This is a genomic window from Pseudomonas sp. NPDC078416 (assembly GCF_050268485.1).
In the GTDB taxonomy this organism is placed as follows: Bacteria; Pseudomonadota; Gammaproteobacteria; order Pseudomonadales; family Pseudomonadaceae; genus Aquipseudomonas.
Genome location: NZ_JBNNGV010000008.1, coordinates 112,886 through 166,469, shown reverse-complemented (window position 1 = coordinate 166,469; position 53,584 = coordinate 112,886). Strand labels below are relative to the sequence as shown.

Annotated in this window: 51 protein-coding genes (1 of these 51 only partly in view); 23 read left to right on the top strand and 28 right to left on the bottom strand. The window is 59.9% G+C overall.

What is annotated here, in order from left to right; genetic code table 11:
• Nucleotides 1-485 precede the first annotated feature (485 nt).
• The 6 genes from ACQKEN_RS10975 to ACQKEN_RS10950 all read right to left on the bottom strand — a co-directional run bounded on the left by ACQKEN_RS10975 (nt 486) and on the right by ACQKEN_RS10950 (nt 5,881).
• The gene (locus ACQKEN_RS10975; RefSeq protein ID WP_237253639.1) at nt 486-1,022 is read right to left on the bottom strand and encodes a C40 family peptidase; all 537 of its coding nucleotides are present in this window, start codon (nt 1,020-1,022) and stop codon (nt 486-488) included.
• An 88-nt stretch (nt 1,023-1,110) separates the two neighbouring features.
• On the bottom strand, nt 1,111-1,812 hold the full coding sequence (locus ACQKEN_RS10970) for a C40 family peptidase (protein WP_427685467.1): 702 nt from the start codon (nt 1,810-1,812) through the stop codon (nt 1,111-1,113).
• Between the two features lie 66 nt (nt 1,813-1,878).
• Nucleotides 1,879-2,652 carry an NAD-dependent deacylase gene (locus tag ACQKEN_RS10965; protein WP_427685466.1) on the bottom strand — a complete coding sequence of 258 codons (774 nt, stop codon included), beginning with the start codon at nt 2,650-2,652 and terminating at the stop codon, nt 1,879-1,881.
• Between the two features lie 8 nt (nt 2,653-2,660).
• Nucleotides 2,661-3,365 carry a DnaA regulatory inactivator Hda gene (hda, locus tag ACQKEN_RS10960; RefSeq protein ID WP_074890952.1) on the bottom strand — a complete coding sequence of 235 codons (705 nt, stop codon included), beginning with the start codon at nt 3,363-3,365 and terminating at the stop codon, nt 2,661-2,663.
• Between the two features lie 326 nt (nt 3,366-3,691).
• Nucleotides 3,692-4,765, bottom strand: a complete 1,074-nt coding sequence (locus ACQKEN_RS10955) for an AI-2E family transporter (protein ID WP_133776344.1) — start codon at nt 4,763-4,765, stop codon at nt 3,692-3,694.
• A 54-nt stretch (nt 4,766-4,819) separates the two neighbouring features.
• A complete protein-coding gene (locus tag ACQKEN_RS10950) occupies nt 4,820-5,881 on the bottom strand; it encodes a DUF2066 domain-containing protein (RefSeq protein WP_427685472.1) in 1,062 nt (353 codons plus the stop codon).
• 331 nt (nt 5,882-6,212) lie between these two features.
• Here ACQKEN_RS10950 and purM point away from each other — a divergent pair, with 331 nt between their 5' ends.
• The 4 genes from purM (at nt 6,213) to ACQKEN_RS10930 (ending at nt 10,171) form a co-directional block, all read left to right on the top strand.
• Nucleotides 6,213-7,271, top strand: coding sequence for a phosphoribosylformylglycinamidine cyclo-ligase (gene purM, locus ACQKEN_RS10945; RefSeq protein ID WP_427685465.1), 1,059 nt, complete (start codon nt 6,213-6,215; stop codon nt 7,269-7,271).
• Nucleotides 7,272-7,279: 8 nt separating this feature from the next.
• Nucleotides 7,280-7,930, top strand: coding sequence for a phosphoribosylglycinamide formyltransferase (gene purN / locus ACQKEN_RS10940; protein WP_427685471.1), 651 nt, complete (start codon nt 7,280-7,282; stop codon nt 7,928-7,930).
• Nucleotides 7,931-7,938: 8 nt separating this feature from the next.
• The gene (locus tag ACQKEN_RS10935; RefSeq protein ID WP_133776342.1) at nt 7,939-8,655 is read left to right on the top strand and encodes a DUF3108 domain-containing protein; all 717 of its coding nucleotides are present in this window, start codon (nt 7,939-7,941) and stop codon (nt 8,653-8,655) included.
• A 1,327-nt stretch (nt 8,656-9,982) separates the two neighbouring features.
• Entirely contained in the window at nt 9,983-10,171 is a 189-nt protein-coding gene (locus ACQKEN_RS10930; RefSeq protein WP_122535701.1) for a hypothetical protein, read from the top strand.
• A 275-nt stretch (nt 10,172-10,446) separates the two neighbouring features.
• Here the strand turns inward: ACQKEN_RS10930 and ACQKEN_RS10925 are convergent, their stop codons facing one another.
• From ACQKEN_RS10925 to ACQKEN_RS10895, 7 genes are all read right to left on the bottom strand, one after another.
• Nucleotides 10,447-10,989: a DUF2058 domain-containing protein gene (locus ACQKEN_RS10925; RefSeq protein WP_133776341.1), complete on the bottom strand. Its 543-nt coding sequence runs from the start codon at nt 10,987-10,989 to the stop codon at nt 10,447-10,449.
• 26 nt (nt 10,990-11,015) lie between these two features.
• The gene (gene mazG / locus ACQKEN_RS10920; protein ID WP_427685464.1) at nt 11,016-11,849 is read right to left on the bottom strand and encodes a nucleoside triphosphate pyrophosphohydrolase; all 834 of its coding nucleotides are present in this window, start codon (nt 11,847-11,849) and stop codon (nt 11,016-11,018) included.
• A 192-nt stretch (nt 11,850-12,041) separates the two neighbouring features.
• Nucleotides 12,042-14,285 (bottom strand): GTP diphosphokinase, encoded by a 2,244-nt coding sequence (gene relA / locus ACQKEN_RS10915; protein ID WP_133776339.1) that lies wholly within the window; start codon nt 14,283-14,285, stop codon nt 12,042-12,044.
• Nucleotides 14,286-14,441: 156 nt separating this feature from the next.
• The gene (rlmD, locus tag ACQKEN_RS10910) at nt 14,442-15,797 is read right to left on the bottom strand and encodes a 23S rRNA (uracil(1939)-C(5))-methyltransferase RlmD (protein ID WP_427685463.1); all 1,356 of its coding nucleotides are present in this window, start codon (nt 15,795-15,797) and stop codon (nt 14,442-14,444) included.
• Nucleotides 15,797-16,699 carry a cysteine synthase CysM gene (cysM, locus tag ACQKEN_RS10905; protein ID WP_427685462.1) on the bottom strand — a complete coding sequence of 301 codons (903 nt, stop codon included), beginning with the start codon at nt 16,697-16,699 and terminating at the stop codon, nt 15,797-15,799. The genes rlmD and cysM overlap by 1 nt, the downstream gene beginning before the upstream one ends.
• A gap of 410 nt (nt 16,700-17,109) precedes the next feature.
• Complete coding sequence (locus ACQKEN_RS10900) at nt 17,110-18,498, bottom strand: histidine kinase sensor domain-containing protein (protein WP_427685461.1); 1,389 nt, start codon at nt 18,496-18,498, stop codon at nt 17,110-17,112.
• A gap of 8 nt (nt 18,499-18,506) precedes the next feature.
• A complete protein-coding gene (locus tag ACQKEN_RS10895; RefSeq protein WP_427685460.1) occupies nt 18,507-19,253 on the bottom strand; it encodes a response regulator transcription factor in 747 nt (248 codons plus the stop codon).
• A gap of 530 nt (nt 19,254-19,783) precedes the next feature.
• On the opposite strand from ACQKEN_RS10895, the gene ACQKEN_RS10890 reads away from it, so the two are divergent.
• The 4 genes from ACQKEN_RS10890 (at nt 19,784) to ACQKEN_RS10875 (ending at nt 25,090) form a co-directional block, all read left to right on the top strand.
• Nucleotides 19,784-22,537 (top strand): response regulator, encoded by a 2,754-nt coding sequence (locus ACQKEN_RS10890; RefSeq protein WP_427685459.1) that lies wholly within the window; start codon nt 19,784-19,786, stop codon nt 22,535-22,537.
• Nucleotides 22,538-23,179: 642 nt separating this feature from the next.
• Nucleotides 23,180-24,166 (top strand): 2-hydroxyacid dehydrogenase, encoded by a 987-nt coding sequence (locus tag ACQKEN_RS10885; RefSeq protein ID WP_427685458.1) that lies wholly within the window; start codon nt 23,180-23,182, stop codon nt 24,164-24,166.
• Between the two features lie 85 nt (nt 24,167-24,251).
• Complete coding sequence (locus ACQKEN_RS10880) at nt 24,252-24,689, top strand: hypothetical protein (protein WP_065992852.1); 438 nt, start codon at nt 24,252-24,254, stop codon at nt 24,687-24,689.
• Complete coding sequence (locus tag ACQKEN_RS10875; protein ID WP_427685457.1) at nt 24,686-25,090, top strand: META domain-containing protein; 405 nt, start codon at nt 24,686-24,688, stop codon at nt 25,088-25,090. The genes ACQKEN_RS10880 and ACQKEN_RS10875 overlap by 4 nt, the downstream gene beginning before the upstream one ends.
• 33 nt (nt 25,091-25,123) lie before the next feature.
• Here the strand turns inward: ACQKEN_RS10875 and ACQKEN_RS10870 are convergent, their stop codons facing one another.
• The 4 genes from ACQKEN_RS10870 to ACQKEN_RS10855 form a co-directional block, all read right to left on the bottom strand.
• Nucleotides 25,124-25,678, bottom strand: coding sequence for an ankyrin repeat domain-containing protein (locus ACQKEN_RS10870; RefSeq protein ID WP_427685456.1), 555 nt, complete (start codon nt 25,676-25,678; stop codon nt 25,124-25,126).
• 53 nt (nt 25,679-25,731) lie between these two features.
• Complete coding sequence (katB, locus tag ACQKEN_RS10865; protein WP_427685470.1) at nt 25,732-27,207, bottom strand: catalase KatB; 1,476 nt, start codon at nt 27,205-27,207, stop codon at nt 25,732-25,734.
• Between the two features lie 232 nt (nt 27,208-27,439).
• The gene (locus ACQKEN_RS10860; RefSeq protein WP_427685455.1) at nt 27,440-28,567 is read right to left on the bottom strand and encodes an acyltransferase family protein; all 1,128 of its coding nucleotides are present in this window, start codon (nt 28,565-28,567) and stop codon (nt 27,440-27,442) included.
• 208 nt (nt 28,568-28,775) lie between these two features.
• On the bottom strand, nt 28,776-30,587 hold the full coding sequence (locus ACQKEN_RS10855) for an ABC transporter ATP-binding protein (RefSeq protein ID WP_427685454.1): 1,812 nt from the start codon (nt 30,585-30,587) through the stop codon (nt 28,776-28,778).
• A gap of 199 nt (nt 30,588-30,786) precedes the next feature.
• On the opposite strand from ACQKEN_RS10855, the gene ACQKEN_RS10850 reads away from it, so the two are divergent.
• Nucleotides 30,787-31,209, top strand: coding sequence for a response regulator (locus ACQKEN_RS10850; protein ID WP_427685453.1), 423 nt, complete (start codon nt 30,787-30,789; stop codon nt 31,207-31,209).
• A 29-nt stretch (nt 31,210-31,238) separates the two neighbouring features.
• Here the strand turns inward: ACQKEN_RS10850 and ACQKEN_RS10845 are convergent, their stop codons facing one another.
• The 7 genes from ACQKEN_RS10845 to ACQKEN_RS10815 all read right to left on the bottom strand — a co-directional run bounded on the left by ACQKEN_RS10845 (nt 31,239) and on the right by ACQKEN_RS10815 (nt 37,717).
• Nucleotides 31,239-31,679 carry a DUF421 domain-containing protein gene (locus ACQKEN_RS10845; protein ID WP_346630636.1) on the bottom strand — a complete coding sequence of 147 codons (441 nt, stop codon included), beginning with the start codon at nt 31,677-31,679 and terminating at the stop codon, nt 31,239-31,241.
• A gap of 7 nt (nt 31,680-31,686) precedes the next feature.
• Nucleotides 31,687-32,205, bottom strand: coding sequence for a hypothetical protein (locus ACQKEN_RS10840; RefSeq protein ID WP_427685452.1), 519 nt, complete (start codon nt 32,203-32,205; stop codon nt 31,687-31,689).
• A gap of 170 nt (nt 32,206-32,375) precedes the next feature.
• The gene (locus tag ACQKEN_RS10835) at nt 32,376-32,942 is read right to left on the bottom strand and encodes a DUF6630 family protein (RefSeq protein ID WP_427685451.1); all 567 of its coding nucleotides are present in this window, start codon (nt 32,940-32,942) and stop codon (nt 32,376-32,378) included.
• Between the two features lie 196 nt (nt 32,943-33,138).
• Nucleotides 33,139-33,507: a hypothetical protein gene (locus ACQKEN_RS10830; RefSeq protein WP_427685450.1), complete on the bottom strand. Its 369-nt coding sequence runs from the start codon at nt 33,505-33,507 to the stop codon at nt 33,139-33,141.
• A 279-nt stretch (nt 33,508-33,786) separates the two neighbouring features.
• A complete protein-coding gene (locus ACQKEN_RS10825; RefSeq protein WP_427685449.1) occupies nt 33,787-34,533 on the bottom strand; it encodes an AAA family ATPase in 747 nt (248 codons plus the stop codon).
• Nucleotides 34,534-34,857: 324 nt separating this feature from the next.
• Complete coding sequence (locus ACQKEN_RS10820; protein ID WP_427685448.1) at nt 34,858-36,450, bottom strand: GMC family oxidoreductase; 1,593 nt, start codon at nt 36,448-36,450, stop codon at nt 34,858-34,860.
• A 307-nt stretch (nt 36,451-36,757) separates the two neighbouring features.
• A complete protein-coding gene (locus ACQKEN_RS10815; protein ID WP_427685447.1) occupies nt 36,758-37,717 on the bottom strand; it encodes a LysR substrate-binding domain-containing protein in 960 nt (319 codons plus the stop codon).
• A 149-nt stretch (nt 37,718-37,866) separates the two neighbouring features.
• On the opposite strand from ACQKEN_RS10815, the gene ACQKEN_RS10810 reads away from it, so the two are divergent.
• From ACQKEN_RS10810 to ACQKEN_RS10800, 3 genes are all read left to right on the top strand, one after another.
• On the top strand, nt 37,867-38,724 hold the full coding sequence (locus tag ACQKEN_RS10810; protein ID WP_056861411.1) for an SDR family NAD(P)-dependent oxidoreductase: 858 nt from the start codon (nt 37,867-37,869) through the stop codon (nt 38,722-38,724).
• A gap of 2 nt (nt 38,725-38,726) precedes the next feature.
• Nucleotides 38,727-39,470 carry an SDR family NAD(P)-dependent oxidoreductase gene (locus ACQKEN_RS10805; protein ID WP_056861412.1) on the top strand — a complete coding sequence of 248 codons (744 nt, stop codon included), beginning with the start codon at nt 38,727-38,729 and terminating at the stop codon, nt 39,468-39,470.
• 122 nt (nt 39,471-39,592) lie between these two features.
• Nucleotides 39,593-40,174, top strand: a complete 582-nt coding sequence (locus ACQKEN_RS10800) for an NADPH-dependent FMN reductase (RefSeq protein WP_065883890.1) — start codon at nt 39,593-39,595, stop codon at nt 40,172-40,174.
• Nucleotides 40,175-40,430: 256 nt separating this feature from the next.
• On the opposite strand, the gene ACQKEN_RS10795 is transcribed toward ACQKEN_RS10800, so the two are convergent.
• The 3 genes from ACQKEN_RS10795 to ACQKEN_RS10785 form a co-directional block, all read right to left on the bottom strand.
• Nucleotides 40,431-41,861, bottom strand: a complete 1,431-nt coding sequence (locus ACQKEN_RS10795; RefSeq protein ID WP_427685446.1) for a DUF2971 domain-containing protein — start codon at nt 41,859-41,861, stop codon at nt 40,431-40,433.
• A gap of 323 nt (nt 41,862-42,184) precedes the next feature.
• Nucleotides 42,185-43,183: an NAD(P)H-quinone oxidoreductase gene (locus ACQKEN_RS10790; RefSeq protein ID WP_427685445.1), complete on the bottom strand. Its 999-nt coding sequence runs from the start codon at nt 43,181-43,183 to the stop codon at nt 42,185-42,187.
• Nucleotides 43,184-43,279: 96 nt separating this feature from the next.
• On the bottom strand, nt 43,280-44,455 hold the full coding sequence (locus ACQKEN_RS10785; RefSeq protein WP_427685444.1) for a saccharopine dehydrogenase family protein: 1,176 nt from the start codon (nt 44,453-44,455) through the stop codon (nt 43,280-43,282).
• 110 nt (nt 44,456-44,565) lie between these two features.
• Between ACQKEN_RS10785 and ACQKEN_RS10780 the strand changes: the two genes are divergently transcribed.
• Nucleotides 44,566-45,465: a LysR family transcriptional regulator gene (locus ACQKEN_RS10780; protein WP_427685469.1), complete on the top strand. Its 900-nt coding sequence runs from the start codon at nt 44,566-44,568 to the stop codon at nt 45,463-45,465.
• Nucleotides 45,466-45,665: 200 nt separating this feature from the next.
• Nucleotides 45,666-46,178 carry a GNAT family N-acetyltransferase gene (locus ACQKEN_RS10775; RefSeq protein WP_427685443.1) on the top strand — a complete coding sequence of 171 codons (513 nt, stop codon included), beginning with the start codon at nt 45,666-45,668 and terminating at the stop codon, nt 46,176-46,178.
• A gap of 44 nt (nt 46,179-46,222) precedes the next feature.
• Here ACQKEN_RS10775 and ACQKEN_RS10770 read toward each other — a convergent pair whose 3' ends face one another.
• Complete coding sequence (locus ACQKEN_RS10770; protein ID WP_427685442.1) at nt 46,223-46,690, bottom strand: TlpA family protein disulfide reductase; 468 nt, start codon at nt 46,688-46,690, stop codon at nt 46,223-46,225.
• A gap of 135 nt (nt 46,691-46,825) precedes the next feature.
• On the opposite strand from ACQKEN_RS10770, the gene arsC reads away from it, so the two are divergent.
• From arsC to ACQKEN_RS10725, 9 genes are all read left to right on the top strand, one after another.
• Complete coding sequence (gene arsC / locus ACQKEN_RS10765) at nt 46,826-47,179, top strand: arsenate reductase (glutaredoxin) (RefSeq protein WP_427685441.1); 354 nt, start codon at nt 46,826-46,828, stop codon at nt 47,177-47,179.
• Nucleotides 47,176-47,781: an NAD(P)H:quinone oxidoreductase gene (gene wrbA / locus ACQKEN_RS10760; protein ID WP_074892325.1), complete on the top strand. Its 606-nt coding sequence runs from the start codon at nt 47,176-47,178 to the stop codon at nt 47,779-47,781. The genes arsC and wrbA overlap by 4 nt, the downstream gene beginning before the upstream one ends.
• Nucleotides 47,782-48,024: 243 nt before the next feature.
• On the top strand, nt 48,025-48,696 hold the full coding sequence (locus tag ACQKEN_RS10755) for a DNA-3-methyladenine glycosylase I (RefSeq protein WP_065992830.1): 672 nt from the start codon (nt 48,025-48,027) through the stop codon (nt 48,694-48,696).
• 89 nt (nt 48,697-48,785) lie between these two features.
• A complete protein-coding gene (locus ACQKEN_RS10750; RefSeq protein WP_122622244.1) occupies nt 48,786-49,469 on the top strand; it encodes a GntR family transcriptional regulator in 684 nt (227 codons plus the stop codon).
• Nucleotides 49,470-49,905: 436 nt separating this feature from the next.
• Entirely contained in the window at nt 49,906-50,856 is a 951-nt protein-coding gene (locus ACQKEN_RS10745) for a 4-hydroxyproline epimerase (RefSeq protein WP_427685440.1), read from the top strand.
• Entirely contained in the window at nt 50,853-51,989 is a 1,137-nt protein-coding gene (locus ACQKEN_RS10740) for an NAD(P)/FAD-dependent oxidoreductase (protein ID WP_427685439.1), read from the top strand. The genes ACQKEN_RS10745 and ACQKEN_RS10740 overlap by 4 nt, the downstream gene beginning before the upstream one ends.
• Nucleotides 51,982-52,218 carry a (2Fe-2S)-binding protein gene (locus tag ACQKEN_RS10735; RefSeq protein WP_065992824.1) on the top strand — a complete coding sequence of 79 codons (237 nt, stop codon included), beginning with the start codon at nt 51,982-51,984 and terminating at the stop codon, nt 52,216-52,218. Before ACQKEN_RS10740 ends, ACQKEN_RS10735 begins: the two co-directional genes overlap by 8 nt.
• Nucleotides 52,219-52,226: 8 nt before the next feature.
• Complete coding sequence (locus tag ACQKEN_RS10730) at nt 52,227-53,495, top strand: FAD-dependent oxidoreductase (RefSeq protein WP_427685438.1); 1,269 nt, start codon at nt 52,227-52,229, stop codon at nt 53,493-53,495.
• An 85-nt stretch (nt 53,496-53,580) separates the two neighbouring features.
• On the top strand, nt 53,581-53,584 hold the beginning of the coding sequence (locus ACQKEN_RS10725; RefSeq protein WP_427685437.1) for a helix-turn-helix domain-containing protein. It continues 752 nt past the right edge of the window; the window shows 4 of its 756 coding nt (coding positions 1-4); it begins with the start codon at nt 53,581-53,583; its stop codon lies off the right edge, out of view.

The following is a 53,584-nucleotide window of genomic DNA, read 5'->3' as shown; positions in this document are numbered from 1 at the left end:
CGCCCTGCAGGTCGGCGGTGTCGCGGCGCTTGCCCGCGAAGGCGGTGGTTCAGGCGACTGATGTGTCACAGACAAAATCTTTCGCGGGCAAGCGCGCTCCTACAATGATCTCGGTAACGCCGACAATCTGTGGCGTACACACAATACGTAGATATCGGCTTGGCGGCGAAGGCGTCGGGGCAGTCACATTAGTGGTGAGGGATCAATCGGGTTCGCCAGCAAGCCGGCTCCTACGGAGGCGGGTGTTTGTCCCGAGTTCGTGGGTGGAGCGCAAACAGGATCGCACCGGCTCCCGCCTGAAACGCAAAACCGTAGGAGCCGGCTTGCTGGCGAAGGCGTCGGGGCAGTCACATGATCGGCGAGGGATGAATCGGGTTCGCCAGCGAGCTGGCTCGTGCGGAGTGTGTTTGCCACTGAACAGGCTTCGCGCCGCCGGTCGTGTGTTCGCTCGCCAACAGCGCTTGAACACATTGCCTCAGGAGCGACTATTGCTTGGCGAGGTTCGACGGCTGGATGACGCGCTTGGCGTTTAACCAGGCCTTCTGCCAATAAGGCTTGTCGAGACTGTCGAGCTTGACCGTGCCGCCGGTGGCCGGCGCATGAACGAACCGCCCTTCTCCGACGTAGATGCCCGCGTGGCTGACGTTCGAGCCGCCGCTGGTGGCGAAGAACACCAAATCACCGGTCTGTAACTGACTGCGATCAATGTCAGGCCCGCGCAGGGTGATCATTTCCCGCGTCGATCGCGGCAAGGTGATGCCTGCGGCGTCGTGGTAGACGTAGCCGATCAGGCCGCTGCAATCGAAACCCGAATCAGGCGTGTTGCCGCCCCAGCGATAGGGCGTGCCAACGAGGCCGATCGCGCGCAACAGGACGTCGTCGGCGAGCGGGGAAGAAAACTGGGGAGGAGCGGAAACCACAGGCCGGTAGACGACCTTGCGTGGAGCGGGCGGTGGAGTGCTGGAACATGCGGCCAGCAGCACAGCCAGAGAGGCGACGATCAGGCGAACCGTTAACGACATAAACACGACAACCTGTGCGGGGTGCAGCTTACTGTGCCGAGAGCCGGGATTGCGCGCAAGAGGGGGTCAGCCCTTTGCGCGCCCGGAATTAACGGGTTTGGCGCTTGATTGTAGTCGAGCTCATGGCGGTGGTGGTTGCAGGTACCGTCGACGACGCCGTTGCAGGCGCCATTGCCAGCGCGCGTTTGGCTTCGATGAACGTCTTGGCCCAGTAGGCATCGTCGAGGCTGTCGACACGAACACCGCCACTGCGACGGCTGCTGGAATGGATGAACTGGTCATCGCCCAGGTAGATGCCCGCATGGCTGACACGACCACGACCGGCGGTGCTGAAGAACAACAGATCGCCTGGCTTGAGGTCATTGCGCTTGATGAGAGGGGCATCGATGTTGATCATTTCGCGGGAAGAACGCGGCAGGCTCATGCCCGCCTCTTCACGGAACAGATAACCGATGAAACCGCTGCAGTCGAAGCCGGAGGTGGTCGACGTACCGCCGAAGCGATAGCGAGTGCCTATCAGGGATTTGCCGCGTTCGAGGATGCTGTCAGCCAGAACCGGCAGGCGGTACGGCTTGTTGTCGGCAAATTGAGCGAGTTCGTCTTCGGTGGCGACTTCGTCATCCAGAACGGAAGAGGCGTAGTCGGCGCGCTTGCTGGCGGATTGGGCGGTGGCAGAGTCCCGGAACTGGGGGCTTTGCGACTGTTGTTGCGACGTCGGCATCTGGGCCGCGCAGCCGAACAACAGCGTTACGAGTGCGAGAGGCACGAGGGGTGCGAAGCGGTTTAGCATGTGCACGACCGTGGCTGAAGTGTAAAGAAGCCGAGACTATGCCTTCAATCGTACCCATTTGCAAATTCAATCGAAACAAATGTGACTTACGATGTCGTCCATCACTTCTAAGGCTCTACACCTCAGAAACGCATCCATGTGCGCGGAGTGATCGGTCGGCGAAGGGTTTATCTCGGCAGTAAAGCCCCCCATCACCCGAGCGCGCAGCATGGGCTCATGAATGTAAGGGAAGCTGGCGGTGGTTCCGATGCTGAGCACAGCGTCAAAGCCTTTTGCCATCTCTTCCTGAAGCACGTTCAATGCCAACTCTGGCAACATCTCCTCAAACAACACCACCGATGGCCTCAGAACGCCACTACAGCGGGGGCATAGCGGTGGCAGTGGCCGACTGAGATGCTCGCTCAGTTGCGGATCCTCGGCGCCACAAGATTGACAGTAGAGCGGCGCCAGCTGCCCGTGAATCTCGATCAGCCGCTCTGGCGGACTGCCCGCCGCGCGATGATAGCCGTCGACGTTTTGCGTTAACACCCAGCACTCCGGCTTGCGCCGCTGCAATTCGGCGATGGCATAGTGCGCCGCATTGGGTCGTCCACCCAGGCAAGCGCTGCCCAATTGTGCGATGTACTTCCAGCACAGGCCGGGATCCCGACGCAGCATCGGGCCGGACAAGGCCATTTCGATGGGCAGGCCATCGTCGGTCTCGCCGTTATACAAGCCACCGACACCGCGATAGGTCGGCAAACCCGAATCCGCCGAAAGGCCGGCACCGGTGATGATCAAAATCCGTGTGGCATGGCGCAAGGCCGTTGCGGTTTGCAGAACCAAAGCCTGATCGACCACGGACGCGCTTACCAACCGAGGGTTTCTTTCAGGAAAGGAATGGTCAGCTTACGCTGGGCCTGCAGTGAGGCTTGATCGAGCTGTTCAAGCAGGTCGAACAGCGCGCTCATGCTGCGCTTGCCGCGCGTGAGGATGAAATGCCCCACTTCATCGGTGAGGTGCAGGCCTCGACGCGACGCACGCAATTGCAGGGCGCGGAGTTTTTCTTCATCGGACAACAGGCGCATCTGGAACACCAGCGCCATGGTCAGCCGTGATTTAAGGTCCGCCAGCTTGACCGGCAGCTCCCGGGGCGAGCATGAAGCGGCGATGAGCAACCGTCGGCCGCTGTCTCGCAGGCGGTTGAACAGGTGGAACAAGGCCTCTTCCCATTCAGGCTTGCCGACCACTGCCTGAAGGTCATCGAGGCACACCAGTTCGTACTGCTCCAGATGATCGAACAGGCCGATGCCTTGATCGAGCAGCTCGGCCATCGGCAGGTAAACCGCCGGCTCGCCCATCTGTTCGAATCGCAGGCAGGCCGCCTGCAACAGGTGCGTGCGCCCTACCCCGTTCTTGCCCCACAGATAAATGAGGCTTTCCGTCCAGCCGGCCTCGGCTTCGCACAGCCGCTCGACATAGCCGAGTGCAGCGGCATTGGCGCCTGGATAGTAATTGATGAAGGTGGCGTCATCACGCAGACGCACACTCAAGGGCAGCTGAACTGGTTTCATGCTGGCTGAACGGTTCGTGACGAACCGCCAAGGGGCCTCTGTGAAAAGTGCGCAAAGTCTATACCCGCAGGGCTGGCCGCACAATGCGGCAGACCGCCAGCAAAATCAAAGGCTTGCGCAGGGGACGGGTATGACTGGGGATTACGAGGAAAACCCGCCAAAGAAAGCTTCGCACCCTGGGCGCGATCGGGCGGACTGTAGGAGCCGGCTTGCTGGCGAACGCAGTGTGTCAGACGATACAGCCTTGAATGATCAACCGGTTCGCCAGCAAGCCGGCTCCTACAGAGTCAGGGTCCATCCATGACATGCGCTTCTACTATCGCGAATCAGAGATCCGGGTCGTCCAGACCGCCGTAGATGTCCGAATCCTTGTACAGGTCATGAACATGGCGCACCAGGACCATGATCACCGCCGCCACCGGCAACGCCAGCAGGATGCCGGTGAATCCGAACAGCTCGCCGCCCGCCAGGATTGCGAAGATGACCGCGACCGGGTGCAGACCGATGCGGTCACCCACCAGCAGTGGCGTCAGCACCATCCCTTCCAGCGCCTGACCGACCATGAACACCGCGACGATGCCCAGCATCGGGTACAGGTCGCCGCCAAACTGGAAGAAGCCCGCCAGAATCGCCGAGCCAATGCCGATCACGAACCCCATGTACGGCACGATGGCCGCCAGACCGGCGATGACACCGATCAACAGGCCAAGCTCCAGTCCAACCAGCATCAACCCGGCGGCGTAGATCACGCCCAGCGCGACCATCACCAGCAACTGGCCACGAATGAACGCGCCCAAGACTTCATGGCACTCGTCCGCCAGCGCGACGATCTTCTTCTCACGGTGACGCGGCAGCAGGCTACGCACCTTCGCCATCATCACGTCCCAGTCACGCAGCAGGTAGAAGCAGACCACCGGGATCAGCACCAGATTGGTCAGCCAGCCGATCAGCGCCAGGGTCGAGGTGGTGGCCTGGGACAGGACAATGCCAACGATGTCGCCGGTCTGCCCCATGTGCTCGGAGATGGCCGCCTTGACCTTGTCGAACTTCCAGAACCCTTCTGCCAGCCCCAGCTTGGCCTGCGCCCACGGCATGGCGGTGTGCTGCAGCCAGTCGAGGATCTGCGGCGCCAGTTCGTACAGGCGATAAAGCTGCTTGGCCAGCATCGGCACCAGCACCAACAGCAAGCCCATGAAGATCAGGGTGAACAACAGGAACACTGTCACCACACTCATGGTGCGTGACAGCTTGAGTTTTTCCAGCCGGTCTGCCAGCGGATCGCCCATGTACGCCAGCAGCAGTGCCACCAGAAACGGCGTCAGAATCGAATGCAGCAGCCAGACGAACAAACAGACCAGGACAACCCCGCCCAGCCAGAACCAACGACGCGTATCAGTCATTACTGCCTCTTTCCCCAGGATGATGTGCTTCGTGCAACGTCGTTATGAACCTGTTCACCAACGGAAGTGCAATGCGCTATCCGAAACAGCAGGCGGCTGCGGTGCGGCCGGCGTGCCGTCCGCAGAAACCGGCGCGGCGCTAACCGGCGCGCTGGCGATTTCACCGGCCGGGACCTCCTGCAGTTTCGCCAGCGCCAACTGGGAGCGTAACTGATCGGGGCTGCCGCTGACGTCAAACGCGATACGGTCACCTTCGGCTGATTTCAGGCGTCCGCCGAAGGGTTCGAGCAGGCGCAACAGCTGCGCGTAACGCTCAAGGTTCATGCCCTGCACATCCAGCACCATGCCCGTCGAAGCGCCCGGCTTGACCACGAAGCGCGGCGCCAGACGCTGACTCACCGCCAACAGCACAGCGTCAGCCAGTTCCGCCGAGCTGGCGCCGCTGGCACTGCCCTGCTCCATCTTGTCGCCCAGCCACAGGTGCCACTTGCCCTGCCACTGGCCGCCGTTTTCCTGCGCGTGAACCGCCAGAATCGCGTCCGAACCGTAACGCTCGGAAGCCTCCTTGAGCGGGCCGACGTTGTTGCCGTCGAGGGTCTTGGCGTTGCCGATGCCTTGCTCGCCCAGGTCCGCCAGCGGCAGACGCAGCGGCAAACCGCGATGCTGAGCCGCGCGACGCAGAGGTTCGGCAGAGGCTTGCCCGTCGCCGACGAGATTGGCGCCCTCGGTGGCGTCGTTCAGCCACCAGGCCATGATCACCGGGCGGTTGGAGCCCCACAACGACAGCCCGGCCTGACGCAGCACGCGCTCGGTACTCGCCGGGTCGAAATCGACCTGCAGGGTTTCGGGCGGGCCGGCGTCATAACCGTACTGGCTGATGATTTGCTGAGGGTCCTTGCGCACCTCGGCAAGACCGCCGTTCTGCACCGCCTTGGGGTCGCCGGTCAGGCGGGTGACCAGGGTTTCCAGCGCGGCCTGGGTGGCGCGGGTTTTCTCGTCCGGGGTCTGGCCGCTGACAGGCTCGCGCACCTGATAAAGCGTGTTCACCGTCTCGGCGAGCGCCGGCAGACTCATCAATGAGAGGCAACCCACGAACAGGCAGTTTTTTAGGCGCATGAATGAAGGTGGACGCATGAAGGATTCCCGCTGGGTAAAAAGGCAACGCTATAAATAGCTGCATGAACACAAGTGACCCGACTCTGACCGCAGACGCGCCCGAATCGCTCACTCAGGCGCCAACGTTACACCGGATCCACCCGCCGACGAACGGGTGCGGCGGGATAAACCGGGTTATTTTTTCTTCACGGCGGTCCTGCCCGTCGGCCCAAGGATGGCCGCTTGCGCCCAACCCTGATAAAATCGCGCGCCTTCGCAGACCGGCGATGACACGGCCCCCGCGTCGTTGCCACTCGGTCGTTACCCCGAATCCCCCCTAAAGGCCTGGATCATGAGCAAGCAACCCTCCCTGAGCTACAAAGACGCCGGTGTTGACATCGACGCCGGTGAAGCGCTGGTCGAACGCATCAAGAGCGTCGCCAAGCGCACCAAGCGCCCGGAAGTGATGGGCGGCCTCGGGGGCTTCGGCGCTCTGTGCGAAATCCCGGCCGGCTACAAGCAGCCTGTTCTGGTCAGCGGCACCGACGGTGTCGGCACCAAGCTGCGCCTGGCACTGAATCTCAACAAACACGACACCATCGGCATCGACCTGGTCGCGATGTGCGTCAACGATCTGGTGGTCTGCGGCGCCGAGCCGCTGTTCTTCCTCGACTACTACGCCACCGGCAAACTCAACGTCGACACCGCGGCTCAAGTGGTCACCGGCATCGGCGCGGGCTGCGAACTGGCCGGCTGCTCGCTGGTCGGCGGTGAGACCGCTGAAATGCCCGGTATGTACGAAGGCGAAGACTACGACCTGGCCGGTTTCTGCGTCGGCGTCGTGGAGAAAGCCGAAATCATCGACGGCTCCAAGGTTGCCGCCGGCGACGCCCTGATCGCCCTGCCCTCTTCCGGGCCGCACTCCAACGGCTACTCGCTGATCCGCAAGATCATCGAAGTGTCGGGTGCCGAGATCGACACTATCCAGCTCGACGGCAAGCCGCTGACCGAACTGCTGATGGCGCCGACCCGCATTTACGTCAAGCAGCTGCTCAAGCTGATCAAAGACACCGGCGCGGTTAAAGCCATGGCCCACATCACCGGCGGCGGCCTGCTGGACAACATTCCTCGCGTGCTGCCTGAAGGCGCCCAGGCCATCGTCGACGTGGCCAGCTGGACCCGTCCGGCGGTCTTCGACTGGCTGCAGGAAAAAGGCAACGTTGATGAGCACGAAATGCACCGCGTGCTGAACTGCGGCGTCGGCATGGTCATCTGTGTCGCTCAGGAACACGTTGAAGTTTCGCTGAACGCCCTGCGCGAAGCCGGCGAGCAGCCTTGGGTGATCGGCCAGATCGGCACCGCTGCCGAAGGCGCTGCACAAGTCGAGCTGAAGAACGTCAAGGCTCATTAATGCCTGACATGCCCCAACCCTGTGACGTGGTGGTGCTGCTGTCCGGCACTGGCGGCAACCTGCAGGCGATGATCGACAGCTTTCAGGACAGCGCGAGCCCTGCGCGCATCCGGGCGGTGATTTCCAACCGCGCCGAGGCCTTCGGGCTCGAGCGGGCCGCCCGCGCAGGAATCGACACCCGCGTGCTTGATCACACCGGCTACGAAGGTCGCGAGGCCTTCGATGCGGCGCTGATCGAAGCCATCGATTCGTTTCAGCCGTCGCTGGTCGTGCTCGCCGGGTTCATGCGCATCCTCACGCCCGGGTTCGTGCGCCACTACCATGGCCGCCTGCTGAACATCCACCCTTCCCTGCTTCCGCGGTATAAAGGCCTGCACACCCATCAAAGGGTGCTCGACGCCGGCGATGCCGAACATGGCTGCAGCGTGCACTTTGTCACGGAGGAACTCGATGGGGGGCCTCTGGTCGTACAGGCAGTTGTTTCTGTAGAGTTGCACGACACGACCGCCACGCTGGCACAAAGGGTTCACGCCCAGGAACACCTGATTTATCCCCTGGCCATTCGCTGGTTCGCCGAAGGACGATTGACTCTCGACGAACACGGCGCCTCACTGGACGGCCAGCCCTTAGGGCCCAGCGGCCACTTGATCCGACATTAGGAGATATTATGCGTCGCGCTTTGCTCTTCGCTTTCGCCCTGTTCGCACTTCCCGCAGTCAACGCGGCAGACCTTCAACCTTTCTCCGCCAGTTACACCGCTGACTGGAAACAGCTGCCCATGAGCGGTGGCAGCGCCAGCCGCAGTCTCGAGAAGAACGCCAACGGCACCTGGACCCTGAGCTTCAAGGCTTCGATGATGATCGCCAGCCTGACCGAAGTCAGCACGATCAAAGTCGACAAGGATCAACTGCTGCCGCAGACCTACCACTTCGAACGTGGCGGCCTGGGCAAGAGCAAGACAGTCGATCTGGTCTTCGACTGGCCGACCAAATTCATTACCGGTACTGACCGTGGCGACGCGGTGAAGATCCCGCTGAATGCCGGCGTCCTCGACAAGTCCACCTACCAGCTCGCGCTGCAGCATGACGTGGCGGCGGGTAAAAAGAGCATGTCGTATCAGGTCGTCGACGGTGATGAAGTCGATACCTATGATTTCCGCGTGCTGGGTACTGAAAAGGTCGAGACCAAAGTGGGTTCGGTCGACGCCATCAAGGTCGAGCGCGTGCGTGATCCGACGCAGAACAAGCGCATCACCGTGATGTGGTTCGCCAAGGACTACGACTACCTGCTGGTTCGCCTGCAACAGGTTGAAACCGACGGCAAGGAATACAACATCATGCTGCAGGACGGCACGGTGAACGGTAAGTCGGTCAAGGGCAGTTAACTCAGCCAGCTGATTTACGCCTACATCGCGCAACATCGAACCCCGCCTACATGGCGGGGTTTTTTTGGCCGTAAAACCAGTATTGCCAGGCGAGCATTGATCTGACGGACCTCATTCCCCGGGTTGCTGCCGCTTCGCGCCAGATCGCGGGCAAGCGCGCTCCTACATTTGAACTGCGGCGTGGCGAGGTTTGCTGCCACACCTCGAATGTCGCAGGAGCGTGGCTTGTCCCGCGATCGGCTGCGCAGCAGTCGTAAATCTGGCAACCCGACTTTGTCTGATGAACCGCGTTTCCCCGGGTTTGCTGCCGCTTCGCGACAGATCGCGGGACAAGCCTCGCTCCTACATTTGATCTGCGGCGTGCCTAGGTTTGCTGCTACACCTCGAACGTCGCAGGAGCGTGGCTTGTCCCGCGATCGGCTGCACAGCAGTCGTAAATCTGGCAACCCGACTTTGTCTGATGAACCGCGTTTCCCCGGGTTTGCTGCCGCTTCGCGACAGATCGCGGGGCAAGCCTCGCTCCTACATTCGATCTGCGGCGTGCCTAGGTTTGCTGCCACACTTCGAACGTCGCAGGAGCGTGGCTTGTCCCGCGATCGGCTGCGCAGCAGTCGTAAAACCTAGCAACCCCAGTTTGTCTGATGAACCGCGTTTCCCCGGGTTTGCTGCTGCTTCGCGCCAGATCGCGGGACAAGCCTCGCTCTTACATTTGATCTGCGGCGTGGCGAGGCTGCTGCCACACCTCGAATGTCGTAGGAGCGTGGCTTGTCCCGCGATCGGCTGCGCAGCAGTCGTAAAACCTAGCAACCCGAGTTTGTCTGATGAACCGCGTTTCCCCGGGCTTGCTGCCGCTTCGCGACAGATCGCGGGGCAAGCCTCGCTCCTACATTTGATCTGCGGCGTGCCTAGGTTTGCTGCCACACTTCGAATGTCGTAGGAGCGTGGCTTGTCGCGCGATCAGCTGCACAGCAGTCGTAAATCTGGCAACCCGACTTTGTCTGATGAACCGCGTTTCCCCGGGTTTGCTGCCGCTTCGCGCCAGATCGCGGGCAAGCCTCGCTCTTACATTTGATCTGCGGCGTGGCGAGGTTTTGTGCCGAGCAACAAGCGCGCTGGCTGCGAACGACAAAATGAAACATTCTTCATGGCCTTCAACCGAGTGTGACAAAACGCCACACACCCTTCGAATACAAGCATTTAGCGCACTGTTACGGATTCGGTAAATAACTGTTGCCGGATGTGCACATTTACTTAGCCGGCTATCAAAAACTATAAAGAAGGCCTGCGACGTCCTGCCGCAGATATCCAAGAGTCAGGAGTTTGCACTATGACCGTAACTGTTACTGAACGCGACGACGCCCATATCTCCCACGAAACCATCGCCGATGGCATCCAGATCTGGGATGTTCGCCAGCAAGACCAATTGGTAGGGATGTTTCATCACGAATCGGACGCACAGCGTTACGCAGCAGAGCTTGCCGAGCAAGAAGCCAAGCTACAGGCCAGTCATTCGTAATTTCGGAATCGCAGCAAAACAAAACCCGCCTCTCGGCGGGTTTTGTTGTTTGTGGGTCCGGCTCGATGGCCGATGACCAATGGCCTGTCGCGAACCTCTGCAGGAGCCGGCTGGCTGGCGAACGCAGCGTGTCAGTCTCCATGCAGGGCGACTGAAACAACGGGTTCGCCAGCAAGCCGGCTCCTACAGAAGCGGCGTCGTGTCAGTCACATCGAGATGACCATCAGGACCGTTTCGACAGCAAGCGGCTACAGGTTGAGAGCCGCCAACAGCTATCACCACATCAAATCATCCGGGATCTTGTACGCGGCGTACGGATCGTCACCCTCCGGCTCTTCGGTCGGGGCGCTGAGCATGACGATGCGGCGCGGGTCGCGCTCTTGCACCTTGAGGGCGGCTTCGCGGGGAATTACCTCGTAGGTACCGCCGTGGTGCACGATGGCCAGCGCGCCGCTGCTCAGCTTGCTGCGCATCAGGCTGTTGACCGAGAGGCGCTTGACCTTCTTGTCGTCGACGAAGTTGTAGTAATCCTCGGTGGTCAGCTTCGGCAGGCGCGTGGCTTCGATCAACTGCTTGACCTGGGCGGCACGGGCTTTCTGCTCGATCTTTTCCTGCTGCTGGCGATTCAACTCCTGGTCGCGTCTGGCTTTCTCGGCCATCGCTTCCTGGGCCGCGCGCTGGCTGGTGTCGTCCGCCACCGCCTGGCCCTTGTGCACCAGACGCTGCTCCTTCTGCTTGCTCTTGCTGGCCTGCTTCGCCTGTTTTTCATTGACCAGTCCGGCTTTCAGCAACTGGTCACGAAGGGAAATACCCGCCATCTGTCTTCTCTCTCTAAATAGTCAACTCAACCGCAGTTGGGCGTGATCTTTTCCTGACGCTTGGCTTCGCCCCAGAGCGCATCCATCTCTTCGAGGCTGCAATCTTCGATGGGGCGCCGGGTGTCGCGCAAGGCCTGTTCGATAAATCTGAAGCGCCGCTCGAATTTGGCATTGGCGGCGCGCAGGGCATTCTCCGGATCAACCTTGAGGTGCCGGGCCAGATTGACGGCAGCGAACAGCAGATCGCCGACCTCTTCGGTGATGGCGGCGCTGTCGTTGTCGGCCATGGCTTCGAGGACCTCATCGAGTTCCTCACGGACGTTATCCACCACCGGCAAGGCGTCCGGCCAGTCGAACCCGACCTGGGCGGCGCGCTTCTGCAACTTCGCTGCCCGTGACAACGCAGGCAGTACATTTGGCACGTCATCGAGCAGGGAAAGCTGCTCAGGGGCACTGGCCTTTTCGGCGCGCTCCTCGGCCTTGATCTGCTCCCAACGGTGCTTGACCTGCTCTTCGCTGAGACGCGGGGTTTCCAGCGGCGCGTACAGATCGCCGGTCGGGAACACGTGGGGATGACGGCGAATCAGTTTGCGGGTGATGCCGTCGACCACACCGTCGAACTCGAAGCGCCCTTCTTCCCGCGCCAGCTGGCAGTAATACACCACCTGAAACAACAGATCGCCGAGCTCACCGCGCAGGTCATCGAAGTCGCCACGCTCGATGGCGTCGGCCACTTCGTAGGCTTCCTCGAGGGTGTGCGGCACGATGCTCGCGTAATTCTGCTTCACGTCCCACGGGCAGCCGAATTGCGGATCGCGCAAGCGGGCCATGAGCGTGAGCAGGTCTTGGAGGCTATACATGTGGGTCTCTCTTCGTTCGCAGCGGTAAGCGGCAAGCTACAAGCTTCAAGTTATCCGCGTACGGCTTGAAGCTGATCGTTCCCACGCTCTGCGTGGGAATGCCCGCCTGGACGCTCTGCGTCCCACGAGTGACGCGGAGCGTCACGGACTGCGTTCCCACGCAGAGCGTGGGAACGATCAACCGCCGTAAAATCAAGGCGTTCTGTTACGCCGCGTTTCGATGATGTTCGGCAGTTGCGAGATGCGCCCCAGCAGACGGCCCAGCGCGTCCAGGCCCGGGATCTCGATGGTCAGCGACATCAGCGCGGTGTTGTCTTCCTTGTTCGAGCGGGTGTTGACCGCCAGCACGTTGATGCGCTCGTTGAGCAGGATCTGCGAGACGTCCCGCAGCAGGCCGGACCGGTCGTAGGCGCGGATGATGATGTCCACCGGATAGGTGAGCACCGGCACCGGGCCCCAGCTGACCTGAATGATCCGCTCGGGTTCGCGCCCGCCCAGTTGCAGCACCGAGGCGCAGTCCTGACGGTGAATGCTCACGCCGCGGCCCTGGGTGATGTAACCGACAATGGCGTCGCCCGGCAGCGGCTGGCAGCAGCCGGCCATCTGCGTCATCAGGTTGCCGACGCCCTGGATCTGAATGTCCCCGCGCTTGCCCGGTTTGTAACCCGTGGCCTTGCGCGGAATCAGCTCCAGTTGCTCGTTGCCCCGCTCCGGCTCGACCAGTTGCTGAGCCAGATTGACCAGCTGAGCAATGCGCAGGTCCCCGGCACCGAGGGCCGCGAACATGTCTTCGGCGATCTTCATGTTGGCCTTCTCGGCCAACTTGTCGAAGTCCACCTGAGGCAGCGCCAGACGCGCCAGTTCGCGCTCCAGCAGCACCTTGCCGGCAGCCACGTTCTGGTCGCGCGCCTGCAGTTTGAACCAGTGCACGATCTTCGCCCGCGCCCGGGACGTGGTGATGTAACCCAGGTTCGAGTTCAGCCAGTCGCGGCTCGGCGTACCGTGCTTGCTGGTGATGATCTCGACCTGCTCGCCGGTCTGCAGGCTGTAGTTGAGCGGGACGATGCGGCCGTTGATCTTCGCGCCACGACAGTTGTGGCCGATCTCGGTGTGCACGCGGTAAGCGAAGTCCAGCGGCGTCGCGCCCTTGGGCAAGTCAATCGCGTGGCCGTCCGGGGTGAACACGTAGACGCGGTCGGGCTCGATATCGACACGCAGCTGCTCCGCCAGTCCGCCGATGTCGCCCAGCTCTTCATGCCACTCGAGCACCTGACGCAGCCAGGAGATTTTCTCTTCGTAGTGATTGGAGCCGGATTTGACGTCGGTGCCCTTGTACTTCCAGTGCGCGCAGACGCCCAGTTCGGCTTCTTCGTGCATGGCGTGGGTGCGGATCTGCACTTCCAGCACCTTGCCCTCGGGACCGATCACCGCGGTGTGCAGCGAGCGATAGCCGTTTTCCTTGGGGTTGGCGATGTAGTCGTCGAACTCCTTGGGAATGTGCCGCCACAGGGTGTGGACGATGCCGAGGGCGGTGTAGCAATCGCGCATCTCCGGCACCAGCACGCGAACGGCGCGAACGTCGTAGATCTGGCTGAATTCCAGGCCTTTGCGCTGCATTTTTCGCCAGATCGAGTAAATGTGCTTGGCCCGGCCGCTGATGTCTGCCTTGACGCCGGTGGCCAGCAGTTCGTTCTCAAGCTGGGACATCACGTCGGTGATGAAGCGCTCGCGGTCAAGGCGGCGCTCGTGCAGCAGCTTGGCGATCTGCTTGTATTGCTCGGGCTCCAGGTAACGGAAGGACAGGTCCTCCAGCTCCCATTTGATGTGACCGATGCCCAGCCGGTGGGCCAGCGGCGCGTAGATGTCGAAGACCTCCCGGGCGACGCGGTTGCGCTTTTCATCGTCGGTGTTTTTCACCGCGCGGATGGCGCAGGTGCGTTCGGCCAGCTTGATCAGGGCGACACGCACGTCATCGACCATGGCCACCAGCATCTTGCGCAGGTTTTCGACCTGGGCCTGAGTGCCGAGCACCAGGGACTGGCGCGGACTGAGACTGGCGCTGATGGCCGCCATGCGCAGCACGCCGTCGATGAGTTTGGCGACGGTGGGGCCGAAGCGCTGGTTGACGTCGGGCAGCGAGATTTTGCCTTCGCGCACGCCGCGGTAAATCACGGCGGCGACGAGGGAATCCTGATCGAGCTTGAGGTCGGCCAGGATTTCAGCGATTTCCAGGCCCGTCTGAAAACTTGACGTGCCCTCCGCCCAGAGGTTCTTGGCGGCGTTGTCCTGTTGCTCGGCGTGCCGGGCAAATTCACAGGCCTCTTTGAGGGCCTGTCGGTCCACTGCGAGGTCGACGCTGACCACATGATCCAGCCACGCGTCGAGGTTGATACTGCCGTCTGTGTTGATCGGCTGGTGGGGTCTCACCTGTACCATGTTGCTTACCTTCCCTACGGCGCGATGAAATGCGCCTTCAGTCGCCGGCCTTCTTGAGCGCGTGCGCCTTGCGGGCCATGCAAGGTCGCGTACGCGCGGGCCAGTCGGATTAAACGAGACTCCGTGTAAGGCATCGGCATTTCCTGAGCCGCCGCCTCACTTGCTCGCTTCAAATAACGCCATCGCCTCGACATGCGCTGTCTGCGGGAACATATCGAGAATTCCGGCACGTTTTAAACGGTAGCCCTGCTTGATCAATTCAACCGTGTCGCGCGCCAGCGTTGCCGGGTTGCACGACACATAAAGGACGCGTTGAGCGCCCAGTGACTTGAGCTTGCCCACTGCTTCGAACGCACCGTCACGGGGCGGATCGAGCAGCACTGCGGCGAAACCTTCCGCCACCCAGGCCGCCTTGTCCAGTGGCTGCGACAGATCGGCCTGATAAAACTTCACGTTGCTTAAACCGTTGCCGGCGGCATTGGCCGTCGCCCGCTGAACCATGGCCTCGACGCCCTCCACGGCCACCACGTCGCGCGTCATTTGCGCCAGCGGTAGAGCGAAGTTACCAAGCCCGCAGAACAAGTCCAGCACTCGTTCGTCCTTGCCCGGCGCGAGCCAGGCCAGGGCTTGTTCGATCATCGCGGTGTTGACCTGCGCATTGACCTGCACGAAGTCGCCGGGGCGATAGGCCAGTGACAGATTCCACGGTTCCAGGCGGTAGCCCAGTGGCGCGGAAGGGTCGACCGGCTGTGGCTCGCCCTCGCCGTGCAACCACAGTTGCGCGTCATGGGTGTCGCAAAATACTTTGAGAATGGCCAGATCACTTTCAGGCAACGGCGCGGTGTGCCGCAGCAGCACGGCATGGGCCGAACCGCTGAACAGCTCGACATGCCCCAGGGCCTGAGGCTTGCTCAGACGCCGAAGCATCGGCGCCAGCGCTGTCATGATCGGTTGCAAGGCCTGTACCAGCACTGGGCATTGTTCGATGGCGATGATGTCCTGGCTCGCCGCGGCGCGGAATCCGACGTCCAGCCGCTTGGCGCGGACGTCCCAGCGCACGGCGACACGGGCGCGGCGGCGGTAGGCGAATTCTTCACCGGTCAGGGGCGCGGCCCATTCCTCCGGCTCGACCCCGGCGATGCGGCTCAATTGCTCGGCAAGCATGCTCTGTTTCAGGGCGAGCTGTTCGGCGTGGGGCATGTGCTGGGTGCTGCAACCGCCGCAACGGCCGAAATGCGGGCACGCGGCCGGGCGGCGCATGGGGCTGGCCTGGAACACGCGCTCGGTGCGGGCTTCGACGACTTTGCCGTGGGCATTGAGCACGCGGGCCTCGACCTCTTCGCCGGCCAGACTGCCCATGACAAACCAGGTGCGGCCGTCGACGAAACCGATGCCGCGACCGTCATTGGCCAGCCGCTCGATATTCAGGCGTTGTTTTTTACCGGTGGGGACCTGCGGGGTCCGGGTGCCGCCGCTGGGCTGGAAACGCAGGCCTGCATCACGCTTGGCCATCAGTTGGGCGCATCGTAGACGCCGGTCGACAGGTAACGGTCGCCGCGGTCACAAATGATCGCGACCATCACCGCGTTTTCGACTTCTTGTGACAGCCGAAGCATCCCGGCCACCGAGCCGCCCGACGACACGCCACAGAAAATGCCTTCCTCCCGTGCCAGCCGACGCATGACGTCCTCGGCTTCTGACTGGCCCATGTCCAGAATCCGGTCGACGCGGTCGGCCTGATAAATGCTCGGCAGGTATTCCTGAGGCCAGCGGCGAATGCCCGGAATCGACGCGCCGTCCATAGGCTGGAGGCCGACGATCTGGATGTTCGGGTTCTGTTCCTTGAGGAATCGCGAGGTGCCCATGATGGTGCCGGTGGTGCCCATAGAGCTGATGAAGTGGGTGACGGTGCCGCCGGTCTGCCGCCAGATTTCGGGGCCGGTGCCGACGTAATGGGCTTGGGGATTGTCGCCGTTGGCGAACTGGTCGAGCACCTTGCCATGGCCTTCAGCCTGCATGCGCTCGGCCAAATCACGGGCGCCTTCCATACCCTCTTCCTTGCTGACCAGAATCAGCTCGGCGCCATAGGCGGTCATGGCGGCCTTGCGCTCGGCGCTGGAGTTGTCGGGCATGATCAAAATCATGCGATAGCCTTTGATCGCCGCGGCCATGGCCAGGGCGATGCCGGTGTTGCCGGAGGTGGCTTCGATCAGGGTGTCGCCGGGATGGATCTGACCGCGCAATTCGGCACGGGTAATCATCGACAGCGCCGGGCGGTCCTTCACGGAGCCGGCCGGGTTATTGCCTTCGAGCTTGAGCAGCAACGTGTTGCTGGTGTTCCCGGCCATGCGTTGCAGACGCACCAGCGGGGTGTTGCCGACGCAATCGGCGATGGTTTGATACTGCAGGGTCATGGCGTGTTCGCGATCCAGACGTGCGGGGGTCGCCTATCATACCGGCAATCGCTGCCAGGCCATATCACGCAAAGTGAGGGGCTTATCGCTGAATGGAATAAGGCGTGTCCGGCTCGGCAACGTACACAATTTTCGGCCTACATAAATCCGTAGGAGCCGGCTTGCTGGCGAACGCGCTGGATCTGAAAAGAAAATGTCAACTGAACCACACTGTTCGCGGGCAAGCGCGCCCCTACACCGATCCAGGCCAGACGCAGGCCTTCCGGGATATGCAAGTATCGGTAGGAGCGTGGCTTGTCCCGCGATCTGGCGCGCAGCGGCAGCAGGCCTGCCACCGATGTTTCCCCTGATCCACCGCGCGAACCCATTCCACGACCGGTTCCCGGCCGATCGCGGGACAAGCCACGCTCCTACAAGGGGATTTGCGTTCTACGCAGATGCCTCGCCGGCAACCGCATGATCATCCTTAAGCCCTGCCCGGTGTTCTCAGCCCACAAGTCCCCGCCCTGCAGCCGCAGGGAGTTGCGCGCGATGCTCAGGCCCAGGCCGAAACCACCGTCGCCGGGGCGGGCGCCGTCCAGGCGGATGAACGGCGCGAAGATCCGCTCAAGATCCCCCTCGTCAATCCCGCCACCCTGATCTTCCAGCCACAGCAGCCAGTCATCCCCTTCACGCCGACCGTCCAGACGCACGATGCCCTCGGGCGGAGAATGACGGATGGCGTTGCGCAGAATGTTTTCCAGCGCCTGGGCCAGGGTATTGAGATGGCCACTGACCCAGCACTCACCGTCGAGATCGCAGCGCAACTGACGGGACGGCCAGCAGGTTTCGAAACAGGCGTCGTCCACCAGCATCTCCCACAGCGCCACCACCTGAATGTCCTCACCGGGCAGTTTTTCACGCTCGGTGTCGAGCCAGGCCAATTGCAGGGTGTCATCCACCAGCCGGCGCATGCCGTCCACTTCCCGGCTCAGGCGCTCGCGCAGCTCAGGCAGGGTTTGCTCGCTGTCGCACGCCACGCGCAGGCGACTCAGGGGCGTGCGCAGTTCGTGGGAGAGATCACGCAATAACTGCTGCTGAACCTGCACCGTCGAGTGCAGGCGCGCGGCCATGTGGTCAAAGGCACGGTTCAGTTCCCCCAGTTCATCCCGGCGCTCGGTCATCTGCGGGGAAAGCCGGCTGGTGAGCCGATCGGCCCGCCATGCGTTGGCCTGTTCGCGCAGTTGATTGAGCGGGCGAATCAGCAGGCGATACAGCCCGACGCACAGCAGCAGGGTGAACAGCGCGGGAATCAGCCCGTTGGTCAGGATTTGCCCGATCAGCGCATAACGTCCCGGCTTGAAGCGCTTGGGCAGTTCGATGACCAGACTGCCAGCCTCCGGGTTGCCGGGAAAGGCGATCTTCAGCCAGGGCGCAGTCTTCTGCCGCGTGCTCATGGGCCAGTCGATGCCGCGCATGAAGGTCAGGCGCTGGGACTGCTCGCGAGTCAGCGGCGTGCTGCCGAGAGACTGCAAGTCGCTGCCGATGACCCCGAGCCAGCCGGTTTCCTGCTGACGGACCTGCTGCAGCCATTCGTCGATGCCGCGCTGGCCGCCCCTGCTCCACGCTTGTTCGGCCTGCGCCGCATAGTCGTTAAGCACCTGATGGGCCTCGGCGTTCAGATAGGCGTTGCGGGTCTCGATGTAGCGGCCCCAATACCAGCTGAGCCAGATCATCAGCAGGCAGAAACCGACCAGCAGAACCGCCAGTTTCCAGAACAGCGAATGTCGGCCGGGCAGCCTTTTGAGTGGCTCAATCATTCAACACCTCAGCCATCCTGCACCGACGCCGTCAGCACGTAGCCTTTGCCCCACACCGTGCGCAGTTGCCGCGCTTGATAGCCGACGGCTTTTAGCTTGCGACGAATCTGGCTGATGTGCATGTCCAGGCTGCGGTCGTGCCGGGAATAGCCGCGCTGCAAAACGTGCTGATAAAGGAAGGCCTTGCTGAGGACGTCTTCGGGGTTGCGCCACAGGGTTTCCAGAAGGCGGTATTCGCTGCCGGTCAATTGTGCCGGGGTGCCGGCGAAGGAAACGTCGCAGCGGCCTTCGTCGAAGGTCAGACCGTCTTCGTCGGGCTTTTCGACACAGGGGTCGGGCACGCTTGGGGTCAGCGCATGGAAGCGCCGTTCAAGCTCGACCCGGCGCAGGATCGCCTCGATGCGCACGCGCAGTTCATCGACGCTGAAGGGTTTGGGCAGGTAATCGTCGGCGCCGTTCTGGAAGCCGGTGATGCGATCGGCCTCGGCGCCCAGGGCGGACATGAGGATGATCGGCACGGTGTGGCGGCGGCGCAGGTGGGTAAGGATGTCGAGGCCGTTCATGCCCGGCAGCAGGATGTCCATCACCACCACATCGAAGGATTCGCGTTGCGCACAGGCCAGCCCTTCGGCGCCGTTCTGGCACCAGGTCACCTGAAATCCGCAGCGATCGAGCTGATCATGAACGAACGCACCGAGCACGACATCGTCCTCGATGGCGAGTATGTGAGGGCGGTGGATGCTGGCGGGAGTCATTGGCGTCTGCGACTGATTCTCAAGACGCGGATTATTCAAGATTGCGCGCGGCGGGGCAATGTCGGACTGCCGAAGCGATGGGCATATTGCGTATACCAGAATGAACGGTAGGAGCGCGCTTGCCCGCGAAGGCGGTGGGTCAGGCAATCGATTCGTCACAGGCAGAATGCCTTCGCGGGCAAGCGCGCTCCTACACTGGATATCGGCAACGCAGGCAATTTACGGCGCACACAAAATCCGTAGGAGCCGGCTTGCTGGCGAATGCGTTGGATCTGAAAAGAAGATGTCGACTGGCCCAGTGGGTTCGCCAGCAAGCCGGCTCCTACGCGCTCCAAGACACCCATGGCATCCAGATTCGACGACGGATCAGCAGCCATCCGACAGCACTGCGCAGCCATCGGACAGCCGTGCGCAGGCATCCGGCCCACCCGACCGAAGCGCAAATGACTACACTGCGCAATGATTGCGCGTCAGACGCTGGATTGGCGCAGCAATTGCCTGAATTCGTGCCGGGTTGTTGGAGAAGAAGTGTGCTGAGAAAAGTGGGCATCAAAGGCCGCGTCATGCTGCTGACCCTGCTCCCGGCCTGCCTGATGGCGGCATTGCTGGGGGGTTATTTCACGTGGATGCAGCTCAGCGAGTTGCAGACCCAGCTGCTCAAGCGTGGCGAGATGATTGCCAACGAGCTGGCGCCGCTGTCCGCCGGCGCGCTGGCCAGTGGAGACCAGCCGATGCTCGAACGCATCGCCGGCCAAGTGCTGGAACAGGCCGACGTGCGTGCGGTGTCGTTCCTTGACGCCGACCGCGCGATGCTGGCCCACGCCGGACCGAGCATGATCAACCAGGCCCCCGTCGGCAACAGCACCCATATGCTGCAGCGCTCGGAAAACGACGCGACGCGCTACCTGATGCCGGTGTTCGGGCGCAGTCGCCACCTGACCGGCGACGTGGTTCCCGCCGAAGCCGACCGCCTGCTCGGTTGGGTCGAGCTGGAGCTGTCCCACAATGGCACCCTGCTGCGCGGTTATCGCAGCCTGTTCGCCAGCCTCATCCTGATTGTCCTTGGCCTCGGTCTGACCGCCATGCTGTCGCTGCGCATGAGCCGCACCATCAACGGCCCGATCACCCAGATCAAACACGTCGTCGCCCAACTCAAGGACGGCAATCTGGAGGCGCGACTGCCGCCCATGGGCAGTTACGAGCTGGATGAACTGGGGTCGGGCATCAACCGCATGGCGGCGACGTTGCAGAACGCCCAGGAAGAATTGCAGCACAGCATCGAGCAGGCCACCGAAGACGTGCGCCAGAACCTGGAAACCATCGAGATCCAGAACATCGAGCTGGACCTGGCGCGCAAGGAAGCCCTGGAAGCCAGCCGGATCAAGTCCGAGTTTCTGGCGAACATGAGCCATGAGATCCGCACGCCGCTCAACGGCATCCTCGGTTTCACCCATTTGTTGCAGAAAAGCGAGCTGACGCCGCGTCAGTACGATTACCTGGGCACCATCGAGAAATCCGCCGACAACCTGCTCAGCATCATCAACGAGATTCTGGATTTCTCGAAGATCGAGGCCGGCAAGCTGGTCCTCGACGCTATTCCGTTCAATTTGCGCGACTTGTTGCAGGACACCCTGACCATCCTCGCCCCCGCCGCCCACGCCAAACAACTGGAGCTGGTGAGCTTGGTCTATCGCGACACGCCGCTGTCGCTGGTGGGCGATCCGCTGCGGCTGCGGCAGATCCTGACCAACCTGGTCAGCAACGCGATCAAGTTCACCCGCGAGGGCACCATCGTGGCGCGGGCGATGCTGGAGGAGGAACACGACACCACCGTGCAGTTGCGCATCAGCGTGCAGGACACGGGTATCGGCCTGTCCAGTCAGGACGTGCGCGCGCTGTTTCAGGCGTTCAGCCAGGCGGACAATTCACTGTCGCGGCATTCCGGCGGCACCGGGCTGGGGCTGGTGATTTCCAAGCGGCTGGTCGAGCAGATGGGCGGCGAGATCGGCGTCGAGAGCACGCCCGGCGAAGGTTCGGAATTCTGGATCAGCCTGACGTTGCCTAAAACCCGCGACGACCTCGAAGACCTGCCCGCCCCGCCGCTGCTGGGCCGGCGCGTGGCGGTACTGGAGCATCACGATCTGTCGCGGCAGGCCCTTGAGCATCAACTGGAAGACTGCGGCCTGCAGCCGATGGTCTTCAACAATCTGGAAAACCTTATCAATGGCGTGACAGTGGTGCACCAGACGCCCCACGCCATCGACATGGCCGTGCTCGGCGTCACCGCCCACGAACTGCCGCCCGAGCGTCTGCGCCAGCAGATCTGGGACCTGGAAAACCTCAACTGCAAAGTGCTGGTGCTGTGCCCCACCACCGAACAGGCGCTGTATCAGTTCTCCGTGCCCGACGCCTACAACCAGTTGCAGGCCAAGCCTGCGTGTACGCGCAAATTGCGCCGCGCGCTGTCGGAGCTGATTCAGCCCAAGCAGTTGCGCAACGAGGTGCCGGAACCGCTGTCGAGCCGGCCGCCGCGCATTCTGTGCGTGGACGACAACCCGGCGAACCTGTTGCTGGTGCAGACCTTGCTCGAAGACATGGGCGCCAAGGTCAAGGCCGTCGACAGTGGTTATGCGGCGGTGCAAGCGGTGCAGGATGAACCCTTCGATCTGGTGCTGATGGACGTGCAGATGCCAGGCATGGACGGGCGTCAGGCCACCGAAGAAATTCGCAGTTGGGAGAGCGAGCGTCAGGCCACGTCGCTGCCGATCGTCGCCCTCACCGCCCACGCCATGGCCAACGAGAAACGCGCGCTGTTGCAGAGCGGCATGGACGATTACCTGACCAAGCCGATCAGCGAACGCCAACTGGCGCAGGTGGTGCTGAAGTGGACCGGGCTGGCGCTGCGCAATCAGGCGCCGGAACGGCATGTCGAAATCGCCCAGGGCGGCATCAACCTGCAGGTGCTCGATCACGAGGAAGGGCTGCGGCTGGCAGCGGGCAAAGCCGATCTGGCGGCGGACATGCTGGCGATGCTGCTGGCCTCACTCGCCACTGACCGCGAAGCCATCCTCAACGCCCGCGAGGCCAAGGACAACGTCGCGCTGATCGAACGCGTCCACCGCCTCCATGGCGCCACCCGTTACTGCGGCGTCCCGCAATTGCGCGCGGCGTGCCAGCGCAGTGAAACCCTGCTGAAACAGGAATCGGCGGACAGCGACAAGGCCCTGGACGAATTGGAGAAGGCCATCAGTCGCCTGGAAACCGAGGCCCGTGTGACGGCTTGATCTGGGTCACTGGTTTTTTGTTCTGTGAGGGATAGGCTGCGGGGTTCCCCGGTTTGCCGCGTGGCCTGTGGGAACCGGCTTGCTGGCGAACGCGGTGGGTCTGAAATGAAGACGTCACTGACACACCGCCTTCGCGGGCAAGCGCGCTCCTACAGGGGATCTTGGCAATGCATGCAATCGTCGGTGCACACAAGGGGTTCTCGGGAATGTTCGCAATCGTCGGCGCACACAAGGGGTTCTCGGGAATGTTCGCGATGGTCGGCGCACACAAAATCCGTAGAAGCCGGCTTGCTGGCGAACGCGGTGGGTCTGAAATGAAGAGGTCGACTGACACACCGCATTCGCGAGCAAGCTCACTCCTACAGGGGATCTTGGCACTGCACGCAATCGTCGGCATACACAAGGGGTTCTCGGGAATGTTCGCAATCTCGGCGCACACAAGGGGTTCTTGGCAATGTTCGCAATGGTCAGCGCACACAACATCCGTAGGAGCCGGCTTGCTGGCGAACGCGGTGGGTCAGGCTAAATTGATGGCGCTGACCGATCCCGTTCGCCAGCAAGCCGGCTCCTACGGTGGATTGGCGTCAGGCCCAACACGCATGTTCGACGCCACATTCCAGGCCCATCTATAAAGGAGCAACCATGCGCACGCTTATCTATAGCAGCCAGACCTACGACCGCGAGAGCTTTCTTGGTGCGATGATCGCGCCGGACATCGAACTGCATTTCCAGCCGGCGCGATTGACGCTGGACACCGTCGCCCTGGCCGATCAATACGAAGTGGTCTGCGCCTTCATCAACGATGACCTGAGTGCCCCGGTGCTGGAGCAACTGGCCGCAGGCGGCACCCAGCTCATCGCGCTGCGCTCGGCCGGTTTCAATCACGTCGACCTCGCCGTCGCCAAGCGCCTGGGCCTGGCCGTCGTGCGGGTTCCGACCTACTCGCCCCATGCCGTCGCCGAACACGCGGTGGCGTTGATCCTCTCGCTGAACCGCCATTTGCACCGCGCCTACAACCGCACCCGCGACGGCGATTTCAGCCTGCACGGCCTGACCGGTTTCGATCTGGTGGGCAAGACCGTCGGCGTGGTCGGCACCGGGCAGATCGGGGCGACGTTCGCGAGAATCATGGCGGGCTTCGGCTGCAAACTGCTGGCCTACGACCCGTACCCGAACCCGCTGGTCGAAGCCCTGGGCGCACGCTATCTGCCCCTCGACGAACTGCTCGCCGAAGCGCAGATCATCAGCCTGCATTGCCCGCTCAATGATCACACCCGGCACCTGATCAACCCGGATTCACTGTCGCGCATGCAGCACGGCGCGATGCTGATCAATACCGGGCGAGGCGCGCTGGTGAACACGCCGGCGCTGATCGACGCACTCAAGAGCGGCCAGTTAGGCTACCTCGGGCTGGACGTTTACGAAGAGGAAGCGCAGCTGTTTTTCGAAGACCGTTCGGACCTGCCGCTACAGGACGATGTGCTGGCGCGCCTGCTGACATTCCCCAATGTGGTGATCACCGCCCATCAGGCGTTTCTGACCAAAGAAGCCCTCGGCGCCATCGCCCAGACGACGCTGGATAACATCACCTCTTGGGCAGCGGGCAGCCCGCAGAATCTGGTGCAGTGAGCGCGCGTGCTGCCGGTCGCAGGGTTGTCGGCCGCGAGAATTCATCCTCTAAAGTGTTAGCATGCGCGCCTATCTGGAGACCCCCATGGCCGAACACGATTTCCGTTACAGCATGCTCACCCCGCAACACACCCTGATCGAATGCCGCAGCCTGGCCGTCGGTCGCTACCAGGTCACCGGCAACGGCGGCTCGATCAAGCCCGACGATGTGCTGCTGGTCACCGTCAAAGGCAGCAAAGAGCTGTTCATGCGCCTGAACGTGGAAAAAGTCCGCCACCTGATCAACCCGACCGGTCAGTGGGTCGCCGTTGCCAACGGCCCGGCGTTCACCGAACTGGCGATCCATCAGTGGAAAGTCAACTGCAACGACTGCGGGAAAGAACGCGACATCGAGTTCATGGTCGACGGCAAGGACGGCAAAAAAGCCCTCAAGCCTGCCGCCACCGCGCGCATTGAGGAGCTGGGCTGGAAGGTCGTCGGCGAAAACCACCTCTGCCCTGCCTGCGCGAAGAAAGCCGCATGAAACCGCTTCTGCTGACTCTGCTAGCGGCCACATTGCTGGCGGGATGCGCCACCGAGACCTCTGCCCTCAAGCAGGATCACGGCTACGTGCTGGAATGGATCGGTGAACGGCCGTTGATCGACAACAGCCACCTGACCATGACCCTGGGCAACGACGGCCGCGCCTACGGCAACGCCGGCTGCAATCACTGGTTCGCGTCATACCAGTTGCAGGGCGATACCATCACCTTCGGCCCGGTCGGCAGCACCCGCAAACTGTGCGCGCCAGCGCTGATGGAGCAGGAACACCGGTTTCTTGAAGCGATGGGCAAAGTGCAGCGCTGGGATGTGTCGCCCATCGAGCAATTGCGGCTCTGGCCTGCTCAGGGCAAACCGTTGCGGTTCTGGCTGGAAGAGGACTGATCGCATCCGGGCTGATGGATGCGTTTGCCTCAGTCACCTGCTCGCCGGCAATGGCTGAAACTCGCCGCGCTCCAGGTTTTGCACCTTGTTGCCCATGGAGTCCGTGGCATTGAGATCCGCGCCTTTGGCGGCCAGTGCGTCAAGAACATCCTTGCGATGGAACAGCGCCGCGTACATGGCCGCCGTCTGACCGGCGTTATTGCGTTGATCGGGCGCGCAGTCAGCGTCGACCAGTTGCCGGGCGATGCTGAGTTCGCCTTTGAAGATCGCCCCCATCAATGCCGTATTGCCTCGCAGATCTTTGGCGCAGGGATCGGCGCCAGCGTTCAGCAGCTGGGTGACCGCAGGTTGTTGGCCGTGGTACGAGGCGAGAATCAGTGCGGTATAGCCTCTTTCGTCCTGCACGTTCAGATCGAACTTTGCATTGATGAATTCGTTGAGCATGTCCTGGCGGCCGTCTCGGGCGGCCTGGAAAAACAGCTCTTTAAGTTGCGCCTGGGTATCGGCGGTGCTGCCGGTGTCTGACGGGGCGGCCTGGGCCACGCTCGCCGTCATACACAGCAGCAACGCATACAAGGTTCTGCGCATGTGATGTCCTCCAGAAACCCCGGCCCGCCGTGCAAACGGGCCGAGGTGGTCGGTCAGTCCTGCAGTGCAGCGGCCAGTTGCCTGACCTTGGCCAGATCGCCATTGGCAACCTTGGTCACGCCGGTGCCGTATTCCGGATCTGCCTTGTAGAGGAACGACAGCATGATGTTCTTGCTTTCGGTATCGGTGGTCGCCAGGGATTCACCAAAACTCTGAATCAGGTCCTTGCGGTCCTTCTCGCTGTAGGAACGGTACAAGTCGCCCGCTTGCTTGAAGTTTTGCTCTTTCTGGATCTTGGCTTGCTGCGTACTGCCGGACAGGGGCAGTTGGCTGTAGCGCGCCTCTTCCGCCGCTGGACGCGGATTCAGTCGGCTTGGCTCGTAGTTCACGCCGGTGGTGGTATGACCGGTATTGAGCGGGCCGTCCTGGTTGCCGTTGTTGACCTTGACCCGTGGCGCGTTGATCGGAAGGCTCAACACGTTGGGGCCGACGCGATAGAGCTGGGTATCAGCGTAGGAAAAGACCCGGCCTTGCAGCAGGCGGTCTTCCGAAGGCTCGATACCCGGCACCACGTTGGCAGGCGCCATGGCGACCTGCTCGGTTTCCTGGAAGTAGTTATCCACATTCTTGTTCAAGACCATCTGGCCGATCTTGCGCTCGGGAATGTTTGGCCAGATTTTGGTGGCATCCAGCGGGTCGAAATCGAACTTCGCTAGGTCCTCAGGCTTGACCACTTGGACGTACAGGTCCCACTTCGGAAAGTCGCCCTTGTTGATGGCGCCAACCAGATCGTGGGTCAGGTGGCTGTAGTCCTTGGACTGCACTTCAGCGACCTGCTTGGGATCGAGGTTTTTCAGGCCCTGCAGGCTTTTCCAGTGAAACTTCACATAGTTGACTTCGCCCTTGGCGTTCACCAGTTTGTAGGCGTGTACGCCGTTGCCGTCCATGGTGCGATAGCTGGCCGGTGTGCCTTCGTTGGAGTACAGCAAGGTCAACGTGCGCGTGGCTTCCGGGACGTGGGAGAAGAAGTCGAAACGTCGGGAATCGTCATCCAGGTTGGTGCGCGGGTCAGGCTTGAAGGCGTGGACCATGTCCGGGAACTTGATCGCGTCGCGGATGAAGAAGGTCGGGAAGTTATTACCGACCAGATCCCAATTGCCGTCGGCCGTGTAGAACTTGGTGGCAAAGCCGCGCGGGTCACGCAGGGTTTCAGGGGAGTGGTTGCCGTGGACGACGGCTGAAAACCGCACGAACACCGGGGTGTGCTCGCCCTTTCGGAAGACCGTGGCCTTGCTCAGGTCAGAGGCGTCGTCGGAAGCAACGAATTCACCATGCACGCCCGTACCGCGCGCATGCACGACACGCTCCGGAATGCGTTCACGGTCAAAGCGCTGGAGCTTTTGCAGCAATTGCACATCTTGCAGGAGGACCGGGCCGTTTGGGCCGGCGGTCTGGGAGTTCTGGTTATCGCCGACGGCGGCGCCGTTGTCGCGGGTCAGGGTGTCTGCGTAGGCTGCAGAACTGACCATCAGGCTCGCGCCAATCAGGCTGGCTGCGATAGGGGATCGGGGTAAGTACATCTCGCTCTCTCTCTGTTTTTGGTTGTTCTGAGAGTGAAAGCCTACGGCTAGAGCCCTGCATTCCTGAATTGGTTCTGACTATGTCCTTGATAAATTAAAAAATATTGACGTGCTGACGGGCTGGTTCGATTCGGTCAGCACGGTATTCATTGCAGTTCTGACTGCAACAGGACTGACTGCCTTAGCCCACGGGAATGACCGTTCTGCGGCGCAACAACTGCTTGCCCACCGCCTGCCCTCTGAGCTCGACATAGTGATAGGTCGCGCTGGAAATCGTCACGACCACCGTCAGAATCAGCAGCACCGTCAGGTTATTCAGCCAGACATGCCCGGTGTCCAGGTAGCGGATATCACCCAGCATCGGCGCGGCTTCAAAGCCGGTTTTCTTCTGCACCACCATAAAGGCCGAAATCACGAAGAACAGCACGGCCAGATGAGTCAGGTAGATCGAGTAGGACAACCGCCCCAGCCGCGCGAAGAATTCGTGCTTGAGCACACGAGACAGCGCCCCGCCATCAAAGGCAAACAGCACGATGGTCACGCAGAACACCGCGCTGGCTGCCAATACCTTTTGCGGCAACTCCGAGGTCAGCACCCACCAGGTGGCGATTGCCGCCAAGGCCTCCAGCACGCTGAGCAACGCAAAGCCCGGCGCTGTCCAGCGTCTCAGGCGGGTGAAAAAAGCGTAGGCCAGTGCCCCGGCGAAGAAACAGCCCAGGCCTTTCTGCGCGTAGACGGTCAATACATCGATCTGGCGGTAAAGGAGCGCAAATCCGCCGAAGGCAATGACCGCCCACAGCAGGTATCGCCGCGTAGACGCCATGAACACGGTTGCGGCGAAGACCATGTAGGTCCAGTACTCGATGCTGATGCTCCAGGACGCGGTGTTGAATGACAGGTTTTCCGTCAGGTGCGTCCAGCTTTGCAGGAGCAGGAGATTGGGAAGAATCTGCGACGGCGCGTAGATGCCGGTAAAGGGCGTCTGATTGAAGGAAAAACCTTTTTTGTAGGCGGCGTACTTGAGCACTTCCAGGCCAATGAATACCGCGAGCATGAACGCATGCAGGGGTAACAGGCGAAAGGTGCGTGAAACCAGGAAGTGACTGAAGTCCAGCTGGCGCTTGCTGCCGTAGGCGTGCGCCATGACGAAGCCGCTGAGAACGAAGAAAAACTCGACGAGCAAATCGGCGTTGGCGAAAAAGGCCCACTCCGTGATGCTGCCAACGAGATGGGTGTGGTAAAGCACCACCGCTAGTGCGCAGATCCCGCGCAAGCTGTCCAGCGCGTGAAATCGTGTCACGTCTCGCATGTAAACCCCCGATAAGTTGCCATCGCTCGAAAGCGCCTAAAGCAACCCGTCGGGGTTCGGTCGCGTTACTACCTCAGGCAGAACCATAGTGCAGGGATGGGTTTGTGCAAGGGGTGGTGGTCGACGACTTTTAGTGGGGTCGATGTGAGGGGTTGTTGAAGACCCCTTCCCGCCTCAGTCTTGCCTCGTCAGAGCGTAGTCGGGGCCATTACCGATACCCACGCGCCTGGATATCGAAGAGGCTGGCATAGCGCCCGCCGCCCGCCATCAGTTGCACGTGGGTGCCTTGTTCCAGAATCCGGCCCTGATCCAGCACGATGATATGATCAGCGTTGCGCACGCTGGAGAATCGGTGAGAAATCAGCAACGTCATGCGCCCCTTGGCGTACTCGCGGAAGTGCTCGAATACGGCAGCCTCGGCCGCAGCGTCGAGGGCGGCCGTCGGTTCATCCAGAATCAGCAGATCGGCCTCTCGGCGCATGTAGGCCCGCGACAGCGCCAGCTTTTGCCATTGCCCACCGGACAGTTCCTGCCCACCGGCGAACCAGCGCCCCAACTGCGTGTGATAGCCGTTGCTCAAGCGTTCGATGAAGTCGGCGGCGATCCCTTGAGTGGCCGCATCGCGCCAGCGGTCCTGGTCATCGAACGCGTCGACGTCACCCACCCCAAGGTTTTCGCCGACCGTCATCTGGTAGCGGATGTAGTCCTGAAAGATCACCCCGATGCGCTGATGCAGGGCTTGTTCGTCCCAGTCCTGCAAATCGCTGCCGTCCAGCAGGATCCGGCCTTCGTCAGGCGTATAGAGCCGGGTCAGCAGTTTGATCAATGTGGTTTTACCCGAGCCGTTTTCGCCCACCAGGGCCAGGCTCATACCAGGCGTCAGGTGCAGGCTGATGTCGCTGAGCGTGGAGTGCGCGGCGCCCGGATAGCGGAACCCCAGGCCCTCGCAGCGCAGGCCGTCGCCCGGGCGTGCACCGGCCTTCAGCGTGCCGCGTACAGGTGTCACCGGCACCCCGAGGTATTCGTAGAGGTCAGACAGGTACAGGCCGTCCTCGTACAAACCGGCAATCGCGCTGAGGCTGGCCGTGATGGCAACCTGGCCTTGCTTGAACAGCACCAGGTACATCGTCATCTGCCCCAGTGTGGTCTGGCCGCGCACGGTGTCCATGACCACCCAGGCGTAGGCCACGTAGAACGCGGCAGTGCCCAATAGCCCGAGGGCGAAGCCCCAGGTGTCGCGTCGCACGGTGAGCCGGCGGTCTTCGGCGTACAGGCGCGTGAAATTGTCGCGATAGCGTTGCAGCAACAACGGCGCCATGCCGAACAGCTTCACTTCCTTGGTGTGCGACTCATGGGACAGCAAGGCTTCCAGGTAATTTTGCTGGCGGGTTTCCGGGGCGCGACGCTGAAACAGGCGGAAGGCATTGCCGGAAAAATGCGTCTCGGCGAAGAACACCGGCAGCGCGCCGAGCACCAGGATCAGCAGCGCCCAAGGGGAAAAATGCACCAGCAGCACCGCGAAGCTGACCAGCGAGATCAGGTTTTGCGTAAGCCCCAAGCCCTTTGTAACGAGGCCCAGTGGCCGGGTCGAGGCGTCGCGGCGCACGCGCACCAACTTGTCGTAAAAGGCCGAGTCTTCGAACTGCAGCAGCGAAAGGGTCTGGGCCTTTTCCAGGATCATCAGGTTGACCTTCTGCCCCAACTGCACCCGCAGCAACGCCTGTTGCATTGAAAGCGCCCGTTGCGCCGCCGCCAGCAACGCCAATACGCCCGCCTCGGCCAACACGTAACGCAGGACAGGCCATACCGGCGCCTGGCTGCCATTGGCGTGGATCTGCATCGCCTGAACCACCGCATCAACGATCCGCTGGCCGATCCAGGCGGCCAGCGCAGGCAAAATGCCGGCGATCAGCGTCGCCACGATCAAGCCGCCGAACAAGGGGCGAGAAGTCGCCCAGACAAGGCCGACCGCCCTGCCGCCCTGGGTTGAAAATGCAGTCAAGCGATTGAACAACGACATTAAAGGCGCAGGCTCCGGGTTGGCGGTGACGGGGATTGTACCGGCTAGTTCGGCACGCTTCGCCGGTCTTGTTAATAGCTGTCTGGATAATCAGGGGTGATTCCGGCTTTGCATAGCGCAACACGCCCCTCAAGCAGATCGGTATACCGTGGCAAGAGTCCTGAGCCACGTCTGTATCTGAAGAAGGAACCCGCAGACAGTGACCCAGTCCAACTTCACGACCAACCAGCATGGGCACATGACAGTGTTATCAACCGTATTAGTCGTGGAAGATGACTGGCTCATCCGCAGTTTGATTCATGAAATTTTAGAAACTGAAGGCTTCGAGGTTGTAACAGCAGAAACAGGCGACGACGCTTGGGATTGGTTGTGCGAGACCTCAGGAGGAGCCGATCTACTGCTGTCCGACATCCATATGCCGGGCGGGCTGAGCGGTATTGGTCTGGCAAATCGCGTGCAAGCTCATTGGCCGCGCATCCCTGTGATCCTGTCTTCCGGAGGACGGGGGCAACAAATCCTGGAGTCTGGTTATGCGCCCCTGTTCATCCCTAAACCCTGGCACTCCCAGGATATAGGCACCATTTGCCGGCGCGCCTTGGCTTTGGCAATAAACCGAGAGTGATCCTGCCCCATCCCATGGCGGGGAGATGCTCAGGCAGGAATAATCGAGATCTTGCCGTTTCGCTCCAGGATCGCGTACTTGATCTGCTCCACCCGTTCAAAGCCCTGCTCTATCCTTGCGGCCTCCAGGATGTCGTCTTCCTGGATGCGGGCCTCGTGCATCCGATGCCGCAGGAACGCGCCGTTTTCAACGATGATCGTCGGCCCCCCATCGATCAGCTTGGCCAAGCGTTTGGAGCGTCGCTTGACGAGGGAAAGCCCGATGTCGATCACCATCAACGTCACAATGACCAGAATCGCATTGGTCACGGAGAAGTCATCGCCCAGCAGCGCTTGCTGGGTGGCTTCGCCAATGACCATCAGCAGCACGAAATCAAACGACGTCAGCTCGCCCAATGATCGTCGGCCAGAAATCTTGAAGAGCACCATCAGTGCCAGATAAATCGCACCCGCGCGTAGTACGGCATCCATTGAGCACCTATGGGTAGATGAACTGAGTGAGGGGAATGTGGCCGCCGCCAACGACACTGATCTGACTTTTAAACAGCCCGATGCCGTCGCTGCGCCATGAAATGAAGAGCGTGACGTGACCGCTCTTGTCGGTGGGGAAAGTAAGCCTCAAACCTTCAGGACTGCCCATGGAGCTGACCGGCTGCGGCTGGATAGACTCGATGCTGAAGCCATCCAGCATAGGCTTGCCAATCGACAGCGTGACCTCTTTGCCCGGCTGTCCCGTGGCCTGAACGATCATTGGATTGGTCCCGCCCGCTCGGTGGAAACGCTCGTACTGCACCGTCAGGTCACCCTGCTCACTCACCGTTTCGAGCGTGCTGAGCGGGCCTCTGGAAAACAAGCCGAGCAATGTCAGGATGACAACCCCCGTCAGCACATACCAGCCAACCCTCTGGAACTTCCAGACTTTGCGCTGCAGTGCCATGTCCTCGGCAACGGGATGTTCACGGTCCTGCATTTCCTGCTCTAAGAGGCTCATACGCATCACTCGTCTGGACTAGCGATGTGACCGCTTTGGTCTGTGTGAAGTTCTGGTGGGGTAGGCGTGTGCTGCTGATTCCGGGGGGGCGTTTGAGACGGTGAACTGATATGTGAAATCAGCGATTCGCTCTGGCTAGGGTCCGCTTTGGGTCGATAGCGTTCAGCCAACGTGTCTCAAAAGGGACCGAGCCGCGCGTCGATGCCAGCCTGCTTGGCCAGCGCGATCACGTTTTCGACGCAATCTTGCTCAATGATGCAACCCACATAATCGGCGCCGCCTGTATCCACATGCAGAAAGCGCTTCCCGAACCCGGTCAGCCATTGATCGAAATCGATCAGCACTTGCGTCAGTGATGGCGTCTCTTCCAGCTTGTAGGCATAAACTTGGTCAATACCGCTGGCTTCAACCAGTTTCGGTGCCAGGTACTGGAAATCATCGAAGCCATGCACGTCCACGGCCATGAGAACCAGACTATTGAGTACCTGGCCTTTCTCAGCGTCCAACAGACCACTGACCAACGCGGTGGCCGGGTCTTCACCTAGGTTGTAATAGCGCGACACCCTTCTAACGAGACGTGCACTTTCCTTGTCAGGCAGCCGAGCCAGCAGGGCTTGGGTGAACGTTTTCAGTTGCGCACCGAATGGATAAAGCTCACGCATAATCGCGGCATCGCTCAACCGTGGTTCATCGGGTGGGGGTTGTGTGAAGCGATCGCCGAACAATCGACTGAACAAGCCCATCGCCGTTTATTCTCCTTGCTGGGGAAGCCTCTGGCGCGAAGCTTACCCCAGCGCTTCGATAACGGCGAATAGGGTCAGGGTGAATCTACCAGTCTACGTGTGGCAGCAATCGGCCAAAAGCAGTCGCTCACGGGAGGCGGCTCTCGACCCACAGCAGTAATCTCGCATTGATTTAAAGCAATGCCTCCTGCCCATCCTAAAATCGTGATGGCAGTTCATTTCCGGCCTGGGCATCCGAAAAGACCTCATCTGGACCTGCCTGACACCAATATCTGAAAAGTAGGCGAGGCTCGATATTTCCGAAATATTGATCCACGATGCTCTCGGGGCGCACGACCAATTTAGGTTCTGGCCATTGCTGGGCTAAAACACCTAATGGTTTGCCAGATGAATAAACAACCCAAGTGGCCTTGCCTCCACTGATACGAGGTAGGTAGTCCATATCTTGTATCACTTCGATCAAGGTGCGCAGTGTTGCTGATTGATCGAATGTGATCGATATTGCATGACTTTCCAGATCATCTCCCGCATGAACGCTATCTCGATCAACGGCAACTACCAACATGACTGCTCCTTTTAGTGGTGTGCTTTCACCAGATCGATCAGCGTAGAGACATCAGCGGCTAACTGTCGAGTGCGCTTCTAGCCGACACCTGCCGTACCAGGCTACCGCTTTCGGCAAGAAGTGGCCATTCTCCTCAAAATCGGCGGCATCTCGATCTACGCTAAACAAGGCAATAATGCCGTCGTACTTATTAAGCCGCGATCGGCAACAATTCATTTTTTTGCGCCAGCGATCTTGATAAACGCTCTAGCCATCGATGTTCTTCAGTGCCTGAACTAACTAAAAATCATGCTTTTCATCAAATAGTTTGCTCATAAAGCTTTCAGGGTTAGCAAAGTAACTTTTCATAATTAGGTAGTTTTCAGTTTCTGAATATTCCTTCTCTACCAATCCACTATTGGTAAACTCCCAAATTCTGGCGCCCGGGTAAGCAATTAAAATTGGTGAGTGAGTTGCAATTATGAACTGCGAATTTTGTTTTGCGAGTTCCGCTATACGTACCAGCAGAGATAATTGGCGTTGGGGAGATAGCGCAGATTCAGGCTCGTCTAGTAAATACAATCCGTTTCCTCCGAATCGATGTAAAATCAGATCCATAAAAGCCTCCCCATGAGACCTCGTATGAAGATCGTTTCCCCCGTATGAGTCCTTAATAGCTGGCCCGCCAGGTCCGCAATCCAACTTATTCATCTCTGTAATTACATTATAAAAACTTTCTGCGCGATAAAAATAGCCATCTCGAGGTCGCTTTGCTGTGCGTGACAAGCGCAATGCCTTGGACAGTAGGGATTTTTCATCGCTGGAAGAAAACTTGAAATTCTTACTGCCTCCCTCATGATTAAAGCCACATGAAACTGCAATAGCCTCTAAGAGGGTTGACTTACCGCTACCGTTTTCTCCAACGAAAAAATTTATCACGGCATGAAGCTCGATTTTGCTAATTGATTGAATTGAAGGCAAATAGAAGGGGAAATTATTCTCTTCTCTATAGTTCTCTAAGATTTCAATTCTCTTAATGTAAGGCATTAACTTCCTGGCTTTATTTATCTTATTTAATGGTTATAGCTATATGTGTGATACTTAGGGTAATTATAAATAGTCTTTCTGTAGTTTGGCTCTTTTTTATAAGCACTAGATATGTCCGACATAAAAATAAACCATTCTTGGCTCGCGCCGCAGTTGCGGCGCTGTTTCGGCCAAACTTCTAATTTGCAATTTATCGTCTATTGACGGCGTTTGCTCAACGGTCTCCGTATATTTTATTCAATTTCAGATTATGGTTCTTATTGCAGAGTTCGGCTTTAGCGATCCAATCATTGATGCTCCAGTTTTACGCTGCGTTCGGGGAAATTATCGAGTCAGGTGGGCACCAATGCGTTCGGCTAGCATGATAGTAGTAAGATTTGTCGCCACCGATGGGATATCCGGGATGATAGAGGCATCCACAACACGCAGTGCCGCGATACCTCGCACCGCGCCCCAATTGTTGACTACGGCGGCCTTGTCACCGTCCGCGCCCATCGGCACGCTCGACGTGGGGTGCTGATAGCCGGCGACATTGTTTACGATGTTTTGTCGCAAAGCCTTGCCTTCAAGTACGCTGCTACCCGGTGTCATTTCATGGTCAACCAAGTCAGCAAACGGTACACTGCGGCCAATCTTGCGAGACAGTTCTACAGCTTCGACCATGCGATCCAAGTCATTTTCCTGTTCAAAAAAGTTGTACCGAATGTTCGGCGCAACTCGGGGGTCACGGCTGGTCAAGCGTACGCTACCGTTGGATTTAGGTAATGTGACGGCGCATGCCAGCACTATCGCACCGCCGGTAGGGCTTGCCTTTGGGTCGATCAGGTGTGTACCGGAGATATGTAAGTCCAGATCGTCCGGTGCGGCGTGTTGCGAACGAGTCCAGGCGATGGCGCCGCCGGCTGGGGTCATAGCAATTGCGGAGGTCTTCAGCGCGTAGACGTTGAAGAAAAACGGATGTTCTTGCAACCGTTCACCTACCGGTAGATCAGCGACGGTGGCGATTCCCATCTCGCGAAGATGGCCTTGTGGGCCGATACCGGAGCGTAGCAGGATAGCGGGGCTGCCTATGGCACCGGCCGACAAGATTACTTCGCCGGCTGGAACTATCTCGCCGTCTACTAGCAATACACCTATGGCGCGTTCTCGTTCTATCAGGACGCGGTCGGCTTCAGCGTGGCCGCGGATAGTGAGGTTGGCGCGAGCCCGCACGTCTGCACTCAGGTAAGCCATGCCGGTATTGATTCGGGTGCCGTTGATGACATTCAACGGGTAGGGACCTACGCCGTGCTGGCGCGCGCCGTTGAAGTCATCCACGAGCGGCAGTCCAACTGACTCGGCAGCCGCCACGAAAGCACGCATTGAGATAGTATTCTGCGCAGCAGTGCGCTGACGCACTGGAAATGGGCCGGTACGGCCATGCCATGCATCTTCGCCAGTTGGCGTGTTTTCCATCGCTCGGTAGGCGGACAGCACTTCCGGCCACGCCCAACCTTCGATTCCGCGTCCGGCCCAGCGCGCAAAGTCGGCAGGACGCGCACGCATCGCCACAGCAGCATTGACCGCGGAGCTACCACCGATCACTCGGCCGCGTGGGATGGCTATGTCGTGACCTATCCGAGCTGAGTCGTCACTATGGTAATGCCAGTCGTATTCGGGAGAGGCGGCAACTAGGTCGGCGTTCGTCAGCACTGCTGGATACCGGTCGGGCGCAAAGTCGGGACCTGCGTCGAGCAGCAGCACACTGCGCAGCGGGTCGGCACTGAGACGTGCTGCAAGGACGGCACCGGCAGATCCACCACCGACGATCACCACGTCAAACTGCTTGCCAGTCCGAGGGGTCTCTTTAGTTTTACTGGAGCTGCGCGTTGCACTAGAGGCAAACGTAGCAGCGCCTGCCGTCATTGCAACCAGCACTGCCTGTGCTCCCAAAGCTATCGCGCCGCGTCGTGTGATTGTCAAAGTCATAGATTCCAGATCAGGTATCGTTAGTGCCGTCGAGGATGAGAGGCAAGAAACCATGGTAGGAACGCGTACCTGACCCAGCAAGACGGGGTTTCTGGAATCTGTGTCCGGTGGAATGGACGTCGAGAACTCCCCCTATCTTCGGCGCCTAACCGCTCGGTATTGCCGCCGTAGTTGCTGTATTCGGTAAAAAAATGTGCTGTATTCACGGAGAAGCCGCTGCAACGATTTGCCCAGCGTATTAAGGATGGCTTTACAGCTAGAGGATCTTGGGAAACTCCGAAGCCAAGTGATCCAAGAAAACACGTACTGACGGCAGTAATCCTTTGCGGGAAGGTACCAGTGCAGTGATCCTGGCATCGCCAGCTATCCATTCGGGCAGAACTCGATGAAGCTCACCACGCGCAACGGCCGCCCGCGCGATGTAACTCGGCAGGGCCACAATCCCAAGCCCGCTGATAGCTGCATGTTGCAGGCTGAGCATGTCCTCGCTTTGCAGCCGCGGCATGATGGGCACAGCAATTTCTTCGATCGATAAAGTGACATGGCGCAACCGCCAGTTCATGGGGGCATTAGCTCGCGCAAAGAAAATCGAGGCGTGGCTGCTTAGCTCCGCTGGCGTGGCCGGTGCGCCATGTTCGGCCAGATAGCTTGATCCGGCGAACAGAAACCAGGGAGCGACCCCGAGCATGCGCTGGACAAGATCGGAGTCCGGCAATGGAGCCTCATGCGCCCGGATGGCGACGTCGTAATTTTCGCCAACAATATCGATGGTTCGATCGGCTGCATGAGCGACCATATTGATCTTGGGATAGACACGAAGGAAGTCAGCGATCATGCCCGCCATGGCGAAATTCATGGTCGCGACTCCAGCGGTACACCGGATGGTCCCGACGGGCTCCAACAACCGCTGACGCACTGACATTTCTGCCATCTCCGCTTCTCGCAGCGCGGCCAGCGCGTGCTGGTAAAACTCTTCTCCTGCCTCGGTCATACCGAAGCGACGCGACGTTCGGCTGAGCAAACGCACACCTAATTCGCCCTCCAATTGTTGCATGCGGTGGCTAAGCGTTGACTTGGGCATACCGGTACTTGCGACTGCGGCAGTAAACCCACCGCGATCGACCACATTGACAAAAATAAACAGATCGTTCAGGTCCAGCCGATTCACGTATGGCCCAATCATAGGAACGCAATTTTTAATCTTGAAGAGTTCCAAGGGTACCGTCTAGAACTATGTGGTTATTTGGCAATGTTTCGCTGGGAAGGAGCGTCCAATGAGCGGGAAGTTGAATCTGGCCAAACCGGCTTGTTGGGGGGAGGCCCAATACCTAACATCCGGTGAATAGCCAAACCCCGGAGCAGAGAATGAAATCAATAAATGGCAAAGTCGTCCTCGTTACTGGTGCCTCATCGGGATTGGGGCGCGAGTTAGTGCATCAACTGCTGGAAAAAGGTGCGCTAGTCGCAGCCACCTTTCGCAAGCAAGAAGAAGTGGATTTCTATAACGGTAAACATGCTGCGCAGGGCATGGGCGTTTTGGTAGACGTGACAGACGATGTGGCGGTCAAAACGGGTGTGGCCCAGGTGCTGGATCACTTTGGACGTATCGACATTGTCGCCAACTGTGCGGGTGCTGGCACAGTGGGTGCAGTTGAAGAAATGACGGATCGAGAAGCGCGGCGTGTATTCGATCTGAATTTCTTTGGCGGCCTGAACATCATTCGCGCTGTAACCCCTGCGATGCGCAAGCAGCGCAGCGGGCACATCATTCAATTCTCCGCAATCGGTGGCTTCATTGGCTACCCGGGCATGGGCGTGTACTCGGCCGCTAAGGGCGCTACTGACATCCTGGGGGAAGCACTGGCAGGTGAACTTGCACCCTTTAACATCGCCACGACTGTGTTGACCATCGGTGTATTCGAGACCCAATTTGCGGGTCGCTCACTGGCTTACGTCGAGCAAAAAATCGATGACTATGAAGGCACACCCGTCGGTAAGTTCCGTGTAGCTATAGGTGGTCTGCAAGGTAAGCAGCCGAATGTTCCAGGAAAAGGGGCTTTGGCGATTATCAACCTGATGGAGGCGGATCATCCACCCGTACACGCGGCCTTGGGTGCCGATGCGATGGGCGGAATGCGTGCAAAAATGGCCAAAGTCGAGCAGGAACTTGTCCAGTGGCAGGGCAACGCAACCTCTACAGAACGCAGCATCAACGGAATCTGATCATGCGAATGACCAACAAAGTTGTACTGATTACCGGCGCATCGCGCGGGCTCGGATTATCCCTGGCACGTCGTTTTGCCAGAGAGGGGGCTTCCGTTGCGTTGACGTACAACACTGACGCTGCCGCAGCCGACCGAAACGTCGAGGCTCTCGTTGCTGAGGGCGCTCAAGCAATGGCCATCGGGGGAGACATCAGCGACCCGGACGCTGTCAAAGCCATATTCGCAGCAGTGCTGGCTCGATTTGGGCGCATCGATATTGTCGTGGCCAATGCCGGGCGGGAGCTTATCGACACACCGATCACGGAAATCGATAACGCGATGTTCGAGGCTGTCACCAAAACCAATGTGTTTGGCACCTTCTATACGCTTCGCGAAAGTGCGCGCCATGTTACCGATGGTGGACGCATCATCGTGATTTCGTCCACTACGACGATCGTACCGAACGCAGGCTTCACCGCGTATGCCGGAAGCAAAGCCGCCGGCCGGCTTTACGTTGAATGTCTCGCGCAGGAAATGGGCAAGCGTAACGTCACGGTGAACGGTGTGGTACCGGGGCCGCTACGTGACGCCGGTGTCATCGCAAACCTTCAGGAAAATGACTATCAGGCATTGGCACAGTTGTCGCCATTTGCGCGCTTGGGCTCTGTCGCCGATGTCGAAGGCGCCGTGCTTTTCCTGGCAAGTGACGATGCAGCTTGGATTTCCGGTCATCACCTGGTTGTCAACGGCGCCGCCAAAGTATAGGGCAGACCCACATGACCAGGCGGTGGGGCAGTCCTCATCGTTCGGCCACCGTTCGACGTCCGTTTTTTTGTTCTTTTCAAATTGATTACCCCCTTTAAAGCCACTTAAATCAAGGTCCCATCATGTCGCCTAAAAAGATTGCCGTCATTGTCGGCAGCCTGCGCAAAGAGTCGTTGAACCGCCTATTTGCTCAAGAAGTAATCGCGCTTGCGCCACCGAGCCTTTTATTAGAAATAGTCGAGATCAATGAACTGAATCTGTTTAACCAAGACTTGGAAGAAAACGGTAAGAGTGCCCCTGAAGCCTGGACTCGTTTTCGCCAAAATATGGCGTCGAAAGATGGAGTACTGTTTTTCACTCCCGAATACAACAGGTCAGTTCCTGGTGTATTGAAGAACGCCATTGATATTGGTTCTCGCCCTTACGGCGAGTCTGTGTGGGCAGGCAAACCCGCAGCTATCGTAAGCGTATCGCCCGGTGCCAGCGGCGGCTTCGGTGCTAACCATCATTTACGTCAGTCTATGGTATTTCTGGACATGCCACTTTTGCAGCAGCCGGAAGCGTATATCGGTGGGGCGACAAGGCTACTGGGGCCAGGCGGAAATTTGAATGACGACGGAACTACTCAGTTCTTGAAAAAATTCATTGACGCCTTTGCTGCATGGGTCGAAATCAATACCGCCAAGTCAACGGGTTTAATCTAGGGTGCTAGAAACTCTCTGCTTTGGCTGATCTAAGGCGTTGTATGAGTCGTCTCAGGTTTCACGTACGGCCTTAGTATCCGCTAATGGCCGACTCCGGCCCGTCCTGAAAGTAGGGGTCAACGTTCGTTGGGGTGGCGATTGGAAAGGGAATGGAAGATCGAAAGACGAGAGGTTTTTAGATCTTGTTCCAGCCTCGATGAGATCGCTCTGAGCAATCGCCGTTTCTCATCAAACCGGGGTCAGCCTGGACCGGTGCTCAGTCCCTATGCGTTCTAACACCGTGTTTGCCAACGTGAGCAACTGGCCGATAAAGAATGGCATCAGCGGAAGAATCATAGAAAGACTGGTAAAATGTGAATTCTTCACGGTTTCTTGTCTGACACATCCTCTCTATCATTTCGATAAGCTTATACTTGTCTGAATCAGCGGTTTTTATCCCGAATATAATACCGTCCAGATCATCAAAGGTATAACGAAGCTTTCTATCTTCTTCGTTAATATAGGAGTTAAACTGAGATTTTAAAATTAGCCTGTACTCTTGCTCATTCGACCAGTGCCTTGTTTTTACCGTAAGGCTTTTAAAATTGTCTCTGTGATAATTAGCATGCCATTGCACTTTATTCTCGAAAACATCTATTTTTCGCGAACTTACATTTCCGCTTTTGTCGGTATACCATTTATCTATAACTTCTTGAGCGCCATATCCAGCTAGGCTGCAAAAGAAATCAAGATCAGGGCTTTTTTCTGTATAGGAGACTTTACTGAAGTGAAATTTGGTTTGAGTCCACCACTTTATGCCCTGCTTTAATCCGGGCTTCATGAGCGAGATTCCAGGCTGCCCTTCATCATTGTTCACTTTAAATTTAAGACAAACACCCTGATGGTTATTGCCATACGTACCCCAGATTGCCGAGTTCTCACAATTCTCCATGAAACAGCTTACAAACCATTCAGAAGTTGTGAGTCTGATCCTTGAGGCCAAAAACTCTTCCGGAAAATCTATGCAAAGCCTTGTCCAATTTTTTGACTCGCCTATTTTCGACCTAGCATAACCTTTTACCAGATCATCACTTCTTAAAAATGCCAATGCAGAACTATCGAATTCAGCTTCTAACAGCTCATCACCTAGGCCTTCGAAATAGTTTAAAAGATTGGTTGAAACTGTCAGCAGCTCTTCATGCGATGCGCCATTTATACCGTAGCCTTTTTCAACAAGATTGTAGGACACTAATACTTCAGAAATAATATGCATTGCAAAGGACTGAATCGACCGCAGGTGCAGCATTAGCTCATTTTGATTCACTTCTCGCTCCTTAAATGCCAAAACTGCGATATGTCTCTTTACATTTGGGTAGTCAAAAAATCTTGATACAAGATCGGCAATCTCTTTGTAATTTTCAGGTGGCACTGCTTGAACTTCATAATTTGGATATATCGGAAAATCTAAAACTTCAAACTCACCAGTAAAGTACTGAGTATTTCGAATGAGTAAGCAATCCATGAAATGCTGGAAGAAATTCTCCCATACGACCGAATCCCCTTTCCATATGACCTCTCGGTGTCCTTCCAGTGGGTCGTTGAGCTTTTCCGGTGGCGAGAAATAGATATAGCACCCCTCCAGCTCGCTTTCTCTGTTACCGCCAAGCAGGCTACTGACAGGGCGAAACCTATAAAGATGATTGAGCACTACTGTCACTCCAGGTCTGTTTGAGCGTCCATTTGTCACAATGCCAGGCATCTACGCTTCGATCTGACCCGGCACTGCAAGTCACACCACCAAGGCTACGTCAGTTAAGGCCCGCTTCTGGCCGATTGCTGCCTTTCGCGAGAGGCAGCTATGGGTCGAAAGCGGTCAGCCACGACCGGCTGCTTTCGACCCGTAGCGGCCGCTCAGCGAGTGGCTAAAACCGGACACAAGCGGCCGCTCGCCACCAACATAAAGAGGGGCACCTCAAACAAAAAATGAACAACGCCCGGCAACAGTCAACGACACGCGCCGGGCGTTTCAACTCACAACACCTTCAGCACGATTTTGCCGACATGATCGCCCTGTTCCATTCGCTGGTGCGCTTGTGCTGCGTCGGCGAGAGGGAAAACACGGTCAATGATCGGCAGGCATTCGCCTTGACTGAGCAACGGCCAGACATTGGCGAGAACGGCGCGAGCAATCTCGGCTTTTTCCTCCGCGCTGCGCGAACGCATCATCGACCCTGTCACCGAGCCTTGCTTCTCCATCAGCGCCAGCAGATTGAAGTCCTTGACGGAGCTGCCGCCCAGAAAGCCGATAATGACCAGTCGACCGCGTCGTGCAAGTGACGCCACGTTGTTCTCGAAATAGCTCCCGCCCATGATGTCGAGAATCACGTCCACGCCTTTCTCGTGGGTTTGCCGGGCGATCTCCTGAGCGAAGTCCACCTCGCGGTAATTGATCGCTTCGCCACCCAGTGCGCGGATCCGGTCGCACTTTTCCTGGCTGCCAGCCGTTGCGAAAGCCTTGATCCCCAGGGCCTTGCACAGCATCAGCGCGGTCGTGCCGATGCCGCTGGTGCCACCATGGATCAATACGGTGCAGCCCTTTTGGGCACGGCCCAGCTCGAAAAGGTTGGCCCACACGGTAAAGAATGTTTCCGGAATGGCCGCGGCCTGAATCATGTCGACGCCGTCAGGGACCGGTAATGATTGGGTGGCCGCCACAACGCAGTATTCGGCGTAACCACCGCCATTGGTCAGGGCACATACCTTGTCGCCCACCTTGAAATCGACCACCTTTGCGCCAACCCCAACCACCTCACCGGCCACTTCCAGCCCGGGCACAGGGGTCATGCCCGGTTTCATCGGGTATTTGCCCGAACGCTGTATGACATCGGGACGGTTGATGCCGGCGGCGTGAACCCGGATCAGCAACTCGTGATCACCCGGCGTTGGCACATCGGCCTGCATTATCTTTAATACCTCGGGGCCACCGGGTTCGGTGATCTCGATGTAGTTCATACGGTTTGGCACATTCATGGGACACCTTTTGTTGACTAGGCTAATTGTTGAGAGAGCTAAAGACTCTGAAAGCTGAACGTCGAAGACATTCAGCCTTATTAGCGGCCCATCGAATCAACCCTCGACGGTAAACCTCAGTCCGGCTTTTTCAGTCAGGCGCTTGAGCAACGCCTCATTCAACGCCGCCGCGGGCGTCCAGCAACCGCCCGGGGTCTCCTCACGTGTCACATCGAACGCCAACGCCATCGCTGACTCGGCCAACATCTTGGATGTCGACAGGTAGCCCGGATCCTCATCGCAACTCACGGATGCCTTGAGCACCTGACCGTCCGCCAGTTCAGCGATGAACAGCACATCATAAAAGCCTGCCTCAAGCTCCTTCTGTGTCGGCCCTTGCCCCGGTTGCGGATGACCGCCCTCATTAAAGGAGAAGCCCGCCAGGCCAGGCTCATCGTCTTCGCTCGGTTGTGCATCGAGCATCAGCATTTCGTCGTACTGAAACGACGTGCCCCACAGGTGCCCTTCCAGCAAGTTGGTGCGATGCACCGCCTTGGAATTGATGCCCGACATGATGAAAGGCCCGACCCAGGTCTGGGCCAGTTCATCCCGGTAGGGGGTCTGATCATCAGGCTGCTCGACACCTTTGAATCCCGGTGTGTAGGCAAACGGATCGGCCACCAGTGCGCCAAGCGCAGGATCCTGCGCCGCCGCTGCAACCACTGCGTCGACACTCAAGAACGTGCCACCGGACAGCACGCCTTGCATGTTGCGCACACGGCCCCTGATCCGAGGCGCGTAGCGAGCGAACTTCTTCATGACCTGCTGCTGGGTGAACCATACGCCGAGGTCGAACGGCACCGAATCGAAACCACAGGAGAACACCAAGCGCGCGCCCGATGCCTGGGCTTGGGCCTGATGGCTGCCGATCATCCGGGCAATCCAGGGGATCTCCCCCGAGAGGTCCACGTAGTCCGTCCCCAACTCGGCGCAGGCTGCTACCAGGTCGGAGCCATAGACCGAAAACGGTCCTGCGGTGGTAATCACGACCCGGGTCGCGGCAACCATGTCGCGCACGGAGGCCCGGTCCTGGGCATCGGCCACGATCAGCGGCAGCGCTGCGGCGTTTGCCCAACTGTCCCGAATGGCTTCCAACTTGCTCAAGCTGCGACCGGCAATGGCCCACTTAACAGGGCCATCGACGCCGTATTGAGCGAAGAGGTATTCAGCGACCAGCCGACCGGTGTAACCCGTCGCGCCGAAAATGATCACATCGAATGTTTGTTTACTCATGGAAAAGATGATTCCTGAAAGCGCCGGGAAGCGAAGGGGACACTCTAGCCATCCTGCCTACAAATGATTAGATGGTATGGTTGGAATAGACCTATAACCGCAGAGCATCAATCGTGCGCGACAACGTCACCGACCTCCTGGCACTCCTGCGGGTCGCCCGTGAAGGCAGTTTTACCAAAGCAGCGGCGCAGCTTGGCGTCTCCCAGCCGGCGCTGAGCCGCACCATCACCAAACTGGAATCGCGCCTGGGTGTGCAATTGCTGACCCGCAGTACCCGCAGCGTCGCGCCGACCGAAGCCGGCGCGCGCCTGATCGACAGCATCGGGCCGCATTTTGACGGGATCGAGTCAGGGCTCAACGAGCTGTGCGAACTCAGCGGCACACCGGCGGGTAACCTGCGCATCACCTCCATGGAGCACGCAACCCATCTAGTCCTTGCCCCGGCTGCGCTGCAATTGATGAGCGACTATCCTGGCATCAAGGTCGAAATCAACGACAGCTACGCATTGGTGGACATCGTTGCAGAGCGCTTCGATGCCGGTATCCGCCTGGGGGCGCAGCTGGCTCAGGACATGATCAGCATGCCCATCGGCCGGGACTTTCGCCTGGCATTGGTGGCCGCCCCCGCCTATCTGGAACACCGTGCTAGCCCCCTGACGCCACAGGATCTGACCGAGCACGCCTGCATCAACCTGCGCCAGCCCACCTCGGGCGGATTGTGGGCTTGGCCATTCGCAAAAAACGGGAGAGAAATCAAAGTACGCGCCGACGGGCATCTGGTGAGTAACAACATCTGGCTCATGCGTGATTTTGTCAGGGCGGGTGCCGGACTGGGCTACTTCCCGGAGCATCTGGTCGAGCAGGATCTGGCACAAGGTCGCCTGGTGCGGCTAATGGAGGACTGGACTGGCACCGTCACCGGGTATCACCTCTACTACCCAAGCCGGCGCCAGCACAAACCGGCTTTTCGTCTGCTTCTGGATGCTTTGCGTGATCAGTCAGGGCGCTGAGTGTCTTCTTTTGGCCGATAGCGGACGCTCGTGGCAGGCTGCTATCGACCTCCAGAGCCTACTAACGCTCTAGCCTTATTGGGACTCAGGTGGCTTCGTCTTCATCATGAAATCACAAGGCTGACAGGACATAGGCTGCCGGAACACTGGCGTCAGTGATGCGAATAATCCACCGGGAAAGCAGGTAACGAGAACATGTGATGGAAGTGTCAAACGTTAAGCTCGCCCGGGTAACGCGCACCGATCTAGACGAGCTTCTACACGCGAATCGGGAAAGCCGGGACTACCACGGCCGCTGGGTACAGCCATTCACAACCGCTTCAGGGTTCGAGGAGTGGTACTCAGCCCAAACCACAGGCGCCAGCGTTGGGCTCGTGGCTCGCGATAGAGAATCGGGGCAGATCGTTGGAGTGACCAACCTAAGCCAGATTTTCTATAAAGGATTTCAGAACGCGTATCTGAGCTACTGGGGCATGGTCTCGTTTGCCGGGACGGGAAGGATGTCCCAGGCGGTGGAACTGACGACGAGGTATGCCTTTGAAGAGCTAGGTCTTCACCGTCTTGAGGCCAACATCCAACCTGAAAATGTGCGTTCAATCGCGCTGGTCAAGCGTCTCGGATTTCGGAAAGAGGGGTTCTCCCCGAAATACCTGCAGATCGCCGGGGTCTGGTGCGATCACGAGCGCTGGGCACTCCTGGCCGATGAGCGTTAATCAGCGAGCAATGCCGTCTTGCAACCAAGCTGACCTGATCTGCCTCAGCCCTTCCCCTTCAACTCCGTCAGCTTCTGCATCACCCCCGCCGCCGTCTGCTCGCCCATCAACTGCTCCCGCACTTTGCCCTTGTCGTCGATGATGTAGGTCACCGGCAGGGCTTCGCTTTTCGGCAGGTCGTAGTGATCGGCGGGGTCCTGGGCCAGCACGGTGAAGGTGATGCCCAGCGCCTTGCTGGCGCTCTTCAGGTCTTCGCCCTGGAGGTTGTCGAAATTGACGCCGAACACGCTGACGTTCTGCCCTTTGACTTGCTCGGACAACTTGTTCAGTTCGGGGATTTCGGTCCGGCATGGGCCGCACCATTCGGCCCAGTAATTGACCACCAGCCAGTGCTTGTCGACGCGGCTGCTGGCGACTTTCTCGCCATTCTGGTCCGTGCCCAGGTCCACACCGCACCCGCTGAGCAACAGACTTCCAATCAGTGCTGCCGCCGCTGCCAATCGCCTTGCCATGATGCTGTTTCCTTGTGAATGCTCTTTCTTTCTAGAGAGACGCGACGCCGGCTGCGCATCGCTCACCGCGTGTTACCGGTCGTTACCGTGACGCGGGTAGAATAGCCGCCACCTCAGGCAAGATGCGACCCGCAAATGACCGATCTCACGCTTTATCACAACCCGCGTTGCACCAAATCCCGTGGCGCTCTGGAATTGCTTGAAGCCCGCGGCCTGACGCCGACCATCATTCATTACCTCGAGACCCCGCCGGACGCCGCACAACTGCGCGACCTGCTGGGCAAGTTGAACATCGGCGCCCGCGGGCTGCTGCGCAAAGGTGAGGACGAGTACAAAACCCTGAACCTCGCTGACACCAGCCTGAGCGACGAACAACTGATCGCCGCCATGGCGGCCCATCCCAAGTTGATCGAACGCCCGATTCTCGTCGTCGGCGACAAGGCCGTGATTGGCCGTCCGCCGGAAAACATCCTGGAGATCCTGCCATGAGCGCGCCGTACATTCTGGTTCTGTTTTACAGCCGTAACGGCGCAACCGCGGAGATGGCGCGGCAGATCGCCCGTGGTGTGGAGATGACCGGCATGGAAGCGCGCCTGCGCACGGTGCCGGCGGTGTCTACCGACTGCGAAGCCGTGGCGCCGAGCATTCCGGACGCCGGCGCCTTGTACGCCACTCTGGACGATCTGAAAAACTGCGCGGGCCTGGCCCTCGGTAGCCCGACCCGCTTCGGCAACATGGCGGCGCCGTTGAAGTACTTCCTCGACGGCACCAGCAACCTGTGGCTGACCGGCGCACTGGTGGGCAAACCGGCCAGCGTGTTCACCTCCACCGCCAGCCTGCACGGCGGCCAGGAAACCACGTTGTTGTCGATGCTGCTGCCCCTGCTGCACCACGGCATGCTCATCAGCGGCCTGCCCTACAGCGAAGCGGCGTTGATCGAAACCCGTGGCGGCGGCACGCCGTATGGCGCCAGTCATCACGCCGGCGCCGACGGCAAACGCGCGCTGGATGAGCACGAAACGGCGTTGTGTCGCGCGCTGGGTCAGCGGCTGGCGAAAACCGCTCTGTTGCTTGATCCGTCCAAGGGTTAATAGCCCAAGGCGTTGCTCGCGCGCGATTGGCTGGAACCCCTTGCTCAAACCGGGTCAAACACAGGGCGCTGTAGGAGCGCGCCTGGTCTGGGCCGCGTCCGGACGATTGCGGTGAATCAGTCAATAAATATGTTTCAGACAGATCGCATTCGCGGGCAAGCGCGCTCCTACAGGGTCTGCCGTAAACAGTGAGAAATGCGCTACGCCAGCAATCGCGCACATGAATTTTGTTTTGGAGAGGGCATGCAAGACTACAAATGGCTCCATGAATACTGTCTCAACCGCTTTGGTTCCGTCGCCGCCCTCGAGGCGCATCTGCCGACCCCCGCCACGCCGAAAAAACTAAAAGCCCTCAGCGACGACCGTTACCTGTCGACCATGGCGTTGCGGGTGTTTCGTGCCGGACTCAAGCACAGCCTGGTGGACGCCAAATGGCCGGCCTTCGAGCAGGCCTTCTTCGGCTTCGATCCGGAAAAGGTCACGCTGATGGGCGGCGATCACCTTGAACGCCTGATGCAGGACGCGCGGATCATCCGCCACCTGGGCAAGCTCAAGAGCGTGCCGCGCAACGCGCAGTTGATCCTCGACATCGCCCACGAACACGGCAGCTTCGGCAACTTCATCGCTGAATGGCCGGTGACCGATATCGTCGGGTTGTGGCGTTACCTGTTCAAGCACGGCAATCAGATGGGCGGGTTGTCGTCGCCGCGCTTTTTGCGGATGGTCGGCAAGGACACCTTCATTCCCAGCAATGACGTGGTCGCTGCGCTCAATGCGCAGAAGATCGTCGACCGCGTGCCCAGCAGTCAGCGGGATCAGGCGGCGGTGCAAGCGGCGTTCAATCAGTGGCATGCGGACAGCGGGCGGCCGATGTGTCAGCTGTCGATGATGTTGTCGTACACCGCCAACCATTGATCGTTTTGCCGGTGGAGTGAAAAGACACAGCGCGTAACAAATCGGAGGTCGTATACAATATTCGCCATCCCCTTTGCTGAGTCATTCGCGTGCCTTTCCTTCTTCCTGACGCCCCGAACCTCGGCGTCGCGCCCTCCGCGTCCGAGGTGATTTCCAAATACCTGCGCGAGTCGATCATCTCCGGCCAGTTCGCCGAGGACGAGCCGATTCGTCAGGACGACATCGCCCGCGTGTTCAACGTCAGCAAGATCCCCGTGCGTGAAGCGCTCAAGCGTCTGGAGGCCGAAGGGCTAGTGCAGTTCCAGCGCAACAAGGGTGCCGTGGTCACGCGGATTTCCGAGCCGGAACTGGCGCAGATCTTTGAAGTGCGGGTGCTTCTGGAAGTGCAAGCCATCCGCCTCGCCGTGCCGCGCATGACCGCCGCTCAGTTGGATCGGGCCCGGGCCATCTGTGACGAATTCATGCGCGACGACGACATCGGACGCTGGGCCGAGCTGAACTGGGCGTTTCACACCTGCCTGTATGAAGCGGCGCAGCGGCCGTTTCTGCTGAACATGATTCGCTCGATCCACGACAAGGTCGAACGCTACCTGCGCGTGCAGATGAGTTTCGACGAAGGCAAAGAGCGCGCTGACCTGGAACACCGCGAGATCCTCAAGGCCTGTGCCGATCGTGACGTGGACAAAGCCGCCGAACTGATCGAGCACCACATCATCGGCGTCTGCCGAACCCTCTACGCCCACCTGCCCCATGCGGTTCTCAGCGAGATCTGATCGACCGGCGACTGTGCCGATTTCGTCATTGACGAGGACGAAATCGGTCAAGACCTTAGGCGTCGTTCGCGGCACTCTTGCCTCAATAATGAAGTGGCTCCGCGCCGCGATCTGTAGGGCCGGCTTTAGCCGGGAAGAGGCCAGCGTTGACACCGCAAAACTTGCAGCGTGGCGACCGACGCCTTCCCGGCTAAAGCCGGTCCCACTAGGGACCGTGGTAGCCAGTTACGTCGAGGTGTACGCGGTCCAATAGTGGGACCGGCTTTAGCCGGGAAGAGGCCAGTGTGAACACCATAAATTTTGCAGCGTGGCTACCGACGCTTTCCCGGCTGAAGCCGGTCCTACCAGGGATCGTCGTAGCCAGCTCCATCGGGTGTAGGCGGTCCCACTAGCAATCGACGTAGCCAGTTCCAGACTCAGTCCGACAGGGGAATACATGAAACGCATCCAGATCCTCGATTCTCACACCGGCGGCGAGCCGACTCGGCTGGTGCTCGACGGGTTTCCCGATCTTGGGCGGGGCAGCATGGCGGAGCGGCGTCAGTTGCTGGCCGAGCAGTTCGATGACTGGCGTGCCGCCACCGTGCTCGAACCTCGCGGCAGCGATGTGTTGGTCGGCGCGCTGTTGTGCGAGCCGGTGGATCCCGAGGCGTGCGCCGGGGTGATCTTTTTCAACAACAGCGGCTACCTGGGCATGTGCGGCCACGGCACCATCGGGCTGGTGGTATCGCTGGCGCATCTGGGCAAGATAGGCCCCGGCGTGCACCGCATCGAAACCCCGGTCGGCACGGTTCAAGCCACGCTGCATGAGGACCGCTCGGTCAGCGTCGACAACGTGCCCTCCTACCGCTACCGCAAGGATTTCGTCGTCGAGGTGCCGGAACTGGGAAGCGTGACCGGCGACATCGCTTGGGGCGGCAACTGGTTTTTCCTGATCGCCGACCACGGCCTGAGCGTCGCCGCCGACAACCTCGACGCCCTCACCGATTACACCTGGAAGGTCCGTCAGGCGCTGGAAAGCCAAGGCATTCGCGGCGAAGACGGCGGCGTCATCGACCACATCGAACTGTTCGCCGACGACGATCACGCCGACAGCCGCAACTTCGTGCTCTGCCCCGGCAAAGCCTACGACCGCTCGCCCTGCGGCACCGGCACCAGCGCCAAACTGGCGTGCCTGGCGGCGGACGGCAAACTTCAACCCGGCACGCTGTGGCAGCAGGCCAGCGTGATTGGCAGTCAGTTCGAAGGCAGTTTCGTCTGGGAGCACGGCGAGCGGCAGACGGGCGACCGCATCGTGCCGACCATTCGTGGCCGCGCCTACATCAGCGCCGAAGCCACCTTGCTGCTGGACGACGAAGACCCGTTCGCCTGGGGCATTCGCTCATGACCGACGCCGCCACCCTGCAAGGCCATGCCGCCGACGTGATCGTCATTGGCGGCGGCATCGTCGGCGCGGCGTGTGCGGATGAGCTGGCGTCTCAGGGTTTGCATGTGCTGGTGCTGGATGGTCAGCGCCCCGCCGCGACCGCTGCGGGCATGGGCCATCTGGTGGTGCTGGACCACAGCGCTGCCGAGTTGGCGCTCGGGGAATATTCGGTCAGGGCCTGGCGCGAGCTGGCCCCACAGATGCCGGACGACTGCGCGATGCGCACCAACGGCACGATGTGGCTGGCCTGCAATGAAGAAGAAATGGAAGAAGCCGAGCGCAAGCATGCGGCGCTGCGCGAATACGGACTGGCGTGCGAGTTGCTGTCCGGCGCCGAACTGGCAACGGCCGAGCCGTCATTGCGATCCGGCCTGCTCGGCGCATTGAAGGTCAGCGGCGACGGCATTCTGTACGCGCCCAATGCCGCGCGCTGGCTGTTGCAGCGTCAGTCTTCACGGGTGGTTCAGCGTCAGGCCGAAGTCGTGGAAATCCAGGGCAACCGTGTTCGGCTGGCGAGTGGTGAATGGCTGCAAGCCCCGACCGTCGTGCTGGCCAGCGGCATCTACGCCCGCGAGCTGTGCGCCGACCTGCCCTTGCAAGCAAAGAAAGGCCATCTGCTGATCACCGACCGCTACCCCGCGCAGATCACCCACACGCTGGTCGAATTGGGCTACGTCACCAGCGCCCACAAGGGCAACGGCCCGTCGGTGGCGTTTAATGTGCAGCAGCGTCCGACCGGCCAGCTGTTCATCGGCTCATCGCGGCAGTTCGACAACCACAACCCGGAGGTCGACGCCGCCATGCTCGGGCGGATGCTGCGTCGGGCGATGGATTTTCTCCCAGGCCTGAGCGACATGACTGGCCTTCGCAGCTGGACCGGCTTTCGTTCCGCCAGCCCCGACGGTCAGCCGCTGATCGGCGAGCACCCGCACCAACCCGGCCTGTGGCTGGCGGTCGGGCACGAAGGCCTCGGCGTCACCACGGCAACCGGCACCGCCCGCTTGCTCGCCGCGCAAATGCTGCGCACCCCGCCGCCCCTCGACGTTGAACCGTATCTGCCGCAACGCTTTATCGGAGCCCGCGCCCATGCCTGAATTGAGCATCGACGGTCAGCCCTTTCGCTTCGCCCAGGGCACCACGGTGGCCGCCGCGCTGATGTCGAGCGGCGATCGCTGCAGCCGCACCTCAGTCAGCGGCCAGCGTCGCGCGCCCTTGTGCGGCATGGGCATTTGCCAGGAATGCCGGGTGAGCATCGACGGCCTGCGCCGATTGGCCTGCCAGACGATCTGCCGCGACGGCATGCGCGTCGAGACTCAGCCATGACCGTCGCCGTGAACACGACAACGACCGAGCACGTCGATCTGCTGATCATCGGCGCCGGTCCGGCGGGCATGGCAGCTGCTCTGGCTGCTGCGCCTCACGGGCTGAGCATTGCCCTGCTCGACGACAACCCGCTGCCGGGCGGGCAGATCTGGCGCGACGGCCCACATGGTCAGGTGCCGAAACAAGCCCGGGACATGCGTGGGCAGTTGCAGGCTTTCAGCAACATTCGTCTGCACAGCGGCTGCAAAGTCGTCGCGCTGGCCGGGCCCAAGCGGCTGTTGCTGGAGGATGCCGAGCGCGGCTGGGTGTTGAGTTACGACACACTGATTCTGTGCACCGGCGCGCGGGAGCGGCTGCTGCCCTTCCCCGGCTGGACACTGCCGGGCGTTACTGGCGCCGGCGGTTTGCAGGCGCTGATCAAAGGCGGGCTGGCGGTCGCTGATGAACGCATCGTGATTGCCGGGACCGGCCCGCTGTTGCTGGCATCGTCGGCGACGGCGCAAAAGCACGGCGCCGAGGTCGTGCGCGTTGCCGAGCAGGCGCCCTTGAGCGCCGTCGCCGGATTTGCCGCCGGGCTGTGGCGCTGGCCGAACAAGGCGATTCAGGCGGTTACGCTGGCCAGTGCGGCTTATCGAACGTCGGCCTATGTGCTGGCGGCGCTGGGCACGGATCAGCTGGAAGGCGTGCGCATTCAGGTGGGTGACAAGATTGAAGAGCTTGCCTGCGAGCGTCTGGCTTGCGGTTTCAGTCTGGTGCCCAACGTCGAGATCGCCCAGGCACTGGGCTGTACCGTGCGGGATCAGGCCATCGTAGTGGATGACTGGCAGGCGAGCAGTCTGGCCGATCACTTCGCAGCGGGTGAATGCACCGGGTTCGGCGGCAGCGAATTGGCACTGGCCGAAGGCCGTATAGCCGGGCTGGTGGCTGTTGGTGATAAGAACACTGCACGAGGCTTGTGGGTTGAGCGGCAGCGCTGGCAGGGTTTCGCAGATCGGTTGAACAAAGCGTTCAGCCTGAACCCTGCGCTGAAACATCTGGCGGCGCCGGAAACGCTGGTCTGTCGCTGCGAGGACGTGCGTTATGCGGACCTTGCCGGACATGGCAGTTGGACCAGCGCCAAACTCGCCACCCGTTGCGGAATGGGCGCCTGTCAGGGGCGTATCTGCGGGACGGCGGCGCAGACGTTGTTCGGCTGGGAACCCCCGTTGTTGCGCCCACCCTTCAGCCCGGCGCGGATCTCCACCCTCGCCTGCCTGGATGAGGGCGAATCTGTTTGAAGTGAGTCTAGATCCCGACTAGGCGTCGCAGGGAAGATGCCGCATCATCGATCCCATCCTCCGCCCGGCCTTCCCGCCCGTGAACATGA

What these genes read in the sequence shown, in the direction of transcription:
- ACQKEN_RS10930 (WP_122535701.1), top strand. Translation starts at nt 9,983, where the DNA reads ATGACCGTAACTGTTACTGAACGCGACGACGCCCATATCTCCCACGAA.
- ACQKEN_RS10830 (WP_427685450.1), bottom strand. Translation starts at nt 33,507, where the DNA reads ATGTTGGTAGTTGCCGTTGATCGAGATAGCGTTCATGCGGGAGATGAT.
- ACQKEN_RS10825 (WP_427685449.1), bottom strand. Translation starts at nt 34,533, where the DNA reads ATGCCTTACATTAAGAGAATTGAAATCTTAGAGAACTATAGAGAAGAG.
- purN (WP_427685471.1), top strand. Translation starts at nt 7,280, where the DNA reads ATGCCCCAACCCTGTGACGTGGTGGTGCTGCTGTCCGGCACTGGCGGC.
- purM (WP_427685465.1), top strand. Translation starts at nt 6,213, where the DNA reads ATGAGCAAGCAACCCTCCCTGAGCTACAAAGACGCCGGTGTTGACATC.
- ACQKEN_RS10740 (WP_427685439.1), top strand. Translation starts at nt 50,853, where the DNA reads ATGACCGACGCCGCCACCCTGCAAGGCCATGCCGCCGACGTGATCGTC.
- ACQKEN_RS10895 (WP_427685460.1), bottom strand. Translation starts at nt 19,253, where the DNA reads ATGACTCCCGCCAGCATCCACCGCCCTCACATACTCGCCATCGAGGAC.
- relA (WP_133776339.1), bottom strand. Translation starts at nt 14,285, where the DNA reads ATGGTACAGGTGAGACCCCACCAGCCGATCAACACAGACGGCAGTATC.
- ACQKEN_RS10785 (WP_427685444.1), bottom strand. Translation starts at nt 44,455, where the DNA reads ATGAGTAAACAAACATTCGATGTGATCATTTTCGGCGCGACGGGTTAC.
- ACQKEN_RS10800 (WP_065883890.1), top strand. Translation starts at nt 39,593, where the DNA reads ATGTCGCCTAAAAAGATTGCCGTCATTGTCGGCAGCCTGCGCAAAGAG.
- ACQKEN_RS10835 (WP_427685451.1), bottom strand. Translation starts at nt 32,942, where the DNA reads ATGGGCTTGTTCAGTCGATTGTTCGGCGATCGCTTCACACAACCCCCA.
- cysM (WP_427685462.1), bottom strand. Translation starts at nt 16,699, where the DNA reads ATGACCCTGCAGTATCAAACCATCGCCGATTGCGTCGGCAACACCCCG.
- ACQKEN_RS10900 (WP_427685461.1), bottom strand. Translation starts at nt 18,498, where the DNA reads ATGATTGAGCCACTCAAAAGGCTGCCCGGCCGACATTCGCTGTTCTGG.
- ACQKEN_RS10790 (WP_427685445.1), bottom strand. Translation starts at nt 43,183, where the DNA reads ATGAATGTGCCAAACCGTATGAACTACATCGAGATCACCGAACCCGGT.
- ACQKEN_RS10770 (WP_427685442.1), bottom strand. Translation starts at nt 46,690, where the DNA reads ATGGCAAGGCGATTGGCAGCGGCGGCAGCACTGATTGGAAGTCTGTTG.
- ACQKEN_RS10875 (WP_427685457.1), top strand. Translation starts at nt 24,686, where the DNA reads ATGAAACCGCTTCTGCTGACTCTGCTAGCGGCCACATTGCTGGCGGGA.
- arsC (WP_427685441.1), top strand. Translation starts at nt 46,826, where the DNA reads ATGACCGATCTCACGCTTTATCACAACCCGCGTTGCACCAAATCCCGT.
- ACQKEN_RS10975 (WP_237253639.1), bottom strand. Translation starts at nt 1,022, where the DNA reads ATGTCGTTAACGGTTCGCCTGATCGTCGCCTCTCTGGCTGTGCTGCTG.
- rlmD (WP_427685463.1), bottom strand. Translation starts at nt 15,797, where the DNA reads ATGGCCAAGCGTGATGCAGGCCTGCGTTTCCAGCCCAGCGGCGGCACC.
- ACQKEN_RS10935 (WP_133776342.1), top strand. Translation starts at nt 7,939, where the DNA reads ATGCGTCGCGCTTTGCTCTTCGCTTTCGCCCTGTTCGCACTTCCCGCA.
- ACQKEN_RS10885 (WP_427685458.1), top strand. Translation starts at nt 23,180, where the DNA reads ATGCGCACGCTTATCTATAGCAGCCAGACCTACGACCGCGAGAGCTTT.
- ACQKEN_RS10855 (WP_427685454.1), bottom strand. Translation starts at nt 30,587, where the DNA reads ATGTCGTTGTTCAATCGCTTGACTGCATTTTCAACCCAGGGCGGCAGG.
- ACQKEN_RS10745 (WP_427685440.1), top strand. Translation starts at nt 49,906, where the DNA reads ATGAAACGCATCCAGATCCTCGATTCTCACACCGGCGGCGAGCCGACT.
- wrbA (WP_074892325.1), top strand. Translation starts at nt 47,176, where the DNA reads ATGAGCGCGCCGTACATTCTGGTTCTGTTTTACAGCCGTAACGGCGCA.
- hda (WP_074890952.1), bottom strand. Translation starts at nt 3,365, where the DNA reads ATGAAACCAGTTCAGCTGCCCTTGAGTGTGCGTCTGCGTGATGACGCC.
- mazG (WP_427685464.1), bottom strand. Translation starts at nt 11,849, where the DNA reads ATGTATAGCCTCCAAGACCTGCTCACGCTCATGGCCCGCTTGCGCGAT.
- ACQKEN_RS10845 (WP_346630636.1), bottom strand. Translation starts at nt 31,679, where the DNA reads ATGGATGCCGTACTACGCGCGGGTGCGATTTATCTGGCACTGATGGTG.
- ACQKEN_RS10840 (WP_427685452.1), bottom strand. Translation starts at nt 32,205, where the DNA reads ATGCGTATGAGCCTCTTAGAGCAGGAAATGCAGGACCGTGAACATCCC.
- ACQKEN_RS10810 (WP_056861411.1), top strand. Translation starts at nt 37,867, where the DNA reads ATGAAATCAATAAATGGCAAAGTCGTCCTCGTTACTGGTGCCTCATCG.
- ACQKEN_RS10970 (WP_427685467.1), bottom strand. Translation starts at nt 1,812, where the DNA reads ATGCTAAACCGCTTCGCACCCCTCGTGCCTCTCGCACTCGTAACGCTG.
- ACQKEN_RS10880 (WP_065992852.1), top strand. Translation starts at nt 24,252, where the DNA reads ATGGCCGAACACGATTTCCGTTACAGCATGCTCACCCCGCAACACACC.
- ACQKEN_RS10735 (WP_065992824.1), top strand. Translation starts at nt 51,982, where the DNA reads ATGCCTGAATTGAGCATCGACGGTCAGCCCTTTCGCTTCGCCCAGGGC.
- ACQKEN_RS10755 (WP_065992830.1), top strand. Translation starts at nt 48,025, where the DNA reads ATGCAAGACTACAAATGGCTCCATGAATACTGTCTCAACCGCTTTGGT.
- ACQKEN_RS10925 (WP_133776341.1), bottom strand. Translation starts at nt 10,989, where the DNA reads ATGGCGGGTATTTCCCTTCGTGACCAGTTGCTGAAAGCCGGACTGGTC.
- ACQKEN_RS10950 (WP_427685472.1), bottom strand. Translation starts at nt 5,881, where the DNA reads ATGCGCCTAAAAAACTGCCTGTTCGTGGGTTGCCTCTCATTGATGAGT.
- ACQKEN_RS10870 (WP_427685456.1), bottom strand. Translation starts at nt 25,678, where the DNA reads ATGCGCAGAACCTTGTATGCGTTGCTGCTGTGTATGACGGCGAGCGTG.
- ACQKEN_RS10775 (WP_427685443.1), top strand. Translation starts at nt 45,666, where the DNA reads ATGGAAGTGTCAAACGTTAAGCTCGCCCGGGTAACGCGCACCGATCTA.
- ACQKEN_RS10860 (WP_427685455.1), bottom strand. Translation starts at nt 28,567, where the DNA reads ATGCGAGACGTGACACGATTTCACGCGCTGGACAGCTTGCGCGGGATC.
- ACQKEN_RS10955 (WP_133776344.1), bottom strand. Translation starts at nt 4,765, where the DNA reads ATGACTGATACGCGTCGTTGGTTCTGGCTGGGCGGGGTTGTCCTGGTC.
- katB (WP_427685470.1), bottom strand. Translation starts at nt 27,207, where the DNA reads ATGGTCAGTTCTGCAGCCTACGCAGACACCCTGACCCGCGACAACGGC.
- ACQKEN_RS10805 (WP_056861412.1), top strand. Translation starts at nt 38,727, where the DNA reads ATGCGAATGACCAACAAAGTTGTACTGATTACCGGCGCATCGCGCGGG.